The organism is uncultured Ruthenibacterium sp. (assembly GCF_963558415.1).
Lineage (GTDB): Bacteria > Bacillota > Clostridia > Oscillospirales > Ruminococcaceae > Ruthenibacterium.
This window is the reverse complement of record NZ_CAUWGY010000001.1, coordinates 57,672-100,063: the sequence shown is the minus strand read 5'-3', so window position 1 is coordinate 100,063 and position 42,392 is coordinate 57,672. Positions and strand designations below refer to the sequence as shown.

The 42,392-nt window shown below is 47.7% G+C and carries 45 protein-coding genes, 2 tRNA genes, 1 pseudogene and 1 riboswitch (1 of these 49 only partly in view); of the genes and pseudogenes, 30 read left to right on the top strand and 18 right to left on the bottom strand.

The window, feature by feature from the left end; all coding sequences use genetic code 11:
- Positions 1–208: 208 nt before the first annotated feature.
- Positions 209–284 (bottom strand) — tRNA-Thr (locus tag AB5H98_RS00465).
- A 138-nt stretch (positions 285–422) separates the two neighbouring features.
- On the opposite strand from AB5H98_RS00465, the gene AB5H98_RS00460 reads away from it, so the two are divergent.
- The 4 genes from AB5H98_RS00460 (at position 423) to AB5H98_RS00445 (ending at position 3,735) form a co-directional block, all read left to right on the top strand.
- On the top strand, positions 423–1,550 hold the full coding sequence (locus AB5H98_RS00460; RefSeq protein WP_367923938.1) for a DUF362 domain-containing protein: 1,128 nt from the start codon (positions 423–425) through the stop codon (positions 1,548–1,550).
- 128 nt (positions 1,551–1,678) lie between these two features.
- Positions 1,679–2,647, top strand: a complete 969-nt coding sequence (locus tag AB5H98_RS00455) for a biotin--[acetyl-CoA-carboxylase] ligase (RefSeq protein WP_367923937.1) — start codon at positions 1,679–1,681, stop codon at positions 2,645–2,647.
- 11 nt (positions 2,648–2,658) lie between these two features.
- Positions 2,659–3,192, top strand: a complete 534-nt coding sequence (locus AB5H98_RS00450; RefSeq protein ID WP_367923936.1) for a biotin transporter BioY — start codon at positions 2,659–2,661, stop codon at positions 3,190–3,192.
- 111 nt (positions 3,193–3,303) lie between these two features.
- On the top strand, positions 3,304–3,735 hold the full coding sequence (locus AB5H98_RS00445; RefSeq protein ID WP_367923935.1) for a hypothetical protein: 432 nt from the start codon (positions 3,304–3,306) through the stop codon (positions 3,733–3,735).
- Positions 3,736–3,773: 38 nt separating this feature from the next.
- Here AB5H98_RS00445 and AB5H98_RS00440 read toward each other — a convergent pair whose 3' ends face one another.
- The 3 genes from AB5H98_RS00440 to ychF all read right to left on the bottom strand — a co-directional run bounded on the left by AB5H98_RS00440 (position 3,774) and on the right by ychF (position 6,237).
- On the bottom strand, positions 3,774–4,265 hold the full coding sequence (locus AB5H98_RS00440) for an HDIG domain-containing metalloprotein (RefSeq protein WP_367923934.1): 492 nt from the start codon (positions 4,263–4,265) through the stop codon (positions 3,774–3,776).
- A gap of 155 nt (positions 4,266–4,420) precedes the next feature.
- Positions 4,421–5,107: a 5'-methylthioadenosine/adenosylhomocysteine nucleosidase gene (locus AB5H98_RS00435; protein WP_367923933.1), complete on the bottom strand. Its 687-nt coding sequence runs from the start codon at positions 5,105–5,107 to the stop codon at positions 4,421–4,423.
- 17 nt (positions 5,108–5,124) lie between these two features.
- Complete coding sequence (ychF, locus tag AB5H98_RS00430; RefSeq protein ID WP_367923932.1) at positions 5,125–6,237, bottom strand: redox-regulated ATPase YchF; 1,113 nt, start codon at positions 6,235–6,237, stop codon at positions 5,125–5,127.
- A gap of 201 nt (positions 6,238–6,438) precedes the next feature.
- Between ychF and AB5H98_RS00425 the strand changes: the two genes are divergently transcribed.
- The 9 genes from AB5H98_RS00425 to AB5H98_RS00385 all read left to right on the top strand — a co-directional run bounded on the left by AB5H98_RS00425 (position 6,439) and on the right by AB5H98_RS00385 (position 14,253).
- Positions 6,439–7,128 carry a response regulator transcription factor gene (locus tag AB5H98_RS00425; protein WP_367923931.1) on the top strand — a complete coding sequence of 230 codons (690 nt, stop codon included), beginning with the start codon at positions 6,439–6,441 and terminating at the stop codon, positions 7,126–7,128.
- A 43-nt stretch (positions 7,129–7,171) separates the two neighbouring features.
- Positions 7,172–8,671, top strand: coding sequence for a sensor histidine kinase (locus tag AB5H98_RS00420; protein ID WP_367923930.1), 1,500 nt, complete (start codon positions 7,172–7,174; stop codon positions 8,669–8,671).
- Between the two features lie 2 nt (positions 8,672–8,673).
- A complete protein-coding gene (locus tag AB5H98_RS00415) occupies positions 8,674–9,885 on the top strand; it encodes a S1C family serine protease (RefSeq protein WP_367923929.1) in 1,212 nt (403 codons plus the stop codon).
- Positions 9,886–9,951: 66 nt separating this feature from the next.
- Positions 9,952–10,611, top strand: a complete 660-nt coding sequence (rpe, locus tag AB5H98_RS00410; RefSeq protein ID WP_367923928.1) for a ribulose-phosphate 3-epimerase — start codon at positions 9,952–9,954, stop codon at positions 10,609–10,611.
- Positions 10,612–10,650: 39 nt separating this feature from the next.
- On the top strand, positions 10,651–11,640 hold the full coding sequence (locus tag AB5H98_RS00405; protein WP_367923927.1) for an RnfABCDGE type electron transport complex subunit D: 990 nt from the start codon (positions 10,651–10,653) through the stop codon (positions 11,638–11,640).
- Positions 11,637–12,293, top strand: coding sequence for an Rnf-Nqr domain containing protein (locus AB5H98_RS00400; RefSeq protein WP_367923926.1), 657 nt, complete (start codon positions 11,637–11,639; stop codon positions 12,291–12,293). The genes AB5H98_RS00405 and AB5H98_RS00400 overlap by 4 nt, the downstream gene beginning before the upstream one ends.
- Positions 12,290–12,901, top strand: coding sequence for an Rnf-Nqr domain containing protein (locus AB5H98_RS00395; protein ID WP_367923925.1), 612 nt, complete (start codon positions 12,290–12,292; stop codon positions 12,899–12,901). Before AB5H98_RS00400 ends, AB5H98_RS00395 begins: the two co-directional genes overlap by 4 nt.
- A gap of 18 nt (positions 12,902–12,919) precedes the next feature.
- Positions 12,920–13,348: an N-acetyltransferase family protein gene (locus tag AB5H98_RS00390; protein WP_367923924.1), complete on the top strand. Its 429-nt coding sequence runs from the start codon at positions 12,920–12,922 to the stop codon at positions 13,346–13,348.
- A 50-nt stretch (positions 13,349–13,398) separates the two neighbouring features.
- Positions 13,399–14,253 carry a GNAT family N-acetyltransferase gene (locus tag AB5H98_RS00385; protein WP_367923923.1) on the top strand — a complete coding sequence of 285 codons (855 nt, stop codon included), beginning with the start codon at positions 13,399–13,401 and terminating at the stop codon, positions 14,251–14,253.
- A gap of 45 nt (positions 14,254–14,298) precedes the next feature.
- Here AB5H98_RS00385 and AB5H98_RS00380 read toward each other — a convergent pair whose 3' ends face one another.
- A complete protein-coding gene (locus tag AB5H98_RS00380; protein WP_367923922.1) occupies positions 14,299–14,991 on the bottom strand; it encodes a DegV family protein in 693 nt (230 codons plus the stop codon).
- A gap of 9 nt (positions 14,992–15,000) precedes the next feature.
- Complete coding sequence (locus AB5H98_RS00375; protein WP_367923921.1) at positions 15,001–15,144, bottom strand: hypothetical protein; 144 nt, start codon at positions 15,142–15,144, stop codon at positions 15,001–15,003.
- Between the two features lie 174 nt (positions 15,145–15,318).
- Between AB5H98_RS00375 and AB5H98_RS00370 the strand changes: the two genes are divergently transcribed.
- Positions 15,319–16,992, top strand: coding sequence for a formate--tetrahydrofolate ligase (locus AB5H98_RS00370; RefSeq protein WP_367923941.1), 1,674 nt, complete (start codon positions 15,319–15,321; stop codon positions 16,990–16,992).
- Positions 16,993–17,164: 172 nt separating this feature from the next.
- Here the strand turns inward: AB5H98_RS00370 and AB5H98_RS00365 are convergent, their stop codons facing one another.
- The 3 genes from AB5H98_RS00365 to AB5H98_RS00355 all read right to left on the bottom strand — a co-directional run bounded on the left by AB5H98_RS00365 (position 17,165) and on the right by AB5H98_RS00355 (position 20,279).
- Positions 17,165–18,343 (bottom strand): cation:proton antiporter, encoded by a 1,179-nt coding sequence (locus AB5H98_RS00365; RefSeq protein WP_367923920.1) that lies wholly within the window; start codon positions 18,341–18,343, stop codon positions 17,165–17,167.
- 51 nt (positions 18,344–18,394) lie between these two features.
- Positions 18,395–18,470, bottom strand: a riboswitch (Fluoride riboswitch).
- A 22-nt stretch (positions 18,471–18,492) separates the two neighbouring features.
- A complete protein-coding gene (hflX, locus tag AB5H98_RS00360; protein WP_367923919.1) occupies positions 18,493–19,746 on the bottom strand; it encodes a GTPase HflX in 1,254 nt (417 codons plus the stop codon).
- Positions 19,743–20,279 carry a GNAT family N-acetyltransferase gene (locus tag AB5H98_RS00355; RefSeq protein ID WP_367923918.1) on the bottom strand — a complete coding sequence of 179 codons (537 nt, stop codon included), beginning with the start codon at positions 20,277–20,279 and terminating at the stop codon, positions 19,743–19,745. The genes hflX and AB5H98_RS00355 overlap by 4 nt, the downstream gene beginning before the upstream one ends.
- Before the next feature lie 130 nt (positions 20,280–20,409).
- Here AB5H98_RS00355 and proB point away from each other — a divergent pair, with 130 nt between their 5' ends.
- The 9 genes from proB (at position 20,410) to AB5H98_RS00310 (ending at position 29,284) form a co-directional block, all read left to right on the top strand.
- Positions 20,410–21,180: a glutamate 5-kinase gene (gene proB, locus AB5H98_RS00350; protein ID WP_367923917.1), complete on the top strand. Its 771-nt coding sequence runs from the start codon at positions 20,410–20,412 to the stop codon at positions 21,178–21,180.
- Positions 21,181–21,183: 3 nt separating this feature from the next.
- A complete protein-coding gene (locus AB5H98_RS00345; protein ID WP_367923916.1) occupies positions 21,184–22,419 on the top strand; it encodes a glutamate-5-semialdehyde dehydrogenase in 1,236 nt (411 codons plus the stop codon).
- A gap of 19 nt (positions 22,420–22,438) precedes the next feature.
- The gene (locus AB5H98_RS00340) at positions 22,439–23,254 is read left to right on the top strand and encodes a hypothetical protein (protein ID WP_367923915.1); all 816 of its coding nucleotides are present in this window, start codon (positions 22,439–22,441) and stop codon (positions 23,252–23,254) included.
- A gap of 123 nt (positions 23,255–23,377) precedes the next feature.
- The gene (locus tag AB5H98_RS00335; protein ID WP_367923914.1) at positions 23,378–24,082 is read left to right on the top strand and encodes a response regulator transcription factor; all 705 of its coding nucleotides are present in this window, start codon (positions 23,378–23,380) and stop codon (positions 24,080–24,082) included.
- Positions 24,057–26,003 (top strand): sensor histidine kinase, encoded by a 1,947-nt coding sequence (locus tag AB5H98_RS00330; RefSeq protein ID WP_367923913.1) that lies wholly within the window; start codon positions 24,057–24,059, stop codon positions 26,001–26,003. Before AB5H98_RS00335 ends, AB5H98_RS00330 begins: the two co-directional genes overlap by 26 nt.
- A gap of 289 nt (positions 26,004–26,292) precedes the next feature.
- Entirely contained in the window at positions 26,293–26,721 is a 429-nt protein-coding gene (locus AB5H98_RS00325) for an Lrp/AsnC family transcriptional regulator (protein ID WP_367923912.1), read from the top strand.
- A 238-nt stretch (positions 26,722–26,959) separates the two neighbouring features.
- Positions 26,960–27,036, top strand: a tRNA-Met gene (locus tag AB5H98_RS00320).
- 427 nt (positions 27,037–27,463) lie between these two features.
- Entirely contained in the window at positions 27,464–28,213 is a 750-nt protein-coding gene (locus tag AB5H98_RS00315) for a class I SAM-dependent methyltransferase (RefSeq protein ID WP_367923911.1), read from the top strand.
- Between the two features lie 402 nt (positions 28,214–28,615).
- Positions 28,616–29,284 (top strand): lysoplasmalogenase family protein, encoded by a 669-nt coding sequence (locus AB5H98_RS00310; protein WP_367923910.1) that lies wholly within the window; start codon positions 28,616–28,618, stop codon positions 29,282–29,284.
- A 214-nt stretch (positions 29,285–29,498) separates the two neighbouring features.
- On the opposite strand, the gene AB5H98_RS00305 is transcribed toward AB5H98_RS00310, so the two are convergent.
- The 8 genes and pseudogenes from AB5H98_RS00305 to AB5H98_RS00270 form a co-directional block, all read right to left on the bottom strand.
- On the bottom strand, positions 29,499–30,023 hold the full coding sequence (locus AB5H98_RS00305) for a HEAT repeat domain-containing protein (RefSeq protein WP_367923909.1): 525 nt from the start codon (positions 30,021–30,023) through the stop codon (positions 29,499–29,501).
- 147 nt (positions 30,024–30,170) lie between these two features.
- Entirely contained in the window at positions 30,171–30,524 is a 354-nt protein-coding gene (locus AB5H98_RS00300; protein WP_367923908.1) for a DUF3795 domain-containing protein, read from the bottom strand.
- On the bottom strand, positions 30,521–30,898 hold the full coding sequence (locus tag AB5H98_RS00295) for a DUF1801 domain-containing protein (RefSeq protein ID WP_367923907.1): 378 nt from the start codon (positions 30,896–30,898) through the stop codon (positions 30,521–30,523). Before AB5H98_RS00295 ends, AB5H98_RS00300 begins: the two co-directional genes overlap by 4 nt.
- Positions 30,899–31,258: 360 nt before the next feature.
- On the bottom strand, positions 31,259–31,549 hold the full coding sequence (locus tag AB5H98_RS00290; RefSeq protein WP_367923940.1) for a DUF1905 domain-containing protein: 291 nt from the start codon (positions 31,547–31,549) through the stop codon (positions 31,259–31,261).
- A 36-nt stretch (positions 31,550–31,585) separates the two neighbouring features.
- Positions 31,586–31,930: pseudogene (locus AB5H98_RS00285) on the bottom strand (DUF2200 domain-containing protein); the annotation flags it as partial.
- Positions 31,931–32,675: 745 nt separating this feature from the next.
- Positions 32,676–34,103: a RyR domain-containing protein gene (locus AB5H98_RS00280; protein ID WP_367923906.1), complete on the bottom strand. Its 1,428-nt coding sequence runs from the start codon at positions 34,101–34,103 to the stop codon at positions 32,676–32,678.
- A gap of 95 nt (positions 34,104–34,198) precedes the next feature.
- Positions 34,199–36,517, bottom strand: coding sequence for a TIR domain-containing protein (locus tag AB5H98_RS00275; RefSeq protein ID WP_367923939.1), 2,319 nt, complete (start codon positions 36,515–36,517; stop codon positions 34,199–34,201).
- 199 nt (positions 36,518–36,716) lie between these two features.
- The gene (locus AB5H98_RS00270; protein WP_367923905.1) at positions 36,717–37,190 is read right to left on the bottom strand and encodes a hypothetical protein; all 474 of its coding nucleotides are present in this window, start codon (positions 37,188–37,190) and stop codon (positions 36,717–36,719) included.
- A 290-nt stretch (positions 37,191–37,480) separates the two neighbouring features.
- Between AB5H98_RS00270 and AB5H98_RS00265 the strand changes: the two genes are divergently transcribed.
- The 3 genes from AB5H98_RS00265 (at position 37,481) to AB5H98_RS00255 (ending at position 39,082) form a co-directional block, all read left to right on the top strand.
- On the top strand, positions 37,481–37,897 hold the full coding sequence (locus AB5H98_RS00265; RefSeq protein WP_367923904.1) for a hypothetical protein: 417 nt from the start codon (positions 37,481–37,483) through the stop codon (positions 37,895–37,897).
- 155 nt (positions 37,898–38,052) lie between these two features.
- Entirely contained in the window at positions 38,053–38,535 is a 483-nt protein-coding gene (locus tag AB5H98_RS00260; RefSeq protein WP_367923903.1) for a hypothetical protein, read from the top strand.
- 145 nt (positions 38,536–38,680) lie between these two features.
- Positions 38,681–39,082: a DUF3795 domain-containing protein gene (locus AB5H98_RS00255; RefSeq protein WP_367923902.1), complete on the top strand. Its 402-nt coding sequence runs from the start codon at positions 38,681–38,683 to the stop codon at positions 39,080–39,082.
- A gap of 476 nt (positions 39,083–39,558) precedes the next feature.
- Here AB5H98_RS00255 and AB5H98_RS00250 read toward each other — a convergent pair whose 3' ends face one another.
- Positions 39,559–40,209 carry a hypothetical protein gene (locus AB5H98_RS00250; RefSeq protein ID WP_367923901.1) on the bottom strand — a complete coding sequence of 217 codons (651 nt, stop codon included), beginning with the start codon at positions 40,207–40,209 and terminating at the stop codon, positions 39,559–39,561.
- Positions 40,210–40,885: 676 nt separating this feature from the next.
- Here AB5H98_RS00250 and AB5H98_RS00245 point away from each other — a divergent pair.
- The 4 genes in view from AB5H98_RS00245 to AB5H98_RS00230 are tightly spaced (at most 49 nt apart) and all read left to right on the top strand, a layout consistent with a single transcriptional unit that may run on beyond the window.
- Positions 40,886–41,017, top strand: a complete 132-nt coding sequence (locus AB5H98_RS00245; RefSeq protein ID WP_367923900.1) for a hypothetical protein — start codon at positions 40,886–40,888, stop codon at positions 41,015–41,017.
- Positions 41,018–41,042: 25 nt separating this feature from the next.
- Positions 41,043–41,693, top strand: coding sequence for a TrkA family potassium uptake protein (locus AB5H98_RS00240; protein ID WP_367923899.1), 651 nt, complete (start codon positions 41,043–41,045; stop codon positions 41,691–41,693).
- 49 nt (positions 41,694–41,742) lie between these two features.
- Positions 41,743–42,210 carry a hypothetical protein gene (locus AB5H98_RS00235; protein WP_367923898.1) on the top strand — a complete coding sequence of 156 codons (468 nt, stop codon included), beginning with the start codon at positions 41,743–41,745 and terminating at the stop codon, positions 42,208–42,210.
- Positions 42,211–42,245: 35 nt separating this feature from the next.
- Positions 42,246–42,392 carry the beginning of a DUF4118 domain-containing protein gene (locus AB5H98_RS00230; protein ID WP_367923897.1) on the top strand. 2,457 nt of this gene lie beyond the right edge of the window, so only the first 147 of its 2,604 coding nucleotides appear in the window; its start codon is at positions 42,246–42,248; the stop codon falls past the right edge of the window.

Below are 42,392 nucleotides of genomic sequence, written 5' to 3'. Positions count from 1 at the left end.
GACGCAACAGATTTACAGTCTGCCCCCATTGGCCACTCGGGAACTCTCCCATATTTGATTGTGATGAACGCTTCAAAAAGAGCGCTTAATAATAATAGCAGGCGCACGCAGTTTTGTCAAGCTTTTCTTGTGAAACTTTTCTGCGGTTTTTCCAAGGCTCATTTGTGGCTGATAGAAAAAAGAAAGACACGCTTTTGCGTGTCTTTCTTGGAGCTGGTGGACGGATTCGAACCCCCGACCTGCTGATTACAAATCAGCTGCTCTACCAGCTGAGCTACACCAGCATTTTCTGAATGCTATATTAGTATATCGGCTGCGCGAAAAAAAATCAAGTCTTTTCTGTGCTTTTCTTATACTTGAAACAAAGAAAAGATTCCGTTATGATAAAAATTAGTAAAAATGTTTGGCAAAGGAGCATTTAAATGGAAAAGGCAAAAGTGTATTTTACGGATATGCGCGCTTATCCTGGTTTAAATTTGCAGCAGAAGCTTGAAAAATTGATACGCCGTGCGGGTATAGAAAAAATTGACTTTGAGGACAAATTTGCAGCGATCAAAATTCATTTTGGCGAACCGGGAAATCTTTCTTATCTTCGTCCTAACTTTGCAAAGACGGTGGCAGATGTAGTCAAAAGTCTGGGTGGCAAACCTTTTTTGACGGATTGCAACACCCTGTATGTGGGCCGGAGAAAAAATGCACTGGATCATATGGATGCTGCTTATGAAAATGGCTTTTCTCCGTTTTCTACGGGATGCCATGTGATCATTGCAGATGGATTGAAGGGAACCGATGAAGTAGAGGTTCCGGTCGATGGTGGAGAATATGTCAAAAATGCCAAAATTGGGCGTGCAGTAATGGATGCTGACATATTTATTTCTTTGGCTCATTTTAAAGGTCATGAAAGCACTGGTTTTGGTGGCGCAATCAAAAACATTGGCATGGGATGCGGATCTCGTGCAGGAAAGATGGAGATGCATTGCGGCGGAAAGCCCGACGTGGATAAAGCGCTGTGCAGAAGCTGCCACATGTGTGAGCGCAATTGCGCCCATGGTGCGATTTCCTTTGACCAGGAAAAACGCGCGCAAATCGATCATGAAAAATGTGTAGGATGCGGGCGTTGTATCGGTGCGTGTAACTTTGATGCCATTGCCAATCAAAATTATCATGCAAACGATGAACTAAATTGCAAAATGGCTGAATATGCGAAGGCAGTGGTGGATGGTCGTCCGGCTTTCTATATTAACATTGTCAATCAGGTCTCTCCCAATTGTGACTGCCATCCAGAAAATGATGTGGCCATTATTCCGGATGTAGGTATGTTTGCAAGCTTTGATCCGGTTGCATTGGATGTGGCTTGTGCCGATGCGTGCAACCATATGCCGATTTTACCGCACAGCCAATTGTATGACAATCTGCACAAGGATGGTGCATGCGACCACCATGACCATTTCTGCAACAGTGCGCCCGAGACGAACTGGAAAACGTGTGTGGAGCACGGCGAGAAAATTGGACTGGGTACACGTGACTACGAACTAATTACGATTCGCTGAACATAAAAAAGAGAACTCCCGGGAGGGAGTTTTCTTTTTTGATAAATGTAAACCTAAATTTTATAAATGGTTGACAATTGGCGGCGCAAATACTTATAATAGAAAAAGAATAAACTTGGGAGGACGCAATGAGTACAAAGGAAAAAATTTTAAGCTTGTTGGAAACCCATCGGGAACAGGCTTTTTCCGGTGAAATGTTGGCTCAACAACTGGGAATTTCCCGAGCTGCGGTGTGGAAAGCAATTAAGGAATTGCAAAAGCAAGGGCATTGTATCGAAGCGGTTCCAAACAAAGGATATACGATGTGTCAAACAAGCGAGGTGCTTTCGGAACAAGGCGTTCGGCCCTATTTGACCCAACAAGTGCCGATGCTGATTGTGGAAAAAGAGGTGGTATCCACCAATTTGACCGCCAAAGAGCTGGCAGCGCAAGGCGCGCCACATGGAACGCTGGTGGTGGCAGATGCACAGACCGGTGGTCGCGGCCGTCGCGGCCGTAGTTTTTCTTCACCGCCCGGTACGGGACTGTATTTGACGATGTTGCTGCGCAGCAACCTTCCCATGGAATGTGTCGTTCCGGTGACCAGTGCGGCCGCCGTAGCTGTGTATCGTGCGATCAAAAAAGTTTGCGGAAAAGAATTGGAAATCAAATGGGTGAACGATTTGTACCGCAACGGAAAGAAATGCTGTGGAATCTTAACCGAGGCGGCAGCGGACATGGAGAGCGGCGGCGTGGATTATGTGGTAGTGGGGACCGGACTGAACCTTCTGGAGCAGGAAGGCGGCTTCCCACCCGAATTAAAAAATATTGCGGGGGCAATTTTTGATCCGGGCGAGTCCGTGCAACGCTGCCGGATTGCGGCGGAAATTGCCAATGAACTTCTGATTATGGCCAATGAGCTGCCGAAAACACCGTTTATGAAAGATTACATCGAACACAATCTGGTGCCTGGCAAGGATATTTTTGTTATACAAAATGGCATACAAAGGCCGGCCCATGCTTGCTCCATCACCGAAGATGGGCATTTGATGGTAAAAAATGAAGCAGGAGAAATGGAAGAACTGTCCTTTGGAGAGGTCAGTATCCGTGTCAAATAAGGAGGAGTTTTGTGAGAAAGAGTCAAGCGAGAAATCTGGTACAGGCGGCGCTTTTGGCCGCGGTGACAGCAGTTTTGTCCCAAATTCAACTTTCCATTGGGCCGGTCCCTTTTAACCTTGCCGTGTTGGGTGCTTATCTGGCAGGAATGTTGATGACGCCGGGCTGGGCGTTGGTTTCGTTGACCGTCTATATGATGTTGGGACTTGTGGGTGTGCCTGTATTTGCTGGAATGATGGCCGGCCCGGCGGTGCTGTTCGGCCAGACCGGAGGATATGTAATTGGCTACATCGCCATCGCTGGAGTGACGGCGGCGGCCCGCCAGTGGAATAAACCCGCTGTCACTGCATTGGGTATGGCTGTAGGGTTGATATTGTGCTATGGCTTTGGCACAGCTTGGTTCATGGTTGTGACTGGAAATTCTTTGGCGCAAAGCCTTGCTTGGTGTGTCACACCCTTTGTTTTGCCGGATGTGTGCAAAGCTGCCTGCGCCTATGCACTGGGACGGATGCTGGAACGTCGAATGGCTAAGGCTGGACTGCTGTAATATCCAAATTTTAATCGTATATTCGAGATTTTGTACTTTAAAAATGGCGTGAGAGTATAATGCTCTGCTTTTCGGGAAAAATAACACAAACACCGAAAAGGAGGGCTTTTCATGGAAGAGCAGACGGTAGAGCTGTTAAATGAAGTAGTGAAAAATGCCGAGATGGGTCGTACCACGGCTCACCAGCTTTTAAGCATTGCCCAGGAAAATGAGATGAAAGACCATCTGCATAAAGAACTTGAAACCTATGAGGATGTAGCAAAGCGCGCGCATGCCATGTTGGCAGTGGAAGGGCAGGCGGCCAAAACGCAAAGCAAGCTCACCAAGTGGGGAGCACATATGGGGATTGCAATGAAAACCATGACCGACCAATCTTCCCAAAAGTTGGCGGAAATGTTGATTCAGGGGGCACAGATGGGTGTGACCGATATGACCAAAGCAATCAAATCTCATCCGGATGCAAACCAGGGAGCAGTGGCTCTTGCCCAGCGGTTACAGCATGCTGAGAATGAATACCTTGGGGAGTTAAAAGCGTTTTTATAACTAAAAGTAAAACCGGAAGCCATTGGCTTCCGGTTTTTTTATGCTTGCTTGAGAAGTTCCAAATTTTTCTGTACGCCCAATATACGCACCAAATGCAGCATTTCCACCGTGGCAGCAGTTTTATCTGCCAAATTCACCATAACACTTTCCCAACTTTTCGGAAGCGTGCGACCTACGGGCCACATATGACTTTGAATGATGTTCTCCTCTTTGGGGCTCAATCCAAAGCGCCGTGCGTTGGCCAGAGCCATATGAGGGTGCAGCCAAAGACGGCGTAGTCGGTTGATATTGGTCTCGGCCCAGTTTTGCAAATATAAATCGTGCAAAAGGCCTCCGCGTGCAGCAACGCGGTAATCGAGTCCAGTGATTCGGCACAAAGTAAAGGCCAAATAGGAGACAAACAGGCAGTGGTCGTAACAGCTTACGCCCTCTACATGTTGATGAATCGGTTCCATTTGCTTTACATAGGGGTCCGAAGCCAGTCCGTTGAGACATTGAGCAAACAAGGCTCGGTTTTTTTCCTGCCACATGGGAAAACCCGTCCTTTCCAAAAAAATCAAGGCGAAAGGAAATCGGCCAAGACATCGTCGAGATCCATCCGCCTTTTAATCATACGACATCCAATGAAAAATTACGACATGAAAATGTTGGATGAACAAAATTTTACCAGGTGCATAGGACTTTTTTACAGCGAGCGGATCAGTGAGGCACAGATGTGAGCCGCCCGGTCGCAGTATTCACTAATATCAAACTGCTTCACAACCAGCGTTTCAAAGGCATTCTCGTCGGCATTGTCACTCATAGCGCGCAAAATCACAAAAGGAACGTCGTTTTTTGCCGCGATATGCGCCACGGCAGCGCCTTCCATTTCTACACAATCGGGCGCGCATTTGGCGGCGATCGATTGCTTTGTTGCGCTGTCGCCCACAAAACAGTCTCCTGTTGCAATTTTTCCGACGATATAAGAAATGTTGTTTTCAGAGCATGCTTTTTCCGCAGCGGCTACGAGAGATGCATCGGAATGGAATTCTTCTAAATGCGGATAGCTCTGCGCAAACATGCGAGGTTCACCGTCGTGGTAAACCACGGTTCCACCAATGACTACATCGCCAATCCCTACGCGGCTGCTCATGTTGCCCGCGATGCCGGAAAATACAATCGCGTCCGCACCGAATGAAGTGATCAGCAACTGGACCGCGGCGGCAGCCTGTGCTTTCCCCATACCGGCACAGCACAGGACTACGGATTTGCCCGACAATGTTCCCTCATAGAACGTTACTCCACCACACATATGCTGTCTGCGGTTTTCCATCTGAAGATACAATTTTTCAATCTCTTCCGGCATTGCACCCAGCAATCCAATTTTTTTCATTCGATCGTCCTCTCCCATTATACGTTAAACAGGAACTCAATGATGTCGCCGTCCTGTACCACATATTCTTTTCCTTCTGTTCGCTGAAGCCCTTTGGCCTTAACGTTTGCCATGCTGAAATCGCAGGCGGCCAAATCATCGTAGCGTACCACCGATGCACGAATAAAACCGCGCTCGAAGTCCGAATGGATTTTTCCAGCGGCCTGAGGAGCCTTGGTGCCACGACGGATGGTCCAAGCGCGGCACTCCTTTTTGCCGTCTGTGAGGAAACTAATCAGACCCAGCAGGCTGTAGCTGGCTTTGATCAAGTTGTCAAGGCCGGTGGCTTCAATGCCCATTTCCGCAAGAAATTCCTTTTTTTCCTCCGGAGTGTAATCCGCAATGTCCTCTTCTGTTTTGGCACAGATGGGAATGCATTCAGCTCCCTCTTCGGCAGCAAGCTTTTTTACCGCCTGATAATGGGGATTATCCTCCATGCCACTCATCAGGTCATCTTCACTCATATTGGCAGCATAAATGACCGGTTTCGCAGTCAAAAGTCCCATTTCACGAAGTTGAAGAGCCTGATCATCGTCGCTTTCATCAAAGGCAAAGGTCCGGGCGTTTTTTCCTTGTCCCAAATGTTCAGCCAGAGCATTCAGCCATGCAGCAGAGGCAGCAGCCTTCTTATCTCCGGTTTTGGCCGCCTTGGCAAAGCGGGCCGCCCGATTCGATACGACTTCAAGGTCGCTCAAAATCAGTTCGGTGTCGATGGTTTCAATATCGCGCAGCGGATCTACGCTGCCTTCTACGTGAACGATGTCCGTGCCATCAAAGCATCGTACTACGTGCACGATGGCGTCACATTCGCGAATGTTTCCCAGAAATTTATTGCCAAGGCCCTCGCCTTGAGAGGCACCTTTTACAAGACCGGCAATGTCTACAAATTCCACAATCGCAGGAGTCTTTTTGTTGGTATCCCAAATTTCAGCCAGCTTGTCCAGCCGTGCGTCAGGCACAGGGACAATACCAGTGTTGGGGTCGATGGTACAAAAAGGATAGTTGGCCGCCGCCGCATTTTTCGTGCTAGTGATGGCGTTAAACAGGGTGCTTTTTCCCACGTTGGGAAGACCCACGATACCGAGCTTCATAGTGATGAATTCCTCTTTTCTTTGCAGCGCTCTGCGCGTATATTCCCATTTATTATACAAAAAGAAGGAGCCGGGTGCAACGCGCGAATACAAAATTCTTCGCGAGGTTTGAAATACTTTTTTTATACACATTTATCCGTTATAATAAGAACAACGTCTGGCGTGCTGCGCCAAGAGCTAAGGGGAAAGGAAGTGCGTCATATGGCCAACGAAAAAATCTTGATTGCTGATGATGACAAAAATATTTGTGAATTACTTCGGCTGTATCTGGCGAAAGAAGGATATGAAACATGCATCGCGAACAATGGCGAAGAAGCTTTTGCCGCGTTTGAAAGAGAAAAGCCCAATCTGGTCCTTCTGGATATCATGATGCCCAAAATGGACGGTTGGGAAGTCTGCCGGAAAATTCGGACAGTGGACAATACACCGGTCATTATGTTGACCGCTAAGGGAGAAACTTTTGATAAAGTGTTGGGACTTGAGTTGGGGGCTGATGACTATGTAGTCAAGCCTTTTGATTCCAAAGAGGTGGTGGCGCGGATCAAAGCTGTGCTGCGCCGCTGCGTACCGGCACAGGCTACGCCAGACGGGGTGATTTCCTACGACAATTTGTCCGTGGATTTAACCCGTTATGAGCTGAAGGTCAAAGGAAAAGTAGTGGATGCTCCGCCCAAAGAACTGGAGCTGCTGTATTATCTGGCAAGCCATCCCAATCGTGTGTTTACACGAGATCAACTTTTGGATGAGGTATGGGGATTTGAATATTATGGAGATTCCCGTACCATTGACGTACACGTCAAACGGTTGCGTGAAAAGCTGGAAGGCACCAGCGACCAGTGGAGTTTGAAAACCGTCTGGGGTGTAGGCTATAAATTTGAAGTAAAAGAGTGATGTCTCTGCGGAAACATTTCGCGGAGTAGAAAGGACAGCACGCATGCGAAAGAGCATTACCACTCGCTATTTTTACTCAACGGCCATTCTGCTTTTATGTAGTATTGCGTTGATGGGATTTATACAGCTCTATTTATCCATGGGGTATTTTCGCAGCGAAAACGAAGCAAAACTTTTGCAGACCGTAGACAATACCATCTTGGTTATGCAGGAGGCCTCGGACCTCAACTCCACGGAGAATGAGCGCGTGGAGGATGTGACCAGAGGGATTGTCATCACCTCTCGTGCGACAGGAACCATGATCTTTTTTACCGATGCGACGGGAAATATTATTTTGTGCAGTGCTACAGATCCCTCGCGTTATTTAGGAGCGACTTTGCCGGGCAAGGCGATGGCGGCTGCCAGAAACGGGGTTTATACAGAACTTGGAACGCTGAACGGCCTTTTGGGCAATCGATGCTATGTGGCGGGAAAGGCGATGCTGGATGAGTCGGGCGCTGTACAAGGATATGCTTTTGCTGCGTCCGATGCGCATGCGCTCAGTGAGTATGTAGCCAATCTTTTATCCACATTTATTTTGTCCGCAGGCCTGATGCTGATGGTATCCAGCGTGCTGTCCATTGTGCTCACTTCCCGTATGACCACTCCTTTGCGGCGCATTTCCGACGCGGCCAAGCGGTTCGGAAATGGAGATTTTTCCGCACGAGTGCCGGAAGAGGGAGAGGACGAATTGGCACAGTTGGCAGTTACGTTCAACAATATGGCGGCCAACTTGGAGAAAATCGATTCTTCCCGACACAGCTTTATGGGCAACATTGCGCATGAACTTCGAACTCCTATGACCACGATCAAAGGGTTTATTGATGGAATGCTGGATGGTACGATTCCCCCGGAAAGCAGAGACCATTATCTTGGAATTGTTTCCGAAGAAGTGGGACGTTTGACACGTTTGATTAAAAATATGCTGGATATCACAAAACTGGAAGCGGGCGAATATCAAGTCAATGCCCGTAATTATGATATCTGGGAGAGCATTACCAGTGTTGTATTTGGTGCAGAGCAGCGATTAGAGGCAAACAAAATTCAAATCAGCGGATTTGCACCGACAAAGACCATGGTTTATGCGGATGAGGATCTGGTGTATCAGGTCATCTACAACATTGTGGACAACGCCATCAAATTTTGCAATGTAGGCGGAGAGATTCGCTTTTCCGTTACGCAGGGCAAGGGAATGGTCACCGTAGGCATCCGAAATACAGGAAGTGGAATCAGTGCGGATGCGTTGCCTTATGTGTTCGACCGTTTTTACAAAGAGGACAAAAGCCGGGGACTCAATACCATGGGAAGTGGTTTGGGTCTGCATATTTGTAAGGTGCTCATTAACCTGTCTGGCGGAAATATTTGGGTGGAGAGCAAAGAAGGCGAATATTGCCAGTTTAATTTCACCTTACCGGTCGCAGTACAGGAGAAAAATAAAGCGAAGCAGATTCGCACAAAGGCAGAACCACAGGGCCAGGGCCCGGAAGAGGAGAAAGGGGAGTAATTATGCACCAGCAATATGGGCCGTGGCAGGAGCCCGACGCAGCGGAGGGGTACAGGCCGCCGGAGTATACATATGTGCCGCCCGAAGGTGGTCCAAAGCGCAATCGGGCGCCTTTGGTAATTACGCTGTTGTGTTTGGGTATGGCGGCACTTTTGTTTTTGGGCGTTACGGCCGTACAGCTTTGGAGGGGAGAAGATCCCTTCTGGATGCGCTCCCAAAGTCCTTCCGGTGCAGGGGAGAGCGCGCCTACGTTTGAGTTGCAGGAATTGCCAGAGGATATGGACGATGGACTTCCGACCACACAGATTGCGCGCGATGTGGGACCAAGCGTGGTTTGCATCAATGTATACGTACCTCAAAGCCTTTCTGTGGCTGCCTATGGCAGCGGGGTGATTTTGAACGAAGAGGGGTTCATTGTGACCAATGCTCACGTGGTGGAAGACGCCAGTGCATTGAGTGTGATTTTGAACGACGGACGAGAATTTTCCGCACGAATCATCGGGCAGGATACCCAGTCGGACCTGGCGGTGATTAAAATTGAAGCAGAAGACTTGGTTCCTGCGACATTTGGAAATTCCGATACATTGGAAGTGGGAGAGCGTACAGTGGTCATCGGAAATGCGGCAGGCCGTTTGGCAGGAACCGTTACGCAGGGAATTATTTCGGGGCTGAATCGGCAGGTGCCCATTCAGATGTCCGATGGAAGCGTCATTACAATGAATTTGATTCAAACTGACGCTGCCATCAATCCCGGAAATTCCGGCGGTGCAGTAGTAAATCGCTTTGGACAGGTTATTGGAATTAGTTCGGCCAAGCTTAGCGGTTCAGATTATGAGGGCTTGTGTTTTGCCATACCGATTTCGGACGCAAAACCAGTGGTCGAAAACTTGATTGCTTATGGATATGTAAGAGATCGAATGACACTGGGAGTTACCGTCATTGCGTTGTCTTCGGTCACCGGGCCGGACCGTGGCCTTCCTGCGCAGGGTTTGTACATTGCAGAGATCCTTCCGGAAAGCGATCTTTTGAATCAGGATGTGAAGGTTGGAGACGTAATTGTAAAAGCGGATGGACAGGAGCTGGCTGCCGCTGCGGATTTACAGGCGATTCTCAAAGAGAAAAAGAGCGGCGACACCATTGATTTGGAGATTTACAAATACGAAAACGGAAAAACGGTGTCGATTACGGCGAATCTGTTGGAGGGAACGCCCTGAATTTGCCTTTTCAGTGAAAAAGGCGTATAATAAACAGAAGTTTTTTAAAAACACGAGGTGTTTCATATGGTGAAAATTGCACCGTCGATCCTGTCGGCGGACTTTGCAAATCTTGGTCGTGATTGCCGCAATGTAGTGGATGGCGGTGCGGACTGGTTGCATATTGACGTGATGGATGGTTTGTTTGTGCCCAATCTTTCTTTGGGTGTTCCGGTGCTTAAGTGTTTGCACAAAGCGGTGGATGACACGTTCTATGATGTGCATCTGATGATTCAGAATCCGCTCAAATATGTGCAGGCATTTCGGGATGCAGGTGCGGATTTGATCACCTTTCATGTAGAGGCTGATAGCCCTGTGCGTGAGACCATCGACGCAATCCATGCGGTTGGGGCGAAAGCTTCACTGTGCATCAAACCGGCCACGCCCGCACAGGCAGTGTTTGAGTATTTGAATGATTTGGATATGGTGTTGGTCATGAGCGTGGAGCCTGGCTTCGGCGGACAGAAGTTCATGCCTTCTGCCATCGATAAGATTGCAGCTATTCGAGAGGAGGCCAACCGTATTGGCCGACAGGATCTCGAAATCGAAGTGGACGGTGGTATTGGTGAGGCCACAGCACCTGCGTGTGCAAAAGCAGGTGCTACCGTTTTGGTTGCTGGCAGTGCGGTGTTCTGTGCTCAGGACCCTGCGGCGGCGATGGCAGCGATTCGGCACGCCTGCGAATAACTTGTTCAGGCAATTTGTTTTGGAGAGAGAGGCGAAGCTATGAGCTCGGAGACGAGTTTGCCGCTGGGACCTTTGTCCCCGCGGGAGCAGAACCGGGATATTGTTTGGATGATGCTGCCTTTGCTGGCGGTATCCTGCTATCTATATGGGGCACGTCCGGCGGTCATGTGCTTGATTGGAGCCATTACCGCGGCATTTTGTGACCGATTGGTTGCTTGGCTGCGGGGGCGGCCACATGATCGAACAGAGAACAGCAGCATTCCTGCGGTGTTGGTGATGCTGATGTTAATGCCCGCCACGTTGAGCTATTATATTGTAATTGTTACGGCCATGGTGGTTGTTTTGGTGGCCAAAGCCCCATTTGGCGGGTATGGACATTATCCATTCAATCCTTCTGCCGTAGGTTATGCAGTGGCCGCAGTGAGTTGGCCGGAGCAGGTGTTTATGTATCCGGTTCCTTTTACGACCATGTCTGTATTTTCCACGGAAAATGCCACGATTGTAGAGAGCGCTGCACACAGTCTGCAGGCTGGTGGTACACCCAATGTACGTGCCTGGAACTTAGTGCTTGGAAATTATGCGGGTCCCATGGGCACTACGGCGCTGCTGGTCATTTTGGCTTGTGCGATGTATCTGTGGATGCGTCGTGATATTGACTTTTCTATTCCAGTGGGATTTTTAGGTGCATGTGCATTGGTGGCTTTTCTTTTCCCGCGCATCGATAGCATTGGACTGGCTGTCCCATGGGAACACCTTTATGTGCGCTATCAATCGGTAAAATATGAATTGCTCACAGGTGCCATTTTGTATGCGTCGGTTTTTCTTATCAATGAAAGAGTTACGCGGCCAAAGAATCGGCGCGCACATCTCGTCTATGGAATTTTGCTGGGAATTATGACCATGATGTTCCGATACATCGGCACTTATGATACAGGTGTGTGTTTTGCCATTCTGTGCATTAACGCGTTGTCCGGTTATCTGGATCGCCTGTTTTCAAGGCGGATACGCCGTGAGGAGGTGAGTTCGTGAACATTGATCCCATGAAACCTGAAGTTGATCACGAACTGGCCCGAAAAATTAAGAGAGATCGTATTTTACTCAATAACCCTGTGGTGATGCAGGGACTGGGTCTTGCTCCACTGGTGGTGGCAGCAATCAGTGTGAAAAATGCAACGATGCTGGCGGTCGCAGTGGTGTTGTTGCTTACCCCCACGCGTGTGATTGCGGCTTTTCTCAGCCGATTTTCCTATTTCCGGTTCCGCGGATTGACCTATGCAGTCACCAGCGCGGCGGTGTATGCCGGCGTTATGTGGGTGATGGAGCATTTGTTTAGCAGTGCGGATATCACGCTTTTGGGATTGTATCTGCCTTTGCTAGTGGCGGATCCAATCATTTTGAAACGATATGAGCGGCCGCAGCGCGAACGTATTCGGACGGCTTTCCGAAAAGGTATTATTACGACAGCCGGTTACGTCCTGGCCATGTATATGACGGCAATTATGCGAGAATTTTTGGGTACAGGTGTATTGTTTGGGTATACGCTTACCCGTATGCCGTTGTTCCCTATGGCACAGTTGCCCAGCGGTGGATTTATTTTACTTGCGCTGATGATCGCAGTGTGGCGTGGTGGCGTTAACATCGTTAAAAGACAAATGGGACTGGGGGCGAAACGGCAGGCATGACAGAAGTTTTAAAAGCTCTCGGACCCTTCTTTTTCTATGCGGTAGTGGGTATTTTTGCGCAAAATGCGGTGTTTACTCGCGCATTGGGTGTTTCCCGTCTGGTCAAATTAGCGGATGATCCAGAAGTGGACTCCCTGACTTTTGGCGTGCTGTTGTGCAGTGTACAGCTCATTAGCGCCCCCATGGCTTATTTTGTGAACCTTTGGCTCAGCGAACAGCCTTATAGTTCTTATATCCGTCCACTGGTGTTGGTGTTGTGCAGTGCGGTGGCATTTTTTATCGTACTGATTCTGGTAGTGCTTTTTTTCCGTTCTTCGGGTGCGAAAGATATTGTGGCCGTACTGCCCATGGCCACCTTCAATACGTGTATTCTGGGAACATTGCTGATTGGCACTACGCGCAATTTCAACTTGCTTCAGACGATGGGATTTGCTTTGGGCAGTGGTGTGGGCTATGTTTTGGCCGTTCTGGTAGTGCGAGAGGGTGCACGGAAATTGGACAATGAGGATGTTCCTCAGACGTTTCGCGGCTTACCGGTCACACTTTTGTATATTGGCATCTTGGCGCTGGCGATTTATGGATTTACGGGGCATTTGATTTCTTTCTGACGGAGGAGGCGGCGAAGGATGATCGTGCGTAATGTGACCATGGCCGAGGCAGACAAACTGTACGAGCTGGTTTGTGCGTATCGGAAAAGTCCGGTTGCAAAAGAGAATTTCTTGGAACGTTTGCAAGAGGCTTTGGAACAGTCTGGTCGCCGTGTAGTCATGGCCTACAATGGAGCCGAACCTGTTGGATTTGCGGACATTGAGGTGCGTTCGTCACTGTGCGAATGTGCAAATGTTGGATATATCAATGCTTTTTATGTGAAGGATGACTGGAGAGAGCGAAATATTGGCGGGGGTATGCTGCTGAGTGTTACCACGCATTTGAAAACAATTGGCTGCTCCAGTGTTTATGCATTTTGCCCCAGAGTGAATATCCGTAGTCAGGAATTTTTAGAAAAGCGAGGCTTTTCCAAAAATGAGTACGGATTTTGGCGCAGTCTGAAATAAATAATCCTCCGGCTGTGCCGGAGGATTTTCTTTTGGCAGGAGGGATCATCATGCTTTGGATAAAGGAGGAATCGGTCGCTTCGGCCAGACGTTTCGTTCTCATGAAAGACGATGTTGTGTTGGGCCGGATGGAGCTTGCAGGGAATTTTTTGCAAGAGATCCAAGTGGACGCAGCATGGAGACGAAAAGGATACGGGACATATCTTTTTCGTCAGGCACTGAAAAGAAGCTCTGTGGGCCCAAAAGAAACATTGACTGCCCCCTCTACTCAGGATCCGGCGTTGCGGGCATTCTTGGAAAAGTTCGGATTTCGGGAACAAGGGCAGCAAATGATACGGCAAGTGCAGCCGCAGCGTAATGCGCTCAGTATCGCGCACGCGTTTTTACGAGATCATGTGCGGCCGGGTATGGTTGCCATAGATGCGACGGCTGGGAACGGATACGATACAGTTTTTTTGTGTGAATTGGTGGGGCCAAAGGGGAAGGTTCTCGCGATGGATATTCAGCCTGCCGCAGTACACTCCACCTGTAACAGATTGCGGTCGCTTGGGCTTTCTCAAGCCAAAGTAGTCTGTGACAGTCACGCTAACTTAGCGGAATACGCACAAAAGGGTACCGTGGATGCAATTATGTTCAATTTGGGGTACCTGCCGGGTGGAGATCATGGCGTGTTTACCGTGCCGAAAATCAGCATTCCGGCCCTACAAACAGCGTTGGAATTGCTTCGGCCCGGTGGAGTCATGACTGTGTGCACTTATTCTGGAGGTTTGCAGGGAACAGACGAACGAGATGCCGTATTGGATTTTGTGGGTTCTTTGCCTAATGAGAGATATGAAGTGTCGGTGGAACGTTTTGCGTCAAGGTCTGGGTTTCCGCCGGTTCCCATATGTATTTATAAGAGGTAGTAAAAAAGTCCGGAATGGCAAGGCCATCCGGACTTTAAATTTTGATTAAAATGCAATTACAATGCCGCCGTCGTTCGCATAGACCGTGGAAAGTCCACCTGTGGGGACCATAATAACATCTCTAAATGCAGTACACTTTTCCAAAAAGGATTTTTTTAACTGTACAGCGCGTTCTTGACAATTACAGTAACTCAAAACCAGAAGTTTGCTGGCAGCGGGGAGATGTGCAGTTTCCTCGGCAACCAGTTCCACAAGACGGCGCATAGCGTTAGCGGTGCCACGTACTTTTTCCAAAGGAATGATTTCTCCGTGTCCGTTTTCTCCCATAATGGGTCTCAGGTTCAGCATTGTTCCCACAAACCCCGCAGTACGGGAAATACGACCATTTTTTACAAGGTTGCCCAAGTCCTCTAGCACAAAATGGGTTTTCATATCAGCAATAAAGGCAGTTGCTTTTTCCACGATTTCGTCAAAGTTCATGCCACCGTCAATCATATCCCGCAGCAAAAGAGCAATACGGGTTTCGCCGGCAGAGGCGCTTTCCGAATCAAACACGTGAATTCGTTTCTCCGGACTATGTTCCAAAGCAAGTTCACGTCCCACACAGGCAGCGTTGTAACTTCCGGATAATTTGCTGGACAAAGTAACCACGAAGCTGGCATCTGCCTTGCTCATCAGCGCAGCATACTCTTCCGGGGCAGGACAAGCCGTGGATGGCGCTGTTCTGCAGGCTTTCATATCCGCCCCTCAAACACCCGTGTCAATAGAACCGTCGTCTACATAAAAATTTTCTCCTACGGTAATTTTTAAACTGGCCAGAGAAAGTCCCAAAACATTGCGCAAAGCGCCGGTTGCGTCACAACAACTGTCCACAATGATCTGAATGTTCATCCGAAACCTCATTTCCACGGAAAAAGCAAAGCTTTTTCGGCGTCCTATCCTTTACAAATATTGTACTGTTGTGCGGCTAAAAAGTCAATGTACATGGTTGCTCGTCTTGTATTTGTCCGTCCGATTTGGTAAGATTTGTTTATAACCAGGAAACATTTCCGAGAAAGAAGGAGCATTGCCATGAAAAGCGACATTCAAATCGCACAGGAGGCTGTGATGGACTCCATTGACACCGTTGCCGAACGTCTGGGTCTTTCACAGGAGCATCTGATTCCTTATGGCCGTTATAAGGCAAAAGTGGACCATCGTTTGGTAAAATCCATGTCGGATAAACCGGATGCAAAGGTGATCCTAGTGACTGCTATCAGTCCTACACCTGCAGGTGAAGGCAAAACTACCACCAGTGTAGGCCTGGCAGATGCGCTGCATCGAATGGGAAAAAACGTGATTCTTGCTTTGCGTGAACCGAGCCTTGGACCTGTATTTGGTGTAAAAGGCGGTGCAGCCGGAGGTGGATATGCACAAGTGGTTCCCATGGAGGACATCAACTTGCATTTCACAGGAGACCTGCACGCTATTGGTGCTGCCAACAACCTTCTGGCGGCAATGGTGGACAACCACATTTATCAAGGCAATGCGTTAAATATTGATCCGCGCCGTATAACTTGGAAACGCTGTGTGGATATGAACGACCGCCAACTCCGTTTTATTACGGACGGTCTGGGTGGTAAGGTCAATGGAACCCCTCGGGAGGATGGTTTTGATATTACTGTGGCCAGTGAAGTGATGGCCATATTCTGTCTGGCGACCGACTTGGCCGATTTGAAGGCACGTTTGGCTCGTATTGTGATAGGTTATACTTATGCAGGTGAACCGGTTACTGCCGGACAGATTGGAGCGGCGGGAGCTATGGCGGCCTTGCTGAAAGATGCGTTTGATCCCAATCTTGTGCAGACGCTGGAGCATACGCCCGCATTGGTTCATGGTGGCCCGTTTGCAAATATTGCCCATGGGTGCAATAGTGTAATTGCGACCAAACTCGGAATGAAATTGGCGGACTATGTCGTCACGGAAGCAGGTTTCGGCGCGGACTTAGGTGCTGAAAAATTCTTGGATATTAAGTGCCGAATGGCGGGAATTGCTCCTTCTGCTGTGGTGGTAGTGGCTACGGTGCGCGCATTGAAACACCATGGCGGATGTCCCAAAGAGCAACTGGGCGTACCGAATCTTGAGTATCTGGAGGCAGGTAGCGCCAATTTGGCCCGTCATGTAGAAAATATGCAAAAACAATTTGGCATGTCTGTGTGCGTGGCCATTAACGCCTTCCCCACGGATTCTCAGGAAGAGCATCAGTTCCTGCGTGATTTCTGTACTCAGTTGGGGGTTCCTTGTGCTCTTAGCCAAGTGTTTGCCAAGGGCGGCGAAGGCGGTTTGGAGATGGCTGAAGATGTTTTGGGAATTTTGGAAAAACGTCCAATTCGGTTCACCTATCCCGATGAGATGCCCGTAGCAGATAAAATTAGGGCTGTGTGCCGAAATATTTATCGCGCAAAAGATGTAACATTCTCCGCTGCGGCAGAAAGACAATTGAGAGATTTAAGCGCTGCCGGATATGACAAACTTCCAGTCTGTATTGCAAAAACGCAATACTCTTTCAGTGATAATGCAAAGCTTTTGGCGGCGCCGGAGGGCTTTACCATGAATGTGCGCGAAATTCGGTTGAGCGCGGGCGCGGGCTTTGTGGTAGCGGTTATGGGAAGCATCATGACCATGCCGGGCCTGCCGAAAAAACCAGCGGCTGAGGGAATCGATGTGGACGAAAACGGCGTAATCAGCGGTTTGTTCTGATTGTTGCGCTTAAATTCCAGTGAGAAGGATTTTTTACACAAAATGCTTTTATGCTGGCAAATCAAAAGGTTGCAAATTTATAGAAAGACGTTCACTGAGTGGCGTGTGATTCGGACGAGTGAGAGGCTTGTTTAAAAAAGACCGCTCTGCTTTTAAGCAGAGCGGTCTTTTGTTATGCCTTTTTCAACCATTTTTGATAGGTTCTTTCGATGGCAATCGAGCCCAGTGGGGCCGTGATAAGGATTGCAAGCACGGCTACGGTCAAAATGGTCTGGCCACAGGCGAGCCCCATGGCCAGTGGAACGGACCCAATTGCTGCCTGTACCGTTGCTTTGGGGGTGTAGGCCAACATGCAGAACAATCGCTCTTTGCTCGATAAGGAGGTGCCCAGAGTACACAGGAATACTCCCACCATACGAAAACACAGCGCCCCCAGAATCAGGTAAATTGCGGCCAGACCGCTGGCTGCCGCAGCTTTGACATCTACGGCCGCCCCAACCAGCACGAACAGAAGAAGTTCCGCAGCCACCCAAAGCTTTGAATATTTCAGCGAGAGTCTTGCTGCTGCTTCACGGCGACGGTATTGTAGCGTGATTCCCATGGACATGACGGCCAAAAGACCTGAAAAACCAATAGGAGCTGGGACAACATTTTCAAAAGTTACCAAAAGGAATGAAAAACTTAAAAGCAAGACGACTTTGGCGCTGTCCCGGAGATGGACTCGGCGAAACAGTATGGCCAAAAACCAGCCGCAAAGTACTCCGCCTGCGGCACCTAGCACGATGGCGGTGGGGATTTCAAAAAAGGCCATTGGCGAAAAACCATTTCCGGCGGCCAGTCCAGAAAAGGACGCAAACAAAACGATTACATACACATCATCTACCGATGCGCCCGCCAAAATCATTTGGGGAATGCTTTGCTTCGTTCCATAGCCTTCGTCCATTAGCTTCAGCATTTTTGGAACTACAACCGCTGGGGATACTGCGGCGATTACGGTGCCTAGTACCGCAGACTCCACAAAGGTTAACCCCAGCAGGCGAGGGCCTAATACCAGGGCACCTAAAATTTCAAAGCTGGCGGGTACAAAACAGAGCAGAAACGCCGGTCGTCCCACTTTTTTCAGATCCGCCAGATCCAGGTTCAGTCCGGCGCGAGTCAAAATGATGATCAGGGCAATTTGGCGCAGGTCCGTTGATACTCCTAAGATGGACTCATCCAGTAGGTTCAGTACCGATGGCCCGAGCACAATCCCCGTCAGCAACATTCCAAGAAGTCCCGGCAGTCGTAGCCGTTGAAACAAACTACCAAGTCCCATGCCGCATAAAAAAATCAGCGCAAGTGAAAATAACATTTTTTCCTCCTTTTGCAGGGAACAAAAAAAGCCAATGCCCCTGCGATTTCAAAAATCACAGAAGTCATCAGCTTTTGTCAGCGGTTTAGGCTAAATGCCAGGGGAGAACTTCATTCCCTAAAGCAGTATGCCATATTTTTCGTTTGTTTTCAAGAGGGATCCGTAAAATAAGAGATAAAGTGATGGAGTTGTGAAGCTTTTATAATTCCCTCACAGTATACGCCGTCAGAACGATATTCTTCGGTCAGCATGGTCCCTTGAGAACGAATCAGCGCGGCCAGAGTTAGTTTGTCATAAGGCAGCAATACCGCGATGTGCCGTACTCTATCGGAAAGAACCTCATCCAGTCGCGCCAGAAGTTTTTCTATTCCATATCCTGTGGCAGCACTGGTGCAGATGGCGCTGGTATCAAAAGGGACCGCACCGGACACCCGATCGCATTTATTGTACACGGTGAACTGCGGAATATCTTCACAGTTTAAAGAAGCCAAAACCTGCTCGGTCACAGCAAGCTGCTGTGAGGATTCAGGATCCGACAAATCGCACACTTTCACAATTACGTCTGCGTAAGCGGCTTCCTCGAGCGTGCTTTTAAAGGCTTCTACCAGCCCATGGGGAAGACGACTTACAAAGCCTACCGTATCCACTACTACGACATCCAGTCCGGAAGGAAGGGTCAATTTGCGGGCAGTGGGGTCCAGCGTGGCAAACAGCATATCCGCCGCGGGAACCTCGGCGCCGCAAAGTCGATTCAACAGGCTGGATTTTCCCACATTGGTATAGCCCACCAGAGCGACAATCGGCACGCCGCTTTTTTGGCGACTCTTGCGGGTCTGTGCACGGCGAAGTTCCATCTCGGCAAGGCGCTGGCTCAAGGCCTCGATGCGCCGGCGCACGTGGCGTCGGTCATACTCCAGTTTGCTCTCGCCGGCTCCACGACGTGCGCCGGCTCCGCCGGTCCCACCGCCGCCTTGGCGAGAAAGACTTTCACCCAATCCGGCCAGGCGGGGAAGTCTGTAACGCAGCGTGGCAAGTTCTGTCTGCAATTTACCTTCATTGGTCACTGCGCGCCTTTTAAAAATTTCTAAAATCAGCATCGTGCGATCGATTACTGGAACTTCCAGAATTTGTTCCAGATTACGAATTTGGCTTCCAGAGAGTTCGGCATCGAAAATAGCGCATTCCGCCCCAAGATTCATGCACAAAAGGCGGCCCTCTGCCAATCTCCCTTCTCCCAGGTAGGTGGCACTTTCGGGGGTATCCCGCTTTTGTACCAGTTGAGCCACAGCTTCCATGCCGCATGCTTGTGCCAGAGCCGACAGCTCGTCCATGCTTTTTTCCATATCGTACTCGCCCAGATCTAATCCGAACAGTACCGCTTTTGCTACTCCATTTTCTGTCATAATTTACTCAAATATTCCTTTTTGTATAAAATATATGCTTTGCAGAGGACCTTTGTGCCGTCGAATTTATGTTGCACGACATCGTGCGTGTAGTGAAATCCTACTTTTTCCATTACCCGACCGCTGGCAGGGTTCTCCACTGCGTGACAGCAGCCCAACTTAGAAAGCCCATGAGTACAGAATAAATGATGCGCAACTGCATCCAGCGCCTCGGTCATATATCCTTGTCCCCAAAAATCGTACCCGAGACAATAGCCGGGTTCCCACAGAGAAGGATCCTCCTCTCCAACTCCAACCCCAATAGAGCCCATTAGTTGTGCATCCTGTGTGCGCACAATCGCCCATTGATGAAATTCCGTTGAAGTGGCCCATTGGTCTACCAGTTTCTGTGTTTCGGCCTCATTTTTGTGAGGTGACCAGCGCAGAAATCGGGTAACTCGCTCATCCGACGCCCATACCCTGTACATTTCAGGTGCATCCTGCGGCACAAAGGGACGCAGAGTCAGGCGAGATGTTTGAATAACTTCGGTCAAAGGAAAACACCTCCCGGAGAGTTTTTCCCATTATACGGCGAAACAACCGTTCGCGTCAAACCTTTTGATTTCTTGAGCAAGCTATGGTATACTATATATCTATATGCGAGACAAAAAGTGGGGGACAAATATGCGAATCGTGGTAAAGGTGGGAACCTCTACACTGGCGCACGGCACCGGTAGGCTGAACATTCGTCGAGTGGAAATTTTATGTAAGACACTGGCGGACCTTCAAAATGCGGGACATCAGGTGATCCTGGTTTCATCGGGAGCAATTGGAATGGGTGTGGGCAAGCTGCTTTTGCAGAGCCGCCCAACCGATATTGCGACTAAGCAGGCGGCTGCTGCGGTAGGACAGTGCGAGTTGATGTATACTTACGATAAGCTGTTCACCGACTACAATCACACTGTGGCGCAGGTGTTGCTGACCGCGGAGGATGTAAACGATCCGGATCGACATCACAATATTGAAAGCACGCTGGAGCGTCTTTTGGAATTGGGTGCGATTCCCATCATCAATGAGAACGATACGGTCAGCACGGCAGAAATCAAGGTGGGCGACAATGACACCTTATCTGCAATTGTGGCGGTCAGTGTAAAAGCGGATTTGCTGATTCTTTTGTCCGATATCAATGGCCTATATACCGCTGATCCTCATACGCACCCGGATGCAAAACTCATTAGCGTTGTAGAGCATATTACGCCTGAGATGGAAGCGGCGGCAGGTGGGGCAGGCACCCGGCAGGGAACTGGCGGTATGATCACCAAGCTGGGAGCGGCTCGTCTGGCCACTTCCCATGGGGTCCCAATGGTCATTGCCAATGGTGAAGACCCCACACGACTGTATGATATTGTAGATGGAATGACGGTGGGAACTTTGTTCCTTGCAAAGGAGAGCTAAGGTATGACGACCGATCAACTGTTGTGTGAGGCGAAGGCGGCCAAGGCGGCCGCAGCAGCTCTTTCCACGGAAAAGAAAAATGAACTTTTGTGCGCAATGGCAGACAGTCTTGTGCGACATGAAAAGGATATTTTGCTTGCAAACGATCAGGATGTAGAGGCTGCCAAAGCTACCATTTCTTCGGTGATGATTGACCGGCTGCGCCTGACAAAGGAACGTATTGCCTCTATGGCCGATGGCCTGCGTGCAGTAGCTGCTTTAAAGGACCCTGTGGGAGATGTTTTGAGCCAAATTACCAGGCCCAATGGACTTGTCATTCGCAAGGTGCGGGTTCCTATGGGAGTAGTGGCTATCATTTACGAAAGCAGACCAAACGTGACGGCGGATGCGGCGGCCCTTGCGCTCAAAAGCGGAAATGTATGTGTGCTGCGAGGCGGCAAAGAGGCGATCCACTCGAATACAGCGATTGTGGAAGCATTGCGGGAGGCTCTGCGAGAAAAAGGCGTGCCTGAGACATTTATCAATTTGGTGCAGGATACTACGCGAGCCAGTGCGACGCAATTAATGGAAGCCCGAGGAATGGTGGATTTGCTCATTCCTCGAGGTGGCGCAGGCTTGATTCGTGCCTGTGTGGAGAATGCAAAGGTTCCGTGTATTGAAACCGGTACAGGGATTTGCCATGTATATGTGGACAAAGCGGCGGATTTGGACAAGGCTGTGCGCATTGTGTACAATGCCAAAACCAGTCGTCCCTCGGTGTGCAATGCGGAAGAGGTTTGCCTGGTTCACCGGGAGATTGCTCCTGTATTTTTGCCCCGCTTGAAAGAAGCGTTGGACGAAAAACAAGTGGAATTGCGTTTGTGCCCTGAAGCTTCGACCATCATTCCGGGAACACCTGCTGGCGAAAAGGATTTTGACACAGAATTTCTGGATTATATCCTGGCGATCAAAGTAGTGGGGGATGTGACCGAGGCCATCGCACATATTGCGGCTCACTCTACTGGTCACAGTGAGGCGATTGTCACCGAGGACAAGAGTGCGGCTGCCTTGTTCTGTGCGCAAGTAGATTCGGCGGCGGTTTACGTCAATGCGTCTACCCGATTTACCGATGGCGGTGAATTTGGACTTGGTTGTGAGATGGGAATTTCTACTCAAAAGCTCGGTGCACGGGGCCCTATGGGACTGTGCGAACTGACGAGCTACAAATACATCATTGAGGGCGACGGCCAGATACGCTGAGCCCGGAAGGAGAAAAATTATGGCAACACAACCTGAAGGCAAGGAGCTGAGCGCGCTGCGTCGCCGTCGTCGTCTGCGTCAGGTGTTGGGCGCGGTGGTTTGCGTGTTGGTGGTTATCGGTCTGTTCAGTGTGATTTCTGGTGGAATCCAATTAGGGGCCAAATTGTTTGATGATTCTGAGGAGAAAGAGTCCTACGAATTGCGTTTACGCAACTTGGTAGCGCTCGATCCGACCCCTTTTGACAGTTTGGATGAGGCCAATAAGAACACGCTCCTTAACGCTTTGATTTGGAGTTGTATCGGAGATTCCAGCAGTCACGAACATGATGAGACGGGTGCGATGTATCTTCCCACCATCGATATAGACAAAGCGGCTGCGGAACTGTATGGCCCTGATTTTAAATTTACGTATGAAACCTTTGAGGACCATGGTATGGTCTTTGAATATGTGGCTGAAAAGCAGGCTTATTTGCTGCCGGTCACCAGTGCGGTCAATGACTATTTCCCCAAAGTAGAGCGTATTAAACGCGAGGGAAATACCAAGCGTGTTACTGTGGGTTATTTGTCGCCTTTCGGTGCGGGTGGGGAGTTTAGTGCCAACATGGATATTACACCCACGAAGTATCAGGACTATATTTTCACAAAAATTGACGGAGAATATTACCTGTCTGCGATTGTAGCCAGTGAGATGAAACCTGAGACGGCGTCCAGTTCGTCGGTTGCGGCAAATTCTGTAGATGCGGCACCTCAAGAGATCATGGACGATTTGGCAAATAGCTTGCCTGCAGATTCTACAGCGACAGAAAGCGAAGTTTCGCAGGCTCCTGCAGAATAAATCAGAGCCCCGCATGGGATTGTGCGGGGCTTTTTTGTGTCATATTTAAGAAAATCGTAAGTCTTTTTAGCTGTCGAATGTCAAAAAGAACGGCTATTATATGCTTGGAAGGGGCGGTACATCATGGAACAGGCAACCATTTTGGTTGTGGACGACGACCGGGAAATCGTGGGAGCCATCGCAAAACTTTTGGAACTGGATGGACATCGAGTGTTACGGGCATACGATGGACTGGAGGCCTTGGAAATTCTGCATGAGCAGATAGTGCATTTGATTATTTTGGATGTGATGATGCCTCGTATGGATGGCCTTTCTGCTACGATGCAGGTTCGTCGAGAGAAAAATGTTCCAATTCTTCTCTTAAGTGCAAAAGCGGAAGATGCGGATAAAATTGCCGGGCTGTCCATCGGTGCGGATGACTATATGACCAAACCGTATAACCCCATGGAGTTGTCTGCTCGAGTCAAAGCACTTTTGCGACGGTATATGACCTTGGGCACGGTAGAGGGGATACCCAGCAGACCCGGAGTGATTCAATTGGGCGGACTGATGTTGGACACTCAAGCTAAAACCTTAGAGGTGGACGGCGCACCTGTCCGTCTCACCGCTACCGAATATCGTATCGTCCAGTTCCTTATGGAAAATCCGGGTCATGTGTTCAGTGCCTCAGAAATTTATGAGCACGTTTGGAATGAACCGGGTTTTGGTGTGGAAAACACCGTTATGGTGCATATTCGCCGTATTCGTGAAAAGATTGAAATTGATCCCAAAAATCCAAATTATTTGAAGGTGGTGTGGGGCCTTGGTTACAAAATGGAAAAGATTTAGTCGCAGCCCGGTTTTGAAAATATTGGCTTTTTTGCTCACGGCTCTGGTAGCGCTCGTGGGTCTGGGCATGACTGTTCGCCGCGTCGATTTGAGGGACGTATACACTGCATATCCTGAATTTACTGATTCTCCGCGGTATGCAAATCTGGTGGCAACGGCCTTCAATGACTGCATTGCAGTATCCCAGGAAGGCAGTGCGTACGGGGATTTTCATTATGAATACCTGATCCGCATGGGGGATAATGTATGGACCAACAGCGAACGAGATCTTTCGCAGATTGCCAAAGCAGGAGGCGATTGGGTCTATCACTATGAAAACGAAAAACTGACGGCGCCCGATAATACACCTGAGGACACTTGGCAGGTCTGGTATGACATAATGAGGTGGTCGGAAGTCGACGAGATGGTTCTCATTATGGATTCGGACTATATGGCGGAGAGAGTTGCTGACTACAATCGGGATTATGCCTTTGCGCAACGGTGGGAACGGTTTTTCTGGTTTGCAATCGCAGTTTTAGTTCTGCTCACTGCGTATCTGTTGGCGGTCGCGGGGCGTACTGGCCGAGACGATGAATTGCATTTGGTATTTGTGGATCGTTGGCCTACTGAATTTTTACTGGGATTTCTTATTACTTTGGCCATCGCTCTCATAATGTCGTTGCTAGTCACTTCTGATAGTTTGAGCGGCGGCAGAGCTGTCATGTATACGATGATGACGCTGGATTTGCTGATTGGATTGGTGGGACTAGCGGTATTTTTAAGTTTAGTCCGCAAGGCAAAAGCAGGTCGCTTATGGGCTGACAGTATCTTGAAGCATATATGTCAAGGCGTGGCGTGGTTGTGTCAGGGAGAGACTTGGCGCGTTTCGGGACAGATGGGAAAACGAGCAGTGAATCGCATTTTCTGGACCGGTATATTGTGCCTGATAATGAGTATAGTGCTATTGTTTTTGCTCTCTACGATATTTTATATCAGGATGATTTATCTGGCTGTGTTCTTTTTGGTAGGCTTGGTGTGCATAGCAGGCTGGATATATTTGTTGGCTATGCAGGCCAAAGACGGTCGCGAGATGGATGCATTGGCCAATCAGGTAGAGGCTGCTTCCGCTGGCAAAGAAACTCTTGCGGCATTGCCCGAAACAAGTCCTTTGCATAAAACCTCACTCCAAATTGCTCGGTTGGATGCAGGTGTCAAGGAAAGTTTGGCCACTGCGTTGAAAAGCGAGCGTATGAAGGTAGAACTGATTACCAATGTTTCACATGATTTGAAGACGCCTCTTACCAGTATCATCGGTTATTTGGATCTTTTGGAAAAGCAGTCTCTGCCTGCCGAAGCGGCAGATTACGTAAAGATTTTGCGAAAGAAGTCCGAAAGACTGGGCCATACGGTTAACGATTTGTTTACTCTGTCCAAGGCTACCAGCGGTGAGGAAACAGTAGTACTGGAGCCTTTAGATTTGGTCATGGCTGTACACCAGACTTTGGCAGATATGGATGATGCAGTAAAGAAGACGGGGATTCCCGTACGCATCACGCTTCCGGACAGTGCTTGGGTCTTTGCAGAAAATCGGCGGTTATACCGAGTTTTGCAGAATATTTTGGATAACGCACTGCGATATTCTTTGGCAGGCACTCGGATTTACTTGGAGATTATCTCTCGACAGGACCAAACTCGTTTGACCCTTACAAACACTGCGGGTTATGAAATGGATTTTACCGAAGAGGAGATTCTTCAGCGTTTTGTCCGCGGGGACAAAGCGCGCACTACCGAGGGAAGTGGCTTGGGACTATCGATTGCTGAAAGTTTTATGGATAGTTTCGGTGGTCGTCTGAGTGTGGATATCAGAGGTGATTCTTTCACCGTTACACTTACTTTTGCGAGCGCCCCGGAGCAGAAAGAATCAAATCCAGAAGAAACTTAAAAATGTACAAAAGCAAAAGGAGCCGCTTTACAGCGGCTCCTTTTGCATAGAGGGGTGGGAAAGTATAAATAAATTTAGGGAAAATCTTTATTGCAGGTATAATTTTAACAAATTTGCTTATTTTGTCAAACCTAAAATTGCAAAAATACTTTATTTAATTATTTACAAACCCAAATATGAATAATATAATTAAGAAAAGGGGAAAGGTTTTCATCAAATTTTTACTAAAAAAATAGAACAGTGTTTTGAACTTAAAAACATTAGAAAATTGGCTTTAGAGGTCGGAGAAATGGACGAACTAGATCGAAAAATTTTACGTTTGTTGGCGGAAGATGGCCGTATGACGGTAAAGAATATTGCGCAGCGCGTGGCACTTACAAGTCCTGCCGTAAGCGAGCGAATTCGACGCATGGAGTCCAGTGGCGTCATCGCGGGATATACGGTCGTTTTAGGGGGAGAACCAGATAAAAATGCGATTGATGCGCTGATCAGCATTTCTGTTTCCCCGTCAGATCGAGAGAGATTTTTGAATATGGCAGAAACTCAGGACGGGGTACAACAGTGCTTTCATGTTACGGGCAGTCATAGTTTTATTGTAAAAGTGCATTGTTCAGGAATTGCGGCGTTGGAGCATCTCATCAACCGTTTCCAAAAATTGGGGCAAACCAGCAGTCAGATTATTTTATCAACACCGGTGGATAGACATAGTACGATTTAATGGTTGGCGCTATTTTGTACAAAGAGTGAAATGCCCCCCAAAAGCCCAAATGCAAAGAACGGTATATTTGTTCGGGATAGTGACGAATGATTGTGAAGTGAACAAGTGTTTGGTTTGTCCGGATGGTGAAAAAGAGTAATTCCTAATAGATTTAAGAGATTTTTTTAAAATTTGTTGACAGACCAATCTTTTGGTGGTAAAATAATTAAGCACTCAAGAATGGAGCGCAATAATAGATCGCGGAGTGGAGCAGTCCGGTAGCTCGTCGGGCTCATAACCCGAAGGTCGTTGGTTCAAATCCAGCCTCCGCAACCATCAAATCGGTCAACCATTGGTTGGCCGTTTTTTTGTATGTGGGCATAAAATGTTTCTGGCATTTCGGGCGTTGGGGAGGAGTTGAACGAACGACTACCGATTTTCGGCCCTTTTTCTTTACGTTTATCATAGGGAATATGTTCATCAATAAACAATTCGTTTATGGCCGATGTAGATTTTAGCTTTCATAATGCTTTTGACCTGCGCTATCGTCCATGTGCGAGCCTACATCTAAATGACCGCCCGTCCCGTATATCGGGAAGGTGGAAAAACGGCCTAAAAACAGCCTGCTTCCACGCTCTCGGAATTGTGGTACAATAATAAAGCCAGAGTGTTAAATCGGAGTTTGCAGGTGTGAATGAAGAAAACCTTATATCTGCGCAGGATATAGAGGCACTGTTCCTATAAGCAATTCTGGAGGAATAGAATGAGTGAATTAAAACAAAACTATTATGGCAGCTTGTGTACTGAAATGTACGAAATCTTACATGAACAAGCACCACAGGACGAATTGGACTTTTATCTTTCCTATGCAGAAAAGGGAAAGAAAATCTTGGAACCTCTTTGCGGCAGCGGACGGTTTTTAGTTCCGTTTTTAAAGCGTGGATTTGACATCAGTGGGATGGATTTGTCAGGAGAAATGCTGGCGAAATTAAAGCAGAAAGCGCCGAACGCAAAAGTGATACAGGCGGACATCATCAACTATGCCGTACAGGAACAGTTTGATTATATTTTTATTCCATCCGGTTCCATCTCACTGTTTACAGACATGAGGATGTGCCAAGGAATTTTGCAGAAGATGAAAGAATTTCTGGCTCCCGGCGGGAAATTTGTGTTTGCAGTTGATACCGTCTTTGACCGATGTGAAGAGGACAGTGACTACAAAGTAAATGTTTCGGTGAAAACAAAAGAGGGATACGACTTGATTCTGAAAGGGAAAAACCACTACGATGAAAAAAGTCAGACGCAGTTTTCCCCGTCCATTTACGAACTCTATCACGGAGAAGAATTGCTGCAAAGTGAAACCATGGATTTTCAGACACACCTGTACCAATACGGGGAGATGGACGAATATCTGCGGGGATGCGGCTTTAAGAACATATCCGTCTATTCCAATTATCAGAAAGAACCCGCAGTCAATGACCAGTGCGAAATGTTCCTCTATGAGTGTGGCTAAGCACTTTGAGGGATCGGTCGCCTTGACTGCCCGTTCAGCGAGACGGAGGGCGGCAGTCAAGGCCGGGTGTAAACCCGTTCATTTCAGCCTTCGCGGTTGCCCCCGGTCCTGCTGCTTTTCCGGGATTGTGGCCACAACATACTATAGCCAAGCTATAAAGGATATAGTTACCTCAAATATCATTTGGGGAACGACACGCCACTAAAAGAACGGTAAAACGTCAAGTTTTACCGTTCTTTTCTTTTTGCCTATTGAGAAAAATGCGGATTTGTCCGTGGGGTGTCCGTTGGGAAAATCAAGGCTCCCCAAAGACTCTACTGGATTTTTGGGCGGGGCACAAATTGACGGCCAAGCGTTTTTTGCCTATACTGAAAGTGAAACAATGCAAAGGAGGCGCGGCCTATGAGCATACCGTATATAGTCGGAATGGGAGCGGCCTACACCGCCGCCCTGTGGTTGCTGGTGCGGCGGCTTCGCTTGCCGGGTCGGGGCTATCTGCCCGAAAAAATATTGTGCAGTCTCTGCTTTGTGGCCGTAGCGGCGGCATGCGCTGCCCTGGGCAGCCGTCCCGAAGCTTTTTGGCAGTTACTGCCGGCGTTGCTGTGCTGTGTGCTGGGGGATATGGTACTGGCGCTCTACAACCACCTGCGCCGTCCGGGCCTGTTTTTGGCCGGACTGGGAGCCTTTCTGGTCGGACATATTCTGTTTGTGTGGGGTCTGTGCCAGTTGCGGCCCATGGGCTGGCCAGTGCCGCTGGCCGCGGTGCTGGGGGCTGGCGGCGCGGCAGCGCTGTCCGGCATGCCGGGAATGCAGACCGGGCGGATGCGCCCTTGGGTGGTGCTTTACGCAGCCTTTGTTTCAGCACTGCTGGGCAAGGGACTGCAGCTAGCCTTTGGCATAGCCCAGCCCTGGTGCTTTCTGGTGCTGGCTGGGGCGGCGCTGTTTTGGATTTCGGATCTACTGATCCTGTTTCTGTATTTTTACCCTTCAAAGTCCCCTGCCGTGCACGTCGCCAATCTTTTGACCTACTACTATGCCATGTTTCTGATTGCAGCCAGCCTCGCGGTCTGAGAACGTGGGAACTCCATAACTTTGCAGCAGATGTTGGAACGGCAGCGCTGCTTCTTTGCCTTTGAAGTCACCCGATTTTCTCAAAATATTTTTTTGTCAACTCGTGTCATGATGAAGTTGACAGATTCCGAACGGAGTCTGTCAACTTTTTATATTTCAAAGAGCGGAGAGTGGTATAGATCCATGTGGTTCACAATCGGGACAGACCGTGAGCCTATCTAAATTTTTTAGCTTTTTTTAACGCTTTACTGTATTGGTTCTTTACACCGGTTTCCTCTTCTTTTTCGTACAAATGAGAGATTTGTTCAAAAAGAGGTCCTCTTGCATATTGCGGGATTATAACAATGCGGGACAAAGCATAAGCGCTTGCCCATCGAATCACCGTTCCCTCATGGTCCGCATTTTGCAATAAAGCGGTTATGGCATGGTCAAGATTCTCAGGAAAAGCATCTGCAAGATTTCCGACGATTCTGGAAGCTTCTCTTTTGCATGAAGGATCAGAAGACAAAATATAACTTTCTGACAGTTTCAGATAATCTTTTTCCAAGGAAAACTCTTTGGAACGACTAACTTCTTCAATGGCTTCCAATAAAAGAGAAACCTTTTTTTCGGGCAAAAGTGAACAGGCAGCAGAAACTGCGGAAAAATCAAAGCTTCCGTTGATGATTCCTTCAATAATAGCTTTCCTCTTTTCCAAGCGCTTAACGGATTTGTCGTCGATGATTTGTTTGATTGTCATAGCTGTTTCCTCTTATCAATAAAAAGTATAGAAATGAAAACATCGGGATTACTGATTTGACCCTCCGGTCTGCCTGAAGGAAAAATATGCGGAGCAAATGATACCGCCCACTGAACCCTTTCGTGTTCCAGTGAGCGGTATTTTGTTCTAATGTTCCGGTGCGGAGTATTTTCCGTAAGCGTTTTTCCAGGCTTCTGCTGTTTTCAAAAAGGCGGCATAATCATGGCTGCGGATAAACTCCAGCGCCTGCCCATACTTGGCGTATTTATAGCCGGGATGGTGGATAAAAGCCTGAATGATTACGCAATGGTCATAGTCTCTGCAATCTGCGCAGGTGACATACCCTTTGGTCAGACAGCATCTTTTTATTTTGCATTTTGCGCGAGTTAAATCCCGAGAACCATCCCAATAGCCCAGCTTGCAGCCTTTGCAGGTCTTTTGAAATTCACGGCAGGGCTTGCAGTACGCCCCGCAGCAACCGATTTTTTCTGTGTCGTTCATAGATCGGAGCTTCTTTCTGCATGATAGCTATTCAGAAAATCACGAATACTCTCTTTGACCGCAGAAAACGATGTCTCATCGCCGTATTTGACGTTGATGCATCGTTTCCCCTTTTTGCACGCAGGCAGCTTTTCAGCCAGACGCTCCACGAACTTCTCGTCAGAAAAATGGATGGAAAAGTGGTTTTTCGCAGCGGAAATTGCGACATATCCATCCTTCATCTGTTTCCCCAGCAACCACATGGGCATGGAAAATGATATTTTATTGGTCAGTTGAGGATATTCGGTGTTCATAAATTCAAGAAATGCGAGGATATACCGTTGTTGGCTCTCGCTTAACAAAGCAACATATTCAGAAATTGAAGCTGCACCCATATAGAATATCGCTCCTATCGGAAGAGATTATCATAAATAGCTGGCTATACGATTGATGCACTTGCTATGATTCACAGTATACCGCGAGTTTCAGATTTAAAGCAATAGTAAGAAATATCTTTTTGTGTATATGGATAGGAGCAAAGCCGCAGGTCTTTCTGCGGCTTTGCTCCTTTGTTGTGAATGGAAGGCTTGAAGAGAATACAAATCGTGCAATGGGATCTCTATGACCCATAGATTGTGTTCTAAGGGGCCATCAAATGTAATAAGACCAGCAGAAGGTGAGTAGAAATGGATATCAATACAACAGGCCACTTTATTATGAAGCTCCGAAATCAAAAGGGATATACGCAAAAAGAATTAGCTGAAAAACTTTACTGTGATTTTTACAGTATCGCCTGGCTGTTTTCCTATTTTTGCCCGAATGTCTTTGCGGATGCCAATGATATAGCAAACAGAACCATCTTCATTTTTAACACCCATATTTACGATACTACCAGAATATGGTTCGCCATCAAAGGTGATTTGTGCTTTGACACGCCCTTTCCCAAACTCTTTACGGATGTCATAAGGAAAGCGCACATAAGCTCCGCCCTTGTCCGGCACGGGTTCTATAATGGAACAAAACTCATATACTTTTCCATTATTCATGTTTCCAATTTCTGGACTTTGACTTTCCGTTTGATTTCGTAATATCTTCTCCAGAGCCTTGCCTTTGGCAAGTTCATCGATAAGCTTGTCCAGATATCTAATTTCCTGCATTAGCGGCTCCTGAATGGTTTCCACACGCACACCGCATACAACTCCGGTAATCTGTTTCCGATTGGGATTTAACTGCGGGGCGTTACGGAAAAAATCACCATATGTCAGGGAACTTTTCACAGCCTTTTCGATTTCTTCTGCGGTATATCCGGTTAGCCAAGTGACTATTTGTGTCACTTCATCCAGCGTTCGTCCTTTTTTCTCTGCTTTAGCAACAAGAAGTAAGTATACTTTGCTGAAACTCATGTCATAAATTTTTTCATTGCGCATAAAATCTCACTCCTATCTTTCTTATTTGCAAATATGGACAAGTTCCCTCATTAGCGGGATTTGGCTCGCAAGCACAACATAAATTCTACGCCCATATCTGCCTTTCTCCATATCCTTAGTGCCGACATTCCGGTTTTGGTAAATAAAATTCTTTGTATTATTTTTTTGAACTTGAGTACCATTTTATCCAACATCCAGTACAAATCGAATTTATTATAGACTAACTCGCTAGCCGTTTCAAATTCACTATTTTTGAGTCATGTTACAAATCATAAGTTTGTTGCGAATACTTTAAGCAGTGAAGCAATTTTTTATATCCCAAAACGCGGAAAAGCCGCAGGTTCTCCTGTGGCTTTTCGCTTTATAATCAAAGATTTAAGGAGCTTATGTTGCGTCATGATAACTGTTTTCGGCAGAACAGTGCTCCTAAAAAGAAGAGTGATAACGATGTAAAGCAAGCTTGATAGCGTTTTGAATGAGTAAAAGAGGATTAAGGTACAAAAGCGTCGGTTATTTCCACGGAGAGGTTCGCCGGTCAATCCAAAAAACAAAGCGGTGAGTTAAAATTTTTACAAAAATGAGCAGTTCCGATACATAAGTCATTTTTGAATGCGAACAGGTAAAGTTTAAGATCTGACTTGATAAAAAATAAGGAAATCCCCGTAAATAGTTTGTTTACGGGGATTTCCTTAAAAGTTTTTCATCTTTACAATGTCTTCCAAGAAGTGGTGCCAAACAGTATAAATCATTCCACCGACAAGAGAATTCGAATGTTCTCCCGGTCTTTTTCCTTGTCCTCTTCTGAGAGCTCGCCATAGGGGATGAGGTCGGTATGAATCCGCCGGATGGGGTCTTTGCGTTTACCATTTTCCGGATGACCAAAGGTCCAGTTGTGGAGATAATGATATCGGCACCAGCGGATGTGTTCGAGCTCCGCCAGTATTTCCATAGTTTCTCCAGAAAGTTTCTCTGCCGATGCAGAAAGTCCTTGCTCCGCCAACATCTCCAGACGTACCGGATGGTAATCTGCCGCGCTGATATTAGATTCTCGGGTAAAGGCGTCTAGCTTGGCCCACTCTGACTCCCGATTTTCCGCCGTTTCATCCACACCGTTATATAGGTGGCTATACCGCAGATTAATGGCTTTCGCTCTGGCTAAAAGTATATCATCCAGAACTACCTTCGGACCAAAGGCTTCTTGCTCCCAGGCAAACAGTCGCAACCGAGGATGTTCTGCCAAGGGGCTGGCAGTCAGCGCCGCCCCGGCGAAAACATCTATTTCTTGTCGGGTGGTGGCCAGCAGTAAGTTGTCCAGCAGCTTTATCTGCCCTTCTTGCTCCAATACGAGCAGAAGATCGGCCTGTTCCAACAGGGCAAGCTGTGCGTACCAGGGTTCACGATGAAATACAACCGGGTCTTCCATTCGGGCGATGCCTGGATGAATGGACTCAAATTGTTCTCCATCGCCAAAAATGTGGTACTCAATGTGCTGGTCCGGAACAAAAATATTGTTTTGCAGTCCCCGCACAAGCAATTCCTCTCCCAGTTTTTCCAACCCGATAAAGACGATCTTCAGCCGGTGACGTTGCCGGAGAGATAGTGCGTACGTGCCGCGCTGTCGCCAGAACAGGCGGGCGGCGTTTTCCTCCGGGCAGAAAAATCGAAGGCGGGGATTTTTTGCTGAGGCAACAGACAGGCAGCGGCACTGCAAATACACCCGACTTTTCTCCAGTTCCTGCCGGTGCTCCCGGTAGAAGGCAAAATTCTCCTCCTCGGGGCCTGCCAGAATGTACCGATGGGCAGGAACCAGTGCCTTGCCACCATCCACGCCCTGTCGGCCCAACTGTTCCAGCAAAATGGATTTGGCCGGACCTGAACCGTATACCGCCACGCTGTCCTCACGGAAATACCGCATCCAACTGCCCAGCACTCGGCGGAGCATCCCGACAGCCATCACCACCCAACTGGCAGTAACCAGGGGAGCGGTCCAGCGGGCGATTTCTACCCACACATTGGGGGGAGTGGTCCCATAATTTATAAAGTACATGCCTATGCACTGATAAAAGGAATCCAGAAAGGGTTCCCTTTCCACTGCTACCAATCCCACCAAACCGCAGACCAAAGGTAGAACAAAGAGAATAATTTTTCTTCCAAGCTCAGCAATTTTCTTCATGGAATATAACCCCTTCCTAGATGAATGAGAGTTGCGTTTTGAGCAGTCCAACGGGACCGGACAAGAGTGTAGAGAGAGTTTCTGTCGGATGCAGCTCAGTCCTCTGTTTGTGCCAGTAGTTGCTGGAGAGTGTCTCTGTATTGGCTATAGCGGGAGATGTCCGGGTAGGCTTTTGCCAGTCGCTTCCAAATCGACAGGGAACGGCGTAGCAGTGCTGAATCTACACCGGACAAAGTGGCCAGCTTGAACAATCGAACACCCAGATGATCCCACATTTTCGGCAAATCCGTTTTCTCTGCCAAAGCCTCATAAATGGAACGAGCTTCCTCCAGATAGTGCCGAGCGCTCTTTAAATCTTTTCCTTCCCTGCACAGATCGCCCAACCGACTGTATGTGTCGGCCAAATCCTGCCGGTCTTTATCCGTGCCAGATGCCTGCGCCAACGTTTGCGCAACCGCCAGTCCCTCCTCATACCAGTGCCGGGCGGTTAAAAGATCTCCTTCTTCAAGACACAAATCACCCAGATGATAATAGCCGTTCGCCATTGCACGGCGGTCTGGGTTGGTGCCGACTTCGGAGGCCAGTGCTTGAGTAAGGTCCAGATATCCTTCATACCAGTGTCGAGCGGCTGAAATATCACACTCTTTCAAGCTCAGGGTGCCGAGTCTGTTGTAGAAGTTGGCCATGCTTTGGCGAGCTTCGATGGACCTGCTCTCCTGAGACGATGCGTTGGCCGCCTCAAGTCCCTTTTCATACCAGTGTCGGGCTGCTGTCAGGTTTTCCTTTGCCATACAGATATCGCCTTGATATCGGCAGTTGGTTGCAAAAAACAGTCTCATTTTGGCGGTCATTTCTTCGCCTTCCAGTGCAAGGAACCACTTCATGCCCTCGTCGGCCCAATGCTGCGCCATGTCAAAATCCTCACGGTCGATGCATAGGTTGGCCAATTGAGACATCGCATACGCTAGGAATGGCCGAAAACCCGGTATGGAACCGGACAGCGCCTGAAACCATTCGACTGCTTTCTCATACCACATCTGGGCAACTTCCGGCTTGTTTTGTGTCTGACAAAGCTCTCCCAGCTTCAAATAGCCGGACGCAGCATATGGCAGGCTATTAAAAAAGCCCATTTTATATCCTTTGTCACACAGCGATAACAGCTCTTTCTCCCAGATGGCCTGTGCAGACTTTGGCTGGGAAAGTTCAAAATAAAAATCGCTCAGATTCCACAGTGCATTCGCATATGCAGTAAAAGTCTCTTGTGACTGGCGTGCTTGCCATTCCTCTTGGCGCACGGAGCACAGCCGTCGCTGCCATAGGACTGATGCGTCCCAGTTTTTTGCCATGCCTTCGCCATTGCGATACATGTTGGCCAGTTTTTCTATAGCTTCAGGAAGGCTAGCTTCGGCAGCGTTGTGAATCAGGTTAACTGCTCGCTCCTTGTCCACCTCCACGTCGATTCCCGTGAGGTAGGCTAGACCGATGAAGAAGTTGTGCTTGGGGTCGCTGTCACTCGCGCGCAGGGCAAGTCCGTACAGAGCCGCTTTCAGTTCCTCTGATAAGAGAGGCTTATCTTTCCCGGATGTGCAGGGAGGAATACCTGGATAGGCTGCCTCCAATCCAGAGCGGTCGGACGGGACCATCTCCACCGGCAAGATGGGTTTGCCGCTGCTTTTGGCGGCGGGAAACTCTTCGTTCATTACATAGTTGGGCCGTTCAAGCAGATGAGGGGTCACCGCCAGCACAAAAAGTTGACTTTTTTCCAGAGCTTGAGCGATTGCCTGGTTGAAGTCTTCACCGGGAGTCAGATATTCGTCGTACCAGATGGCAATGTTACGGCAAAACTCGTTCTCATGGATCAAACGCATGAGAGCCTGAGCCTCCCGGCGGTCTTTTTTTCGGTAACTCAAAAAAATGTAGGCGTCGAAAGCGGCCCGTACCTGGGCGGCCAGTTCGTCTCCAATAAGAACAGATTCCAGAAATTTTTTCAGCCGCACCTCATAGGGTAGGGCAGTGGGATCGGTTTGATGAGGGTCCAGGCATTGTAGATCACCACATTTTTCATTGAACAGTCTTTCCAGCCCCTGCTCCTGGAGGATGGGCAGCACTGGGATGTGCTGCGCAATGGCCAAAGGAAACTCCCATTCCAGAGCCGAAGAGGCGGTGGTGAGCAGCCGGGTGGTTACTGGCAGCACAAACAATTGCATCGCAGCTAGGTCGGTTTCTCGCTCTTCCCGTTGAAGTGGGGAGAGTGGAACTTCGGGTTCTGGGTCATACCAGACAGCACAATCTGCCAGAGTGAGCAACTCTTGAACCGTGGCGTCCAAAAAGACCTTCTGATCCGCTGGATGGCTGCAGAAATATACCCGGGGTTTTCCCTGAGGGCTGGTGTTTCCTCGGGTGCGGTAAACCATCTGAGACAAGAAACATCCTCCTTCCTATGATTTCGGTGGTTTTCAAAGATAGCTCATTCCAGATGGGGGTATTCCGTCATGCCAATGAATGTAAATGAAAAGCTGACAGAATATCTAACAATACGAGAGAGACTACTGTATATAGCTTGCAATTCTACTGCTATGCGGACTGAGCAGAGAATACATGCAATAAAGTTTTTTAGAATATCTGACCGGATGAAAGATTGTTTCTTAATTCTGCATGCCAGCAATCTTCCAATGCAGAGGGCACCTTGTAACTTTTATATTCCGTAAGAAAACCTTCGTGCCCCATAAAGAATTTAGAGCCTTGGAAGTCTCGATAAAGCGACTTTGCACGGGCCATCGAGTCGGAGTACGATACAAAATGAACAGTTTGGGTGCACCAGACAGGAACGCTGGTAATAGAAAGCTCACCGAAAGGGAACCGGTCGTAGAAAGAGTTGTCAGCAGAATTCCAGGTGACCAAATCTTGGTCGCCGCACAGCAGAACCCATACTGACTTTTTATCTGAAAAAACAGAAAAATAGCCTTTGTCAATCAGTGTGCGAAAAAGATCGCTGAAACGGGTATCGTCATCCAGCGGGAAGGCATGCGGACAATCTTCCCCAGGAATCTCGATTTGAATATGAGATTTTTGCAAGGCTCGACTCATATTACACCTCGGAAATTTTGGCTATGCTGTGAAGAAACATCACCGCAGAAAACTCTTTCCTGCGCATCAAGGGACCGTCTTTTTATCTAAAGTATAATACAGACACAGAAAATTGCAAAAGGTGTTTGAAAGACGTCTTGTCCCGCAACGGTAGAACGTTGTGAAAAAGGGTTTTTGTTAAGAAGTTCGAATAAGGGCATTGGGCGGAACGATCGTTTTTTGATAGCGGTCGTCGATACTGGCTTTCCATGTTTTCCTGTGATACAATCGACCCAAAGGAGGGGAGCTATGTGGCAGTTGTGTTTACGTTGCTGAGCATCAGTGCACTGGTTGTTTGTCTGGTTTACATACTTTATTGCAACGGTTTTGCGGTTATGAACGCAAAATCTGCACTGCTTTATGTCGGATATCCTCGATGGGGAAAAAGACGCAACTGCATCCAAGCCAACTTTGTCTCTTGCAATGGCATGACCAAACAGATTGTCCGCCTTTCGCCATCTAAACAATATCGGTTTATTTTTTCGTCTTGCACAACAAAGGGACATGTTTGTGTGGAAATATACGGCAAGAGAAAAGAGCTTGTTGCTCGATTAGACGGCGAACACTCCGATGCGTTGATTTTTTCAAAGAAAAGAACAAATTATCGTGTCATCACAAGATTTATGAAAGCAGACGGACAGTTCAAGCTGGTTTGGAATGAGATATAACTCTGTGATTCATCTAAAATTACGCAACTGACAAATGAAAGGTGCTTTGTCCGAAACGTTTGTTATGAATGTAGAAAATTCCGCACGCCTGTGATAAAATCAGAGCCAAAGCGGTCCGAAAGAAGTTGCATCATAACCGATGAGGCGGTGATAGAATGGATTATCAAGCGGCATTCTATGAATTGTTTACAGATGACCCGGTGAACTGGGGCAAGTGGGTGCTCGTATTTGCTGTGCTCATTTTGGGATACAGGTTCAGCATCCCACTGTTCAAAAAGGTTTCCTATCGGCTCGGCCTTGACTACAAGTGCGACCTTGCTCGGGCGAGGGGACATGTAATCAAGGCGTTTATTCAGGATCGGTACTGCACTGGTGATCCCGGAAATTATGACTGGCACGCAAAATATAAATATTCCATCGATGGAAAAACATTGACTTATCGAGCGTTTTTCAAGCATCCCAATCAACCGCCTCGGATTTTGTATCTATATTATGTCAACAACCCGCGGCGTTTGTTTGCCCGGGATGAATATCACTGGAATGTCCTTTACGGATTAATCATGCTGCTTATCATCTTCCTGCCATGGATCTTGGCGTGCATCACCATGGTGGTGTTGCGGATTCCTTTGCCTCAATGACGGCAACACTTTCTTTTCTGCATTTGGTGTTTTTTTGCTCGGCGGTACTTTTTATTCAGAGGGCCAGCGATGCCAGCCGAAAATTTGTTGTTTGCGGATAGTGGTGGAAAGATTTAGATAAATGCGAGAATGATGGAGGACAACGATGATTCAACAACTTGTAGCGCCTTGTGGTATGAACTGCGCTTTATGTCAAGCATATCAGGGCAAAGGCCTTGCTTGTTATGGTTGCGGTCATGGCGGAGAGAGAAAAGCTTGTCAAAATTGTTCTATACAAAAATGCGAAAACAAAAAGACGTTCTGCTTTGAATGTGCGAAATATCCCTGTAACAGGTTAAAGGCATTGGACAAACGATACCGGACAAAATATCACATGAGCATGTTGGAAAATCTTGATTTTATTCAAGCGAAGGGTCTTGATGAATTTATTAGACAGCAGGAAGATAAATACAGATGTGCTAAGTGTGGAAATTTAAAAACCGTTCATCAGGACTTTTGTATCTATTGCGCGAGCATGGATAAAGGAAGCAGAAAAAAGAAAACATAGACTCACCCAACAGTCCGGATGTTTGACTTGCGGAGAGAGCTCCTTTGTCCGCAAGTCAAAAAACTAAAAAGTAGACTGGAATATGATTCCATCGGGACGAAAATCGGGGAGAGATACGTGTTTGGTTAAAAAATCCCGCTGCATATCTGGCTCACCTAAGTCGTCAGGCTATTCTTGGTGATTGATTGAGTGACGCCGTGCTCCAACCAAACTGGAGGGGGCCTCTCGGGATTCCTCAGAGTAGAGATGAGATTAGACAATTAACAAATGCCTTTAAGATGAAAATGCTATCTGTTTCTAGTTCCTTACTTAAAAACAGCGATGAATCAAAAGATTCATCGCTGTTTTTTTGCCCAATACGCCCAGAACATTATCATGTGGAAATATCCGAGTCAATCAGCCAATTCCAGCAGGGGATGAGAGCCTCCATTGTCTTATTGGAAACACCAGAAATATCTCATCGCTCCAGTGACCAATCATCTTTCATGTCTTTGCAGAAAATGAGCAGCTTTTTTGGCCACTGATTTTCGCGAGTTGTTTAACTGAGTACGTGCGAAATCCAGCATGGCCTCTTGGTTGTTTGACACATCAAAATAGCGGTCAAAGCAATCCAAAACATGGCCGCACATTACTTTGTTGCATTCGTCAGACGGTTCTCCGTGGTACAAATAGATAATCCGCGGAACTTCCAGCAGCCTTTTTGTAATATCGCCTTCCCATTCAGGCGCGGCCTGTACAATCTTCCACGCATTGCCTGCAACATTTGCTGCCGTAATCATTTTCGGATCTCGAATCAGCCCGAAATATTCTTCATAGACGGAGGAGAAAAGGTGTTGTGTATCCACCGTCGCGAGATTTGCCAGTATCAATATGCTGTCCCATTTGATAAAGCTGTTGGAATCTTGCAGCCAGTGTGCCACGTCGAAAAAATATGGATAAATTTTATCCGGTTGCTGTTCGCTTAAAATACGGAGGATTTTGGTACAGCCATACCGCACGGCGGAGCGCTCGGTCCGGACAAATTCAAACAAAGTGTTCAGAAGCTCTGGGGTGTTTCCCGCTTCTGTGACCAGGTGGTTCAGATTCGGTTTTGATTTCAGGCGCAACAACAGGCTTTCTCTATCCATGATGTTCTCCTTTTCTATTATAAGCTACGGCTTTATTGTAACAGTTTCGGAACTGCACCTCAAGCGGTGTGCATAGTTCCTGATGTCAAATAGGATATCCGTTCGATTATTGCTTTGAGAACTTTATCGCTTTTTTGTTAATGTTTTCCAAATAAAACACGGCGTTTTCTTAATAAATGCCAAAAGAACTTTCGAGCGGAGCCTTTACAAAGGCTCATCCTGGACGGGATGTAATGCTGTTTGTGCATAAGCGATGATGAAGCGCATGCTGGGATGAAGTGAAAGGACCCTGCGATAACAGATGATATGGACAGCGGACCAATCGTCCAGTTCATGGTGTTTACTTTGGTAGCGTTGTGCCCTTGTACCGCCATCCTCGCAGTGTCATTTGCATTGCAGTTCAGGGGTGACAGCCTTAAAAATCTTAACACAATCTTAATGTGCAGCGAAACACATTAACACTTTCTTTAGCCGGGCTATGGATAATATGAGATATAAAGAAATGATAAAAATAATAAGTCTCTTTTTCGTGTGACTATTCTAGGCTTTCTGTTGGTTGTTTTAACAGAAAGCCTTTTGCTGATTCAAATCGGTAGATTGGATGTTGTCACGGCAGCAAGGACCTTCGCGATTTTATCTGACTGTTTGATGCAGTACTATGCCATAAGCAATTGCGGTGCCGGTATTAAGTTTGGCAGGATTCGTTTTGAAGCTGGTCACTTTGGCGGTTTTAGCAGGAAACAGTTTTTTTGCAGGCGTGTTCAAAGTCAATGTGTGCCTTGCGCAGAAACAAATTGTCGTGGAATAAAATGAATGATAAAAATGGAGGATTTATGAAAACAATTTTATTAATTGGCTTGGGACGTTTTGGTCGGCACATCGCAATGAAGCTGAATGAACTGAACGATCAGGTTATGGCAATAGATCAAGATGAAAGCCGAGTAAATGCGGTTTTGCCCTTTGTGACAAACGCGCAGATCGGTGACAGTACCAATGAGGACTTTCTTGCGACCATCGGCGTGCGGAACTTTGACGTGTGCATTGTTGCCATTGGCGATAATTTTCAAAGTTCTTTGGAAACTGCTTCTTTATTGAAAGAGCTGGGAGCGAGAAAAGTTGTTGCAAGAGCCTCAAGGGACGTGCAGGCAAAGTTTTTACTGCGCAGCGGTGCCGATGAGGTTGTCTATCCGGAAAAACAGGCGGCTATTTCGACTGCGCTCCGTTATGGTTCGGACCATATTTCAGATTACATTGAATTGGGCGACGACCACGCCATCTTTGAAATCGAAGTCCCGCAAAACTGGGTGGGAAAAACGATTGGGCAACTGGATATCCGCAATCGTTATCAGGTGAATATTATGGCAATCAAAAAGAACGGAAAGTTTGCCATGACTGTTATCACTTCGGATACGTGCCTGCCGTCCGAAAGTACGATGTTGGTTTTGGGAACGCAACGCGACGTTCAGCGGTGTTTTCATTTTTAAGAGTCAGTGTTTCAGAAAATCTTCTGCTGTTTGAAAGGGAGAGACGGAAATGGAAGATATCATCTGGCTAGGAAGTCTTTTTGCGATGGCGGTTTTCGGATACTATGTGATGTATCGTTTGGGAATCTTTCTGGAAAAAACACAAAAAGAAAATCAAACGCAAGAAAAAACACAGAGGCTGCACATTGCTGCATCCGCTCCTGAGGATATACCGCTGCTTTTGAATGTCGCCGAAAAATATCCTGACATGGAATATGTTTTATCCGTCGGACAGGAAGAGCAGATAGTGAATTGTTTGAAAGCGGGAAATGTAGATGCGGCGATTGTATCGGCACAGGCGAAAAGCGATTCCAACATGCAGTGTGAACTTTTGGATTTAGATCCGGTCCCTTTCACCGTATGTGATTCACAAAGAGAAATTTTTCCGGTTGAAACCTGTGTGCAACACAGAAAAATCGTATGGAACACAGGAGTTTCGCTTCCTTTCATAAAGGACATTTGTAAGTACAAATTTTGAAACTGTGCTATACTACATGGGAAAGGAGGGAAACAATGGACAGAGTGATTCCCAAGTGTGGGAAACTGACAATTTTTACAAGTTATGCACCCGGCGCGGGAAAAACATATGCGATGCTTCAAGCTGCTTTGAAAGAAAAACAAGCTGGTCGTGATGTGGTAATCGCGTCACTTGACGGTGAG

What these genes read in the sequence shown, in the direction of transcription:
- AB5H98_RS00460 (WP_367923938.1), top strand. Translation starts at nt 423, where the DNA reads ATGGAAAAGGCAAAAGTGTATTTTACGGATATGCGCGCTTATCCTGGT.
- AB5H98_RS00455 (WP_367923937.1), top strand. Translation starts at nt 1,679, where the DNA reads ATGAGTACAAAGGAAAAAATTTTAAGCTTGTTGGAAACCCATCGGGAA.
- AB5H98_RS00445 (WP_367923935.1), top strand. Translation starts at nt 3,304, where the DNA reads ATGGAAGAGCAGACGGTAGAGCTGTTAAATGAAGTAGTGAAAAATGCC.
- AB5H98_RS00440 (WP_367923934.1), bottom strand. Translation starts at nt 4,265, where the DNA reads ATGTGGCAGGAAAAAAACCGAGCCTTGTTTGCTCAATGTCTCAACGGA.
- AB5H98_RS00435 (WP_367923933.1), bottom strand. Translation starts at nt 5,107, where the DNA reads ATGAAAAAAATTGGATTGCTGGGTGCAATGCCGGAAGAGATTGAAAAA.
- ychF (WP_367923932.1), bottom strand. Translation starts at nt 6,237, where the DNA reads ATGAAGCTCGGTATCGTGGGTCTTCCCAACGTGGGAAAAAGCACCCTG.
- AB5H98_RS00425 (WP_367923931.1), top strand. Translation starts at nt 6,439, where the DNA reads ATGGCCAACGAAAAAATCTTGATTGCTGATGATGACAAAAATATTTGT.
- AB5H98_RS00420 (WP_367923930.1), top strand. Translation starts at nt 7,172, where the DNA reads ATGCGAAAGAGCATTACCACTCGCTATTTTTACTCAACGGCCATTCTG.
- AB5H98_RS00415 (WP_367923929.1), top strand. Translation starts at nt 8,674, where the DNA reads ATGCACCAGCAATATGGGCCGTGGCAGGAGCCCGACGCAGCGGAGGGG.
- rpe (WP_367923928.1), top strand. Translation starts at nt 9,952, where the DNA reads ATGGTGAAAATTGCACCGTCGATCCTGTCGGCGGACTTTGCAAATCTT.
- AB5H98_RS00405 (WP_367923927.1), top strand. Translation starts at nt 10,651, where the DNA reads ATGAGCTCGGAGACGAGTTTGCCGCTGGGACCTTTGTCCCCGCGGGAG.
- AB5H98_RS00395 (WP_367923925.1), top strand. Translation starts at nt 12,290, where the DNA reads ATGACAGAAGTTTTAAAAGCTCTCGGACCCTTCTTTTTCTATGCGGTA.
- AB5H98_RS00390 (WP_367923924.1), top strand. Translation starts at nt 12,920, where the DNA reads ATGATCGTGCGTAATGTGACCATGGCCGAGGCAGACAAACTGTACGAG.
- AB5H98_RS00385 (WP_367923923.1), top strand. Translation starts at nt 13,399, where the DNA reads ATGCTTTGGATAAAGGAGGAATCGGTCGCTTCGGCCAGACGTTTCGTT.
- AB5H98_RS00380 (WP_367923922.1), bottom strand. Translation starts at nt 14,991, where the DNA reads ATGAAAGCCTGCAGAACAGCGCCATCCACGGCTTGTCCTGCCCCGGAA.
- AB5H98_RS00375 (WP_367923921.1), bottom strand. Translation starts at nt 15,144, where the DNA reads ATGAACATTCAGATCATTGTGGACAGTTGTTGTGACGCAACCGGCGCT.
- AB5H98_RS00365 (WP_367923920.1), bottom strand. Translation starts at nt 18,343, where the DNA reads ATGTTATTTTCACTTGCGCTGATTTTTTTATGCGGCATGGGACTTGGT.
- hflX (WP_367923919.1), bottom strand. Translation starts at nt 19,746, where the DNA reads ATGACAGAAAATGGAGTAGCAAAAGCGGTACTGTTCGGATTAGATCTG.
- proB (WP_367923917.1), top strand. Translation starts at nt 20,410, where the DNA reads ATGCGAATCGTGGTAAAGGTGGGAACCTCTACACTGGCGCACGGCACC.
- AB5H98_RS00345 (WP_367923916.1), top strand. Translation starts at nt 21,184, where the DNA reads ATGACGACCGATCAACTGTTGTGTGAGGCGAAGGCGGCCAAGGCGGCC.
- AB5H98_RS00340 (WP_367923915.1), top strand. Translation starts at nt 22,439, where the DNA reads ATGGCAACACAACCTGAAGGCAAGGAGCTGAGCGCGCTGCGTCGCCGT.
- AB5H98_RS00335 (WP_367923914.1), top strand. Translation starts at nt 23,378, where the DNA reads ATGGAACAGGCAACCATTTTGGTTGTGGACGACGACCGGGAAATCGTG.
- AB5H98_RS00325 (WP_367923912.1), top strand. Translation starts at nt 26,293, where the DNA reads ATGGACGAACTAGATCGAAAAATTTTACGTTTGTTGGCGGAAGATGGC.
- AB5H98_RS00315 (WP_367923911.1), top strand. Translation starts at nt 27,464, where the DNA reads ATGAGTGAATTAAAACAAAACTATTATGGCAGCTTGTGTACTGAAATG.
- AB5H98_RS00310 (WP_367923910.1), top strand. Translation starts at nt 28,616, where the DNA reads ATGAGCATACCGTATATAGTCGGAATGGGAGCGGCCTACACCGCCGCC.
- AB5H98_RS00305 (WP_367923909.1), bottom strand. Translation starts at nt 30,023, where the DNA reads ATGACAATCAAACAAATCATCGACGACAAATCCGTTAAGCGCTTGGAA.
- AB5H98_RS00300 (WP_367923908.1), bottom strand. Translation starts at nt 30,524, where the DNA reads ATGAACGACACAGAAAAAATCGGTTGCTGCGGGGCGTACTGCAAGCCC.
- AB5H98_RS00295 (WP_367923907.1), bottom strand. Translation starts at nt 30,898, where the DNA reads ATGGGTGCAGCTTCAATTTCTGAATATGTTGCTTTGTTAAGCGAGAGC.
- AB5H98_RS00290 (WP_367923940.1), bottom strand. Translation starts at nt 31,549, where the DNA reads ATGAATAATGGAAAAGTATATGAGTTTTGTTCCATTATAGAACCCGTG.
- AB5H98_RS00280 (WP_367923906.1), bottom strand. Translation starts at nt 34,103, where the DNA reads ATGAAGAAAATTGCTGAGCTTGGAAGAAAAATTATTCTCTTTGTTCTA.
- AB5H98_RS00275 (WP_367923939.1), bottom strand. Translation starts at nt 36,517, where the DNA reads ATGGTTTACCGCACCCGAGGAAACACCAGCCCTCAGGGAAAACCCCGG.
- AB5H98_RS00270 (WP_367923905.1), bottom strand. Translation starts at nt 37,190, where the DNA reads ATGAGTCGAGCCTTGCAAAAATCTCATATTCAAATCGAGATTCCTGGG.
- AB5H98_RS00260 (WP_367923903.1), top strand. Translation starts at nt 38,053, where the DNA reads ATGGATTATCAAGCGGCATTCTATGAATTGTTTACAGATGACCCGGTG.
- AB5H98_RS00255 (WP_367923902.1), top strand. Translation starts at nt 38,681, where the DNA reads ATGATTCAACAACTTGTAGCGCCTTGTGGTATGAACTGCGCTTTATGT.
- AB5H98_RS00250 (WP_367923901.1), bottom strand. Translation starts at nt 40,209, where the DNA reads ATGGATAGAGAAAGCCTGTTGTTGCGCCTGAAATCAAAACCGAATCTG.
- AB5H98_RS00240 (WP_367923899.1), top strand. Translation starts at nt 41,043, where the DNA reads ATGAAAACAATTTTATTAATTGGCTTGGGACGTTTTGGTCGGCACATC.
- AB5H98_RS00235 (WP_367923898.1), top strand. Translation starts at nt 41,743, where the DNA reads ATGGAAGATATCATCTGGCTAGGAAGTCTTTTTGCGATGGCGGTTTTC.